Below are 55655 nucleotides of genomic sequence, written 5' to 3'. Positions count from 1 at the left end.
TTCAGCTTCCTTGCTACGGCCATGCACGATCAACACACAGCGCAGGTCATGCTCGCGCGCATCGCGTATGAACCGAAACAGCTCACGGCGACATACTTCAAGCGGCCTTTTTTGCAAGTGCAAATACGCTTCCGGGGCATAGCCGCCATGGCGCAAACGCTCGACAACGCCGAGTTGGATGCCATCGCGGCGATACTCGATGGGATCGGCCGGCCCTACCAGCTCGACGAACTCATCGGATAAGAAATTGCTCTCCGACTCATCGGCCTCGGCCTGAGCACGGCGAGCCAACTGAGCCTCAGAAGGAGCGGAGGGCGAATATTCGACGTCCGCCTTGTCGCGGCCTTTGGTCAAGGGCTGAACGTCTTCTCCCAACATCTGCCGAAATAGATCGTCCCGCATGTGCTGGCTCATTGGCTTGCTCTCCTATGGCCCACGATCTCGGGAAGCCTTGACGGTTCCCAAGCTAACGAGATAATGCCACACTCACCGCCCCTGGCGGCAAGCGCAAACATGGGCACCCTGCTTCACTCGTACACAGTCTTGCACTTTAAGAACTCGGGAGATGCCAATGCGCTGGGTCTATAGAATTGGGGGTGCCGCCGTACTCGTCATCGTTCTCGGGTTCGGCTACCTTTGGTACGCCTTCCAGAGCCCCTATGGCTATGCAGCACCCGCCAACCCGCCGATTATGGATCATCGCCTCGAACACCATACCGTGTTTGTCTATGGCACTCTGCGTTATGCCCCGATCCGCTGGCTAGTCATGCGACGTGCCGGTACCGCGACACCCGCCACGCTTCGTGGTTATACCCGTGATGAGTTGGATATTTCACCCGCGACGAATGCGCAGGTCGATGGCTATACTCTTTCAGTCACAAGCGATGAACTCAAACGTTTGGACCGATACGAGCATCTCGGCGAGCGTTATCGGCGTATAAACGTCAAACTCGCTAGTGGTCAAAGTGCTTGGGTTTATCAACGCTTATAGTCAGGTTCAATTTTGAGATGAAAGCGCAAGGTAGATAACGGTATAAAATATGAATATTTCAATCACCCTGCCGTCATTCACGAGACGAGTGCAATAGGCTTTCAATAGGCTTCGTCAATACCTGCTGGCGGTGATCTTCAGCCTCCTGAAGCGCAGCATGCACGAGCGCCATTTCGCTCAGCGGCGCATTGTCACCCAGCGGCACCGGCCATGGCATGGCACGCTGAAACTCCCAGAGCGTCAGCTCACCCAGATCACGTCCCAGCATCCAGCGATCATTGTCGAGCTGAGCGGCCACCCCGAGCTTTTCCAGAGGCGTCATCACTTCCGTGTACCGCAGCCCAAGGCACATCGCCAATTCTCGGTCGGCAAGCGATCGCCCATGCTGATGCGCTTCATGAAGACGCGATACGACACCCACGGCTTGCCAGAATGGTGGCCAGTAACGCCATTCGACACGTCGGCGCTCACTCAACCAGGCCGCGAGCTCAGCCCCCACCAACACGATCGACCAAGACAGAAACACCCATATCAAAAACAAGGGCACGGCGGCAAAAGTGCCATAGATCACTTGGTAGGAGGGGAAATAAGTGACATAAAGCGAAAAAGCGCCCTTGGCAAGCTCCAGCGCCAGTGCCGCCAACCCTGCCCCGGCCACGGCATGCCGAAAGCGCACGCGGCAATTAGGCACCGCCATGTAGATGAAGACGAATGCCGTGAAGCTCAGCGTCAGCGGCAACAGACGCAGGAAGGTCGCCGGCCCGCCCAGCACCTCGGCGGCACCGCGCACCAACGTCAACGACGCCAGGTAGGAAGATAGCAAGAACCCGGAACCTAGCAGCAAAGGGCCGAGCGTCAGCACCGCCCAATACAACAAAAAGCTGGACACTCCCCGTCGACTCCGCGACACATGCCAGATCGTGTTGAACGCTTTTTCGACGGTGACCATCATCATCACGGCTGTCACCAGCAGAAAGATCAGACCGATCAACGTCAGGCTGCGGGCCTGGCGAGAAAAATCACGCAAGTGCTCGACCAACGACGACCCCGTGGCAGGCACGAATTGGCTGAAAATCAGGCCTTGAAGTTCTTCGCTGATCCCTTGAAAGCTGGGGATGGCCGACAGCATTGCATAGACGACGGTCATGAACGGGACCACGGCGAACAAGGTCGTATAGGTCAACGCCGAAGCAGTCTTGAGCCCGTCATGAGAATCGAAACGCTGTATCAGTTCACGCAGGCTACGCAGGATGATGGCGGGCCAGCGGCGGTCGAGGAGTTGTGGGCGTCGCATGTGGCACTCTACAATGCTTGGCTAATTAGTTGATTCGTCGACCCCAGCTGCCGGAGTTAAGGCATGACGACTTTTACACTTTACCACAACCCGCGCTGTTCTAAGTCGCGAGAGGCTTTGGCCCTGCTTGAGACCCGCCGTGTCGACGTCAACGTGCATCGCTATCTCGATGCTCCACTCGACATCCCCCATCTTCGTACGCTCGCGCAGCGTCTTGAGGGCGGCGTACCCGCCTTGGTGCGCACCAATGAAGCCCAGTGGAAAGCCTTGGCGCTCGAGGATCCCAGCGACGAGGAGCGCTTGCAGGCCATTGCCGACTATCCTCGGCTCATGCAACGTCCGATACTCGACGACGGCACGCGTGCCCGCATCGGTCGTCCCCCGGAAGTTCTTCTCGACTTGATTGAATGATCGATGTCCCCCGACACGAGGCCTCCCATGACTCAACCCGCTGCTGAAACACCCTATGTACTCGTACTATTCTATTCACGGAACGGCGCCACACGCGAAATGGCGGAGCAGCTCGCCGCCGGCGTGGAAAGCATCTCCGGCATCGCGGCACGGTTACGTACCGTCCCCCCCGTTTCCACGACCTGTGAAGCAGTCGATCCGGAAATCCCTGCCGAGGGCGCTGTCTACGCGAGCCTGGACGATCTCCGCCACTGTCATGGCTTGGCGCTGGGCAGCCCCACGCGATTCGGCAATATGGCATCGCCTCTCAAATACTTCCTGGATACCACTAGCGAGCTGTGGATGAACGGTGCGCTGGCCGACAAGCCTGCCACGGCGTTCACCTCCACGGCCAGCCTGCACGGGGGACAGGAAGCCACCCTGCTGACGATGCTGATTCCCTTGCTGCATCACGGCATGGTCTATGCCGGCGTGCCCTACCGTGAGACGCGCCTGCTGACGACGCAATCCGGTGGTACGCCTTATGGTACGAGCCATCTTGCCGGCGCACAGGCGGACCGTCCTGTAGATGACGACGAAACGACGCTGGCACGCGCGCAGGGCGAGCGACTGGGGCGTCTCGCCCTGGCCATGCGCTCGCTGCATGAGGCGACATAATGCGCCAACAGCTCGACCAACTGGCGACACGCTACGGGTTAGCATATGTTGCGATACAGGCACGTCGAGGCGTTTGGGGCGGCTTGGCGGCACTGGCCATCTTGCAACTGATCGGCGGTTGGCAACTACATGCCAGCGGTCAGATTGGCCTGATGCCCATCGCCGTTCGCCTCCTGCCTCTAGTGCTCTTCCTGCCCCCTATTATCACCAGACGCCCGCGTGGGCATGTCATGCTCGCATTTGTCAGCCTGCTGTATATCTTGCAGGGACTGATGATCGCTCAGCTCCCGGGACGGCTGGTATGGGGGACGTTGGAAACACTTGCCGCCCTCATCTTGTTCGTCAGCGCTGCCGCCTATGCACGCTGGCGTCGACAACAATTGAAAGACTAAGAACGATCTCGACCGCCTGGAGCGCTATCCTGATGGGTATGACCGCATTCACCGGAAAAATCCGCCGAAGGCCGCCACCCAATGAAGATGGATACACACTTAGGAGAGGAAGACCATGAACTACGATATCGCTGACCTTCGACGCGATTATGCTGGCGAGACACTCTCCGACGCGCACACGCCGGCATCGCCCATCGATTTGTTTCAGGCCTGGTTCTCGGCTGCCCGTGAGCATGAACCTCAAGATCCCAACGCCATGACATTGGCCACCGTCGATAGCCAAGGACTCCCGCATGCCCGCGTGGTATTGCTCAAGCATTTCGACGCGCAAGGGTTCGTGTTCTTCACCAATTACCAAAGCCACAAAGGCAGTGAGTTGGCCAATGTCCCGCATGCTGCTCTGGTGTTCTGGTGGCCCACCCTTCACCGGCAGGTACGTATCGAAGGACGCGTGGAAAAAGCCGAGACCAGCATTTCGGATGAGTATTTCGCCAGCCGCCCTCGGGACAGCCAGCTAGGGGCGTGGATTTCCCAGCAAAGCGTAGAAATCCCCGACCGCGAATGGCTTGAGGAGCGCAAGCAACGCTTCGAACAGGTCTATTCCGATCAGAGCGTCGAGCGTCCACCTCACTGGGGTGGCTATCGTGTTCGCCCGCTTATTCTGGAGTTCTGGCAAGGCCAGTCCAACCGTCTCCACGACCGCATTCGCTACCGCCACCACGAGCAGGACGCAGCCTGGAGCAAAACGCGTCTGGCGCCTTAATCTTACGGCTTGGCTCATTCAGCGCGTTGGCCAGCCCACCATGCAAAACGCCCGATCCACGTAGGATCGGGCGTCTGGTTCAACGCTCTTCGACAAATACTATCGAAAGTAGCGCTTATCAGCTGTCGCCGTTTACCCACTCATCGACGACATCGGGGTTCTCATCGACCCACTTCTTGGCGTTTTCGTACGGATCGGAATCTTCTTCCTGGTTCATGAGCATCACTTCGCCCATCTGCTCCGGCGTCCACTCGAAGTTATCGAGAATCGCGTAGGCTTCCGGCATATCGTCCTTCAGCCCTTGGCGCACGACGGTATTGATGTGCTCGGCACCACCGTAGACGTTCTTGGGATCGTCCAGGTACTTGAGATCCCAGCGTGCGAACATCCAGTGTGGTGTCCAACCAGCGACCACGATATCTTCATCGTTCTTGATGGCACTATCCAGCGCAGCGGTCATGGTGGCGCCGCTACCTGATTGCAGGTTGATAGCATCATCAAGATCGTATTCATCGATGACATTTTCGGTCAGGTTCATGAGACCGGCACCGGGATCGATCCCCACGATCTCGTCATTGACCATATCGGCCTTGTCATCAAGTTCGTCGATAGACGAGATATCGGTATAAGAGGGAACGACAAGCCCCAGCTTGGTACCCTGCAGGTTCGGCCCCAGGTTCTCGACCTTGTCGCCCACCTCGTCGAGGTACTGTTCATGCGTGGAAGGCAACCATGCTGCCACCATGCCATCGGCATCACCATACGCCACAGCTTGCCACATCGCAGCGGCAGACAATGAGGACATCTCCACATTGTAACCTTGCTCTTCGAGCACCGCTCGAACCACGTTGGTGGAGGCTACTTCGGAAGACCACTCGACATAGGCGAGCGTGATATCACCCTTGCTGTCCTGCGCTTGCGCGATGCCCGCATTGAGCCCTGCACCGGCGGCCATCATGATGGCGCCATAGCGAACGGCTTTCTTCAATGGAGTGCGTGTCATCGTTATTCCCCTTCTCTTATTGATGGGAGATCTTACCGGAACGGCCAGCGACCGTTCCTTTTCGAGCGCATGCTCGATACATGGCGTTTTGTAACGCCTTGCTTTTAGCTAGTCTTCTTGCTCGGCTTGCGAATTGCCTGCGTGATGCGGTCCAACAACATGGCGAGGATCACTACGGCAATACCTGCTTCGAAACCATCGCCAGGACGCAGACGCTGGATGGCGCGCCACACTTCGCTACCCAGGCCATCGGCCCCGATCATCGCCGCGATCACGACCATCGACAATGCCAGCATGATCGTCTGATTGATGCCGGCCATGATCGTCGGCAGGGACAGCGGAAACTGTATCTTGATCAGCTTCTGACTACGTGTGGCACCGAACGCGTCCGCCGCCTCGATCAAGTCTTTGGGAACTTGTCGAATACCCAACGTCGTGAAGCGTATCGCCGGCGGCATCGAAAAGATTACCGTGGCAAAAATAGCCGACACCGACCCAATACCGAAAAACGGAATGGCCGGAATAAGGTAAACAAAGGCCGGCATGGTCTGCATGAAATCCAGAACCGGCATGATGACACTATAGAAGCGATCCGAAATGGCCGCGAGAACCCCGAGAGGCATGGCAATAATTACCGCGACAACTGTAGCGATCACTACCAGCGTCAAGGTCTCGATCATGGGGTCCCAAAGGCCAAGGTTCCAGATCAAGGCCAGACCCAATACTGCTCCAACCCCCAGGCGCCAGCTAGCGACCCGCCAGCATATCAGCGCAATGATCGCCATCAGCGCCCATTCAGGCAGCCACATCAGTCCATCGTTGAGCACCGTGATCCCGCTCTGCGTGACACGTGAAATACCTCGCGTCACCACGGAATAATGCGATGTCAGAAAATCGAGACCACCCTCGATACCGTCGCCGAGGGGAATGCGTGGAATATCAATCGCCATCAGTGCTCTCCCGCTTCAGCCAGTTTTTCAAGTACCGCGCCCTTCACGACCACACCCAATAAGCGCTGGTTGTCGTCGACGATGGCAATCGGATAGCTTTTATCATTAAACATGGCAAAGAGATTGTTCATCGGTTCATCCGGACCGGCCTTCGGGAAGTCGTTCTGGATCAACTCGTTGATCGTGTCCTTGCCAGCCCTGGCAGCCGCATCGACATCGTCGACACTCACGATGCCCAACAAGGTACGGTCACGACCGATGACGTAGATGGAGTCGAGTCCGTTGTCGCTCATCTTGCGCAACACGGTACGCGGGCCGTCGCTCTCACGCGCCGTGGCACGCACAGGGCGCAAGGCACTATTGGCCGTAAAGATGCGCGACATGTCCACGCCCTCGACGAAGCGCGCCACGTAATCGTCAGCGGGCCGCGTCAGGATCTCTTCGGGCGTGCCCATCTGCACGACTTCGCCATCCTTGAGCAGGATGATGCGATCGCCGATGCTGATCGCTTCATCAAGATCGTGGGTGATGAAGATGGTGGTCTTCTTCATGCGATGCTGCAGCTCGATCAATTCTTGCTGCATCTCCTTGCGGATCAGCGGATCGAGTGCCGAAAACGCCTCATCCATCAGCATCACGGTAGAGTCGTTAGCCAATGCACGGGCAAGGCCGACACGCTGCTGCATGCCCCCGGAAAGCTGGCTCGGGTAGGCATCTTCCCAGCCATCCAGGCCTACCTGCTTGAGGGAGTTGCGTGCGCTTTCTACGCGAGATTTTTTTTCGATGCCGCGCACTTCGAGACCGTATTCGGCGTTTTCCTGCACGGTTTTATGCGGAAATAACGCGAAATTCTGGAAGACCATCGAAAAGTGGCGACGCCGACATTCCAGCAACTCTTTCTCGCTGAGCGAAGGAATGTTCTGGCCATCGATCACGATATCGCCCTCGGTGGGCTCGATGAGGCGGTTGAGACAGCGAATCAGCGTCGACTTCCCGGAACCCGACAGCCCCATGATGACGAGGAGCTCGCCTTCATGTACGTCGAAGTCGATATTGGAAAGCCCCAGAGTCTGGCCAGTTTGCTCGAAAATCTCGGGGCGCTTTTTCCCCTGGTTACGCATCTCGAGTGCTTTCTTAGGCTGGGAGCCAAACACCTTGCTCAGGCCGCGCACCTGAATCTTGATATTGGTTTCGTCCGTTTCAGTCATAGGCTTGCCTGCTTTGGTCAAGTCGTCGCCATGCCCTTGCGAAGCAAGAGCGCTCAACAATGTCACGTTGTCACGTTGCGAGTATCTGGCGGGTCAGTCTCCTGGCTCTTGTTATGATCATGGAGATGATGAGAGATGAACATGAAGATAAAATTTCGTTATGTTTCGTGTCGAATCATACCTGCTTATTGATATCGCTTCAAATAAAAACAGCTGATGATTGATCCATGGTTCAATAACCCGACACGCCTCGCCAGGCGTCTCGATCATATTCTATTGCAGGGTTTCGCAAGCGACGCCGCCGACCTTGAACGGCCTCGCCGCGACACCGAAAGACACGCAAGGGGCATCAGTCCGTCGGGCTCTCCAGCCGGTGGCGTTGCCAATCGTTGCTCGGCTCGTTGAGCCTCAAGGAGGCCTCGACCACCTGCTCTTCCATGTTATAGCGGAAACTAAACCCTAGGTGCTTCAGCAATGCTCGCATAGGCTGATTGTCGATCATCACCGTGCCTACCATCTCGAGGATGCCAACCCCCTTGCAGTAGCGGATCATTTTTTCCATCAGCAGGCTACCGAGGCCATGCCCGTGGAGATCATCACGGATGATCACGGAGAATTCGGTGCGAATGTTGTCCGGATCGTTCCAGACACGCACCACGCCCAGCATTTCCTTGCTGCCATCGGACCGCGCATGCTCGGCGATGAACGCCATCTGGCGGTCGTAATTGATCTGCGCCAGCACAGCCAGATCGCGCTGCGTCAGGTCCGCCTTGTGGTGGAAATAACGAAAGCGAATGCTTTCCTCGGAAAGCCGCTCGTGAAATAGCGTGATCAGCGGCGCGTCCTCTCCACGGATCGGACGCACTTCGACATCCATGCCATTGCCCAATGCCCGCCATTCACGCAATTCCTCGGGGTACGGCATGATTGCATGGCGCGCGGGCTGTCCCAGGTCCATAGCGAAATCTACCGCCACGACGCCATCGCGGTTGAGCAACAGCGGGTTGAGCTCCAGCCCCTGTAATTCGGGCAAATCCGAGGCCATCTGCGAGAGCTTGACCAGCAACTCGCAGAGGCGCTCGACGTCCTGTTCGGGATCGGAGGCGTGTTCACGAATCAGGCGATACGCATGGGTACGCGATACCAGCTCATTGGCCAGGGTCATGTTCAGGGGTGGCAAGGCAACCTGCCGATCCGCCAGCACATTGATCTTGTAACCGCCGATGCCAAAGACAATGACCGGCCCGAACACCGGATCACGCGTGATTCCCGCACAGAGCTGCATCGACCCCTTGCCGCGCTGCATGCGTTGCAGGCAGTAGCTGAAAATCGGGCTTTCGGGGAATTTTTCGCGGACCGTGTCGCCCAGACGCTGTACGCCATCGGCCACCTGCTCGGGCGTCTCGAGGTCTTGCAGCAAGCCCGCAGAGAGCTTATGCGGATGCTTGCGGTAGCGAAACGGCACGCAGTTATGCGCATGCACAATTTTCAGTGCCATGGGGCCCTCGATGTTCCGCGCCGCTTGCAGCGCTTCCTCGGGGCCGAAAACATACTGACTCGGTGCCGAGGGGATGCCATAGGCGGCCAGGACCTGAGCAGTTTCCTGATGCGTTAGCCGATCGCGCGCACGCTGCTTGGCCGAGGCGATCAAGCGATGGCAACGCTCGCGAATCTCGGGCTGCGTGGTGAACGGTAAGCTTGGCGGCGTTTCCTGCAAGAGCGTCTGCACACGCTGATAATTGACCATGTGCATGAAGGCCTTGACCGCTTTTTCTGGAGAGATATAGGTGGGGATACCCGCCAGATTGCACTCATGACGGGCCTTGAGCGCCTCCTCGAGTCCCATCCAGCTGGTCAGCAGGTTGCGCTTGAAGCGTTTGCGATTGGCGATCAACGCTTGGGCCGTGGCCTTGGAGGGCGCCATACGGGTCGGCGCATGTACCACCAGCACGGCATCCACGTTGGTATCGGCCGCCACGATTTCCAGCGCATCGACGAACCGCTCGGGCGAGGCGTTACCACCCAAGTCGACGGGATTGCGCCCTGGCAGGCTGACATCGAATTCCCCTTGCACCAGAGCATCACGAGTAACGTCGGTCAGTTCCGCCAGCTTGCCGCCAGCGATCACTAACTTGTCGATCGCCAACAGCGCCGGTCCCAGACCATTCGCCACGATCGCCAAACGATCACCGCGCAGCGGCCGCATCCGCGTCAGTGTCTCCAGTGCATCGAACAATTCATCGGAATCATCCACGCGCACGACCCCGGCGCGCGCCAGCGCCGCATCGAACACCACATCGTGATTATCGAGTCCCGGCGCCTGCGGTTCATGCGTCAGCATCGACTGCGCCGAGCGTCCACTCTTGATCGCCAGCACCAACCGGTGTCGCGAGGCATCACGCAACGCCGTCATGAAATGCTGGGCGTCGTGCACTCGCTCTAGATGCAGCAGCAAGGCGCGTGTCGGCGAGTACTGATTGATGTAATCCATGAGGTCGGACAGCATCACGTCAACACTGTCACCCAATGTCACCAGATGCGAAAAACCGATGTCGCGCCCCGCCGCCCAATCGATCATGGCGTTACCGAGCATTCCCGACTGCCCCAGGTAGGCGACGCGCCCTGCCTTGATCGGCTGGCTGGCATAAGTGGCGTTGAGCTTGCTGCCAGGCACTACGATACCCAGGCACTCCGGCCCCAACACCCGGATCCCCGAGCGCAGCGCCGACTTGAGCATACGCTCTCGCAACGAGCCACCATCCTGTGTGCGGTCGTCGAGATAGGAGCCCCCGGAAAGCACCAAGGCCGCACGTGCCCCGAGCTTGCCCAGCGCCTCGATACTCCGCGGCACGCCTTCCACCGGATTGCAGAGAATCGCCAGGTCCGGCACGGCGGGCAAATCCGCAATACGCTTCACGCAAGCCACGCCGTACACCGCGTCATAGCCGCGCGGGTTCACCGCCCACAACGTGCCGGCAAACCCCGCCTCGAGCAGATTGCCAAGCACCATGCCGCCCATCGAATGCGACTTTTCCGAAGCGCCGATCACTGCCACGCTATGTGGCTCGAAGAAGTGACGCAGAAAACGCGTTCCCACAGCAATCTCTCCCGCTTGATCAGACCTTGCCGCTCAGCATCGGACGCGGGCGGCCTAAACGTGAGTCTGCCTGAAGAGTCGGCGAGCGTGGACATTTTTCAGACAGAGCGTGATGCAGGCCTCTCGTCACGGCCGTGATGACATGGCATCGTTCGACCTATGGGCACTGTTTTTACATCCTATCAGGCCTTAAGGTTCCCGCAGACAGCATACCCCCATCGTCTCAGCCGATAGACATCCTCTGGATGGAGTTCCCATGATCACCGCGTATATTACTCACCCCGATTGCATGCGGCATTTCATGGGACCGAGCCATCCCGAGAGCCCCAAGCGCCTGGAAGCCATACGCGCACGACTAGCGTTGAGCGGTGTGTTGACGCATACCATGCAATCCGAGGCACGGCCGGTAAACGCGCAGACGCTCGCGCTTGCCCACTGTCCGCAGTATCTGGAGATGCTCACGGCTCACGCCCCACGGGAAGGCTTGAGCGAACTCGACGGCGAGACCCACATGAACCCGGACACGCTAGCCGCTGCAGGCGTCGCCGCCGGCGCGGTCGTACGTGGCGTCGACCAAGTCTTTCGCCATCAGGCAGACAATGTCTTCTGCGCGGTGCGTCCGCCCGGGCACCATGCCGAACGCTGCTCGGCAATGGGTTTTTGCTTTTATAACAACGTCGCCATCGGGGTGGCTCACGCCCGCCAGCGTTATGGCGTCGAACGCATCGCCGTGCTGGATTTCGACGTCCACCAGGGCAACGGCACGATCAATATCTTCAAGGACGACCCCGGCGTGCTGGTCTGCTCGAGTTTCCAATCGCCTTTCTACCCTTGGCGCTATCAGGACGGCACATGGGCCAACATCGTCAACACGCCCTTGGCGGCTGGCAACGATGGCACCGCATTCCGACGCGAGGTAGAAGCACAGTGGCTCCCCGCGCTACAAGCCTTCAAACCGCAGTTGATCGTGCTCTCGGCGGGGTTCGATGCTCATCGCGACGACCCCATGGCGGAGCTTAACCTCCTTGAGCCCGACTATTTCTGGGTGACGCAACTCGCCCTGGATATCGCGCGCATATACGCCGAAGGACGTCTGGTTTCGGTACTCGAGGGGGGTTACCACCTGGACGCACTGGGCACCAGTGTCGAGGCACATCTCAAGGCGCTGCTGGGTTTTCCTCTCGGCGACCCGTGAGCGCCCCTTAACGACGCCCGGCTAGCCCCGTGCCCAGCGGGCTGTGGTATCCTAACGGAAACTTTATTTCCTATCGTGGACTCCATGGCTACCCAAACCGATAGCGACGCCGCCCTGCGCATCGCCTCCGGACGCAAAGCGTTCGTCGAGCCGCTACGTCTGGGTGATCGCCTCAAGGAAATTCGCCTGTCCAACCACTGGACCCTGGAAGATGTCAGCCAACGGACCGGCTTGGCGCGTTCGACGCTGTCCAAGATAGAGAACGATCAGATCTCGCCCACCTTCAGCGCCGTGCAGAAACTCATCGGCGGCCTTGGGATCGACCTGCCGCAACTGCTGACGCCGCCCAAACCGCAATCGCACACACTCGGTCGCCGCGATCTGACGCGCGTCGGCGAAGGCAAGCAACACCCCACGCCGACTTATGAGCACGAACTCCTCTCATGGCAGCTGGCACAGAAGCGGATGATTCCCTTCAAGACCATCGTCCGTGCCCGCAGCTTCGATGAATTCCAGGAGTGGGTGCGTCATGACGGTGAAGAATTCCTGATGGTGCTCGACGGCGACATCCTGCTGTATACCGAGTTCTACGAGCCGCTACGCCTGACCCACGGCGACAGCATCTACTTCGATAGCGACATGGGCCACGCCCTGGTGTCCGTCAGCGAATCGGACGCCGTGGTGCTCTCCGTATGCACGCGCGGCGAGAACGCGTGATACCTCATGAATGAAAGTGCCCGGCTCGAGGCCGGGCACTTCTGCTACTTCCTTCACGCGGGGCATATCGAGAGTCCCCTACCGACACCTTCAGTCGATATCCTTGACGGCACTGTCGCCGGAAAGCTCACGGGCCATCATGCGGTCACTGTACGCCACGCCATAGCGCTTGCGCGTCCACAAGTACATCACCAATCCGAGCAACATCCAGGCTCCGAAGACGAGCCACTCGATCGGCAACAGTGCGGACGGACTACCTGGCAGGTAGAGACTCACCATCCCCAGCGACAACGCCACTGCCACGATGCCGACTAATTTGCCATAAGGCACCTTGAAGGGACGCGGCATATCGGCGTTCTTGTAACGCATCACCACAAACGACAGCGCCACAAACAAATACGCAATGACGATGCCCAACCCACCGGCGTCGACCAACCAGACCAGCATCGGACGCCCGAAGAATGGCGCCAGGCAGGATACCGCGCCGATCATGATGATCGCGTTGCTGGGGGTCTTGTAACGTGGGTGAAGCTTGCCCAGAAACGCCGGCAGCATGCCCGCATGGGCCAGCGCATAGATGGCACGCGAACCACCGATGTAGAAGGCGTTCCAGCTAGTGATGATGCCCGCTATGCCCGCCAGCACCATTAGCTTGCCGGCCCAGGGAGCCGCGAATACGGCCTGCATGGCATCCGGCACCGCCAGATGAGAAGCACTCAAGGCTTGGGGGTCGAGCATCAGCGACGTACCCAGAATGATCAGCGCATACCAGAACACCGCCAGGATGACCGAGATCATCAGGACCTTGCCGATATCACGAAATGGCAGATTGATTTCCTCGGCCGCCTGCGGGATGACATCGAAGCCAACGAACATGAAAGGCACCATGATCATGACCGTCATGATGCCGCCCACTAGCCCGTTCTCGACGTTGAACAGCGGTTCCATGTGGGCGGTCTCACCAGTAAAGAGTGCCCCCGTGATGAACATCACGCCCACCACCAGAATCAGTACGGTGACCAGCTTCTGCACCAAGGCCGCCGTGCGAATACCGATGTAGTTGATCCCCATCATGACCAGCGAGCCGACGACGCCGACTGCCACCCAGGTAGCCTTGACGTCCCAACCGGCTATCGTCCAAAGGTCACCGACGGCATAACCGGGGAACAAATTCTCGAATACCGTCGGCAATGCCACGGCCTCGAAGGACACCACACTCATGTAGCCCAGCACGATGGTCCAGGTACAGATAAATGACGCGAAATGTCCCAAGGCATGATAGCTGTACACGTGCTCGCCACCGACCTGTGGCATCGCCGAAGCCAGCTCGGCATACGTCAGTCCCACCAATACGATAGCAACCCCGCCGATGACAAAGGCCAGAACGGCCCCCAAACTCCCTGCTGACTGGATCCAGTTGCCGGTCATGACGATCCAGCCCCATCCAACCATGGCGCCGAATGCCAACGCGAGTATATCCTTACGCGCCAGGACCCGCGTCAGCTCACTTGCTCCTTTGGAAGACGTTGTTTGATTCATCGCGATACTCGTTTATGAAAAGCGGTATTGTTGAGAGTGCTTATATCGTGCATCTATAAGGCGGCATTTGTTTCATATAATGCACGCCAAAGGAAAGATAATGGACCACGGGGAACGAGACAACCCAGCGATCAAAGCAGTATCCGCTTTTCCACTCACTGACGATAAGTAGTGCTGACCAGTAGGCTAGGTATGCTGAACCTCGTCGCCCCGCCACAACAACTTGCCGCATTCATCGAGCGTGTAGCCGCCCAGAGACTGGGCCAGGGTCAAGCCGGCGGCACTGTGTAAATAATCGAACATCTGCTGCAACAGCGACCGAAAATACACGTTGCGCGGCGTCACCAGGTCAAACGCTTCCTCGGTGATGGGAATGAAGCCCAGGCCGAATTCATTGGCCGCCGACAGCGTTCCCGGGCCGATGTCGGCCTCATGACGGGCGATGAGCGAGGCGACCTCACGCTCGCTATACGCGACGACCTGGGTATTGAGCTGTTCGAGTCGCAACTGGTGGCCCGCCAGCCATTCTTTCAGGAAACGCTGCGACCCCGCTCCTTCCTGGCGGATCGCCCAACGCCGATTGGCGCCGAAAAGCCCCGACGGGTCGTGGGGCTGGTGGCGGTCTTCCGCGCGAATGATCAACCCCTGACTGCGACGGAACAGACGCACCAACACCCAATGGCGATAGCCGCTATGACTTCTCACCAGGGCGGGATGGCGCAACTCGCTTTCTTCGGCGCGCCCCCAGTGAATGGCACACACATCGGCGCGTCCTTGCGAGAGCAGCGACAAGCCCAGTTGCGTCCCGGTGACGCTATAGCCATAGAAGGCATGCCCCTGCTGCTGCTGATTGAGTCGCATGATCAGCGCCGAGAGCAGCGGGTCGTCACTGCCGGTCACCATCAAACGATCAGCGAGCACGCCATGGTGGCAGGACTCCAGAATCCACTGCTCGACCAAGCGTCTAGGGAAGAGCCATTTGCCGGTCACCTTGGTGGAGGGGATGGCACCATCGCTGGCCAGCTGGTAAATCTTCTTTTCGTTGAGATGCAGCAGCTCGGCGACCTGATGCACGTTGAGAAACGGCGACGTGGAGGATGAATCGCTGGAGGATGAATCGCTCATGAGGTGCCCTTATGTCGAGACGCCTTTTTGTCCCCCGGGCGGGGCGCCGGCATGGCATCCAGTACCAGGCGTGCCTGTTCGTCGACGACCTGGAAATGACGTCCCTTGGCACGCGCTACCAGCAACACACCGAAACGCTGCGCCAGTTCCACGCCCTTCTGTGTCATGCCCGAGCGCGAGACCAGCACGCTGATTCCCATCTGCGCGACCTTGAGCACCATTTCCGACGTCAGCCGTCCCGTGGTGTAGAAAATATCCGCCGTGGCCAGCTCGGCGTCTTCCGGCGTGCCTTCGTCCAGTGCCGCCAGCCATTGGCGACCGGCCAGCGTATCCACCGCATTATGACGTCCCACGTCTTCCACGAACCCCAGCACGCGATCCTGACGACATAGCGCGCAGCCATGCACGGCCCCGGCATTGCGATAGGTCTCGTTGAACTGCCCCAGATTGTCGAGCATGCGATACAGCACCGCCTGAGATAACGGCTCACAGGGCAAGGGGCGCAGATCGGTAGCATCGAGCAAGCGCCCGAAGACCGTCCCCTGTCCGCAGCCAGTCGTCACGGTTCGCTGGGCCAGGCGCGCGTCAAGATCTTCGGGCAAGGCACGCGTCACGACGGCGGCGGCCTCCACGTCCCAGTCGACCTGCAGCGCCTCGACGTCCTCGGCGCGCACCAGGAGCCCCTGGTTGCGCAGGTAACCCAGCACCAGCGCTTCCGGCTCGGACCCCAGCGTCATCAAGGTGACGATCTCCTGACGATTCAAGTACACCGTCAAGGCACGCTCGGCGGCGATCGCCTGTTGTCGGCGTTGGCCATATTCATCGGTCACTGCAATCTCGAGTGTTGTCGGCATCCGCGCCCGACTCAGCACTACATTGGACATGCTCACCTCCCTTATTGTGGCGACAGGATACCCAAAGCGCGACACGCATGCCCAAGGGAAATATGCAGCAATGTCCCATTTTCCGGACTATCAGGCACGCGGCTTGCTATATGATGGAGACACAACGTGCCATGTTTCATCTCATAGGGAGGCAACCGCGATGGCAGCCGATGACAACCTGAGACATTTAAGCTTCGAGCTGGCGTTCCAGCGCCAGGTGGTCAAGGGCTTCACGTCCCTAGCCTGGTACATTGCCGACATGGGGTGCCATGATCACGGCCCTCACGTCCTGCCGCTGACGCTCTTTCTCACCGAGCGTACGGCCTATCGTTTCAACTTAAACTCCCAGCACCCTTGCCTGTTCGTGCGCTGCGAGTCGACCGACGACGGCCCCGCGCCGCGCGAACTGACCGCCAGCCAAGAGGTCGCGGCGAACTGGATGGATGGTGACACCCAGGTCCTCGACACCCCCATGCCCTTGGCGATCCAGGCTTGGATCGAGGCCTATCTGGCGCGCCATGGTGAACGTGTCGAAGCTGGGCGAAAGAAGAAACGTGCCGGCGCCGGACGCGCCAGTCAGGAGTGATGTCATGAGCTTCATGCAACGCTGGTCACAGCGCAAACGCGAACATGGCAATGAGCCGTCGCTCGAGACGCCGAGTGAAGAAACACCGGCGTCCCTACCCGAGAAAACACAAGCGACGGCCCCGAGCGAAGCGAACGAAACATCATCACGCGCCGCAGCCTTGATTCCCGGTTACGACCCGCAGCGCCCACTCGATGAGCAACTCCCCGAGCCGGAACGACTCGGTGCCGGTGACGACTTCCGAGCTTTCATGCTGCCCGAGGTCAGCGAACTCCTCAAACGCCGCGCCCTACGCCGCATGTTCAAGGTCGGCAACTACAATGTGCGCGACGGTCTCGACGATTACGACGAGGATTATTCGCAATTGAGACGCATGATGCCCGAGGTCAGTGCACGGATGCGCCAATGGCTGCGCCAGGCACAAGAGCCGGAGTCCCAAGACTCGGAACAGCATGACGACGCGAAGACGCTACAATCCGACACGTCCCCCGACGAGGATACGGACGACACATCTGAAGCGGTGCAGACAGACCAGCCGAACGAGACAGGCCTGTCCGAAGAAGAGGCGCCAAATGACCCACACGACCGCTCGGGTGCGTCAAGTTGACCCACCGAGGTTATCAATACCGCCCAAACGCTCCCGTATCTTGCCCGGCAAATCCTTCGTTTGCGACAAGAACGGGTACCTAACCTGCAGTCATAACACTATATAAAGCTCGGCAAAGACCGAGACGAGATGCCACACGATTGGCACGACAAGATTCAAAGCCCCGTGGCAAGACCGACAAGTTGATGAGGTGACATGCCCCAGTTCATCGATACGCGCGCGCTAAATGGCGACGCTCGTAATGTAGCCGCCCGTGAGGCTGCCCTGCAGCAGGTTTCATGGCCGCAGAACCTTGCGCCCCCCACCGTGAGCTACGTAAGCCACGGCCATGTCGCCATCGTAGGGCCGGCAGAGGCCTTGCAACGTGCTGCCAAGGCACTCACGGACAGCGAACTCGCCAGTATTACACTGGTCACGACGCAATCCGCATTACCACATGATCATGACGCTGCACCGGATAGCGCCGACGTGCGCTATATCGCCTGCGCCCACCCCCACCTGGAAGGTTATCTGGGCGCATTCCATCTGACCTCCCGTGATGGCGGCGAGTCCCTTTCACAGGCCAGCCTCGGGCGTGATCATTTCGATGCCATTCTCGATCTCGGCACACCGGCGCTGTTGCAGTACGAATTGCCGCCGCCGGGGTATCACCGCGTCACACAAGCGACGCCCCTCGAGCAGGCCGTGGAGGATCTTCAAGCGTGCATCGGGGAGTTTGAAAAGCCGCGTTATTTTCAGATCGAAAGCGATTTGTGCGCCCATGCCGGGCGTGGCCAAAGCGGCTGCACCCGCTGCCTCGATGTCTGCCCCGCCGACGCCATCTCGAGTGTCAAGCAGGAAATCGTCATCGATCCGTTTCGTTGTCACGGCGCGGGCAGTTGCACCAGCGCCTGCCCCACCGGCGCCATTCGCTACGCCTTGCCCACGCCGGAACGCCTCGACGATTACATCGCGCGCCTGCTGGCTACCTACCATGGCGAAGGCGGCGATACCGCCGTGGTGCGTTTTCTCGATCAAGAGACGCAAACCAGCGAAACCACCGAGGCAACGGGACATGTCCTCGACGTGCCGCTGGAGGAACTCGGCGCGGCAGGGCTCGACCATTGGCTCGGCGCCATTGCACGCGGCGCTGCCGAAGTCCGCATCGTCATGCATGACGCCCTGCCGCCCTCTTTGGCGCACCTGGTACACGACCAGCATGCACAGGCCATTACCCTGCTCGAATCATTGGGACACGATCCCCGACGCCTTAGCCTGATCGATGCAGGCAATACCGCCATACGCGATGCACTGCCGATCGTGCCGCCCCTCGGCGAACGCCTGGAAGCGCCGCGCCCGCACGGCAAGCGTGAAGCTCTCAACGACATCCTCGACTTTCTCGCGGCACGGGGCACGCCCAGTGAAGAGCGCGTAGCCATGCCTGAAGGTGCTCCCTTCGGCACGCTGAATATCGACACCGACCACTGCACGCTGTGCATGGCCTGCGTTGCGGTCTGCCCCACGCAGGCGCTGAGCAGTCCCGGTCAATCACCAGCGCTGCAGTTTCAGGAAAGTGCCTGTGTGCAGTGCGGGCTGTGCGAAACCGCGTGCCCCGAACAGGTTATTGCCCTGCATCCCGGATTCATGGCCGCTCCCGAGACCCGCAACCACGTTGCGACGGTCAAGGAAGAAGCGCCGTTCGAATGCATCAGCTGCGGCAAGCCGTTCGCGACCGCCAGCACCATCGCCTCGATCAAGCAGAAACTCGCCGATCACCCGTATTTTGCCGGCGACGCCATCAAGCGCCTGGAAATGTGCGAAGACTGCCGCGTCAAGGATATCTGGCACGACATGGCGCGTGACCCCAACGCTCAGCTCAAGGTATGACCATGACGACACCCGAGCATAGCGATACCCATCACTCCCCAGCGTCGCTGACCGCGGCGCTCGAGGAGCGTAACGCCTTGCGCGCCGATGTCTATTTATTGCTGGCGCGCCTGGTCCGCGAGGCGCCCAACGCCGAGCTGCTCGACTTTCTCGCCGCGCTCGAACCCGATGATGAGAACTCGGCACTCAAGCGCCACTGGGCCTCGTTGTCACTGGCCGCCCACCACGCGCATCCCGAAACGCTGCACGACGTGCATTTCGGCTTGCTGGTCGGGGTAATCCAGGGCCAGCTCGTGCCGTATGCTTCCTGGTATCTGACCGGCTCGCTGATGGAAATGCCGTTGGTGGCGCTACGCCATGACCTCAAGCATCTGGGGTTCGAGCGCGCCGCGCACGTCAAGGAACCCGAAGATCATTTCTCGGCAATGTGCGAAGTCATGGCCATGCTCATCGAGTCTCAGGCCGAGACACAGGCGGTCTTCTTCAAACGCCATCTGAGTCCTTGGGCGCTACGTTTGATGCGTGACCTGGCCCAGGTCGAAGACCCGTTCTATGCCAGCGTCGGGGCACTAGGAGAGGCCTTCCTCTCCCGGGAAGATAACCAGTTGCAAAGTGATCCCGACGCGCAAGTCGTCACCTTTTCGCCAACCCCCTCAACACTCAGCAGGACGCAACTGAGTGAAGGGGACACCCACTCATGACCAGCACCGATGACGCATACCGCTGCCTGACGGCGATATCACGGTGCGCAGTGACCACAGGAGTCGCCCCATGAAAGAGTCGAACAATAAAACGTCGAACAACCCCGCGCGGCGTCACTTCTTGCGCAACATCGGGCTGGGCACGGTCGCCGCAGGTGCGGCCATGGCCGTCGGCCACGTCACCCTGGCGCAGGCGCAGTCGGATGAAGGAAAAGACGCCGCCGATGCCGACGAAACGACGTATCGCGAAACCGATCACGTCAAGGCGTTCTACGCCACCTTGCGCGACTAACTAAACGGTCGAGAGAACCGGAACTGAGGACATAACCATGCGATTGACTCGAAAATCCTCCCAACCCACCAGCCAGGGTGGGCTGGGCATCAACCGCCGACAATTCCTGCAGCGCAGTGGTGTAGCGACGGGTGGCCTCGCCGCCGCCGGTTTCATGGGCCATGGCATGATGCAGGCCGCCAACGCCAAGGAAAAAACGGCGTATTCCGATGCTCCCGTCGAAACCAAACGCACCATCTGTTCCCACTGCTCGGTGGGGTGCGGCGTCTACGCCGAGGTGCAAGAGGGGGTCTGGACCAAGCAGGAGCCCGCGTTCGACCACCCGATCAATCGGGGCGCGCATTGCGCCAAGGGCGCTTCGCTACGTGAACACGGCCATTCCACGCGGCGCCTGAAATACCCGATGAAGCTGGTCGACGGCAAATGGCAGCGCCTCGAATGGGATCAGGCCATCGAGGAGATCGGTGACAAGGTGCTGGAGCTGAACGAACAGCACGGCCCGGACAGCGTCTACTGGCTGGGATCGGCCAAGTTCAGCAACGAACAAGCCTACCTGATGCGCAAGCTGGCAGCCTTGTGGGGTACCAACAATACCGATCACCAGGCACGCATCTGCCACTCCACCACCGTCGCCGGCGTGGCCAATACCTGGGGCTACGGGGCGATGACCAATTCGCTCAACGACATGCACTTCAGCAAGTCGATTCTGTTCATCGGCTCCAACCCCAGCGAAGCACACCCGGTGGCCATGCAGCACATCCTGCGTGCCAAGGAGCGTAGCCACGCGCAGGTCATCGTCGTCGACCCGCGCTTCACGCGCACCGCCGCCAAGGCCAACAAGTACGTCCGCCTACGGCCGGGGTCCGATGTGGCCTATATCTGGGGCCTGCTCTGGCATATCTTCGACAATGGCTGGGAAGATCAGGAGTACATCAATCAGCGCGTCTTCGGCATGGAAGAAGTGCGCCGCGAAGTCGCTGAGTTCCCTCCGGACGTCGTTGAGCGCATCACCGGCGTCAGCGAGGCCGACATGTACGACGTCGCCAAGCGCATCAGCGATAATCGCCCCGGCTGCGTGGTGTGGTGCATGGGCGGTACCCAGCACACCACCGGCAACAACAACACCCGCGCGTACTGCATTCTCGAGCTGGCACTGGGTAATATCGGTGTTTCCGGTGGCGGGGCCAACATCTTCCGTGGCCACGACAACGTGCAGGGCGCTACCGACCTGGGATTGATGTCGCATTCACTCCCTGGGTATTACGGTCTTACCGAAGGCGCATGGAAGCACTGGGCGAAGATATGGGATGTCGATTACGAGTGGATCAAGAACCGTTTCGATCAAAGCGAATATAACGGTAGCTTGCCCATGAACTCCAATGGCATCACCGTCTCGCGTTGGGTCGATGGGGTTCTGGAAAACGACGAGGATATCGCCCAGCGCACTAACCTCAAGGCGATGTTCTACTGGGGACATGCGGTCAACTCGCAGACCCGTGGTCCGGAAATGAAAAAGGCCATGAGTCAGCTCGAATTGATGGTCGTGGTCGATCCCTATCCCACCGTCGCCGCCGTGATGAACGACCGCACGGACGGCGTGTATCTGCTGCCCGCTGCGACCCAGTTCGAAACAACCGGCAGCGTGACCTCTACCAACCGCTCCCTGCAATGGCGCGACCAGGTCGTCGAACCGATGTTCGACTCCAAGCCCGATCACGAGATCATGTATCTCATGGCGAAGAAACTCGGCTTCGGCGATGAATTCACGCGCAACTACGCCATCGAAGACGGCCGTCCGGTGATCGAGGATGTGCTACGCGAGATCAACGCGGGCATGTGGACCGTGGGCTATACCGGGCAAAGTCCCGAACGCCTCAAGGAGCACCAGCAGAATTGGCACACCTTCAATTTCGATACGCTGAAAGCGGAAGGCGGCCCCGCCAATGGTGACTTCTATGGCTTGCCTTGGCCTTGCTGGGGGACGCCCGAATTCAACCATCCCGGCACGCCTCTGCTCTACGATATGAGCAAGTCCGTTAAAGAAGGGGGGCTCACGTTCCGGGCCCGCTTCGGCGTCGAACACGACGGCGAAGATCTGCTTGCCGACGGGGTTGCGAGCGAGGGGTCCGAGCTCAACGACGGCTATCCCGAGTTCACCGCCGACATGCTTAAGGACCTGGGCTGGTGGGACGATCTTACCGCCGAAGAAAAGACCGCTGCGGAAGGCAAGAATTGGAAAACCGATCTGTCCGGCGGTATTCAACGCGTGGCGATCGAGCATGGCTGCGCGCCCTTCGGCAACGCCAAGGCACGCTGCCGGGTATGGACCTTCCCCGACGAGGTGCCCAAGCATCGCGAGCCGCTTTATACCAGCCGGCGCGACCTGGTGGAGGAATATCCAACCTGGGACGACGTGGCGTCATTCTATCGTCTGCCGACGCTCTATCGCTCGATTCAGGAACAGGACTTCAGCCAGAATTTCCCGATCATCCTGACCTCGGGACGCCTGGTCGAGTACGAAGGCGGTGGCGAAGAAACTCGCTCCATGTCATGGCTCGCCGAACTACAGCAGGAGATGTTCGTCGAGATCAATCCGGCACAGGCCAACGACCTGGGCATCAAGAACGATGACATGGTCTGGGTTCACGGCCCCGAGGGCGGCAAGGTCAAGGTCAAAGCCATGGTGACGCCGCGCGTGGCCCGTGACGTGGCGTTCATGCCCTTCCATTTCGGTGGTATCTACCAAGGTGAAAGCCTGGCGGACAAGTACCCCGAAGGCGCACAGCCCTATGTACTCGGCGAGGCCGCCAATACCGCGACCACTTATGGCTACGACATAGTGACACAGATGCAGGAAACCAAATGCACGCTATGTCGGATCGAGAAAGCCTCCGCCTGATCGACGATGCTTGAAACGCCGGTGAGGGCGCGTACCTCGCCGGCCAGAGGAGAACACCATGGCTCAAATGAAATTTTTATGCGACGCCGAACGCTGCATCGAATGCAACGGCTGCGTCACGGCCTGCAAGAACGCCAACGAAACCGACTGGGGCATCCAGCGTCGCCGCGTGGTGACTCTGGACGACGGCAAGCCCTCCGAGGTCTCGATCTCGGTGGCCTGCATGCACTGCGACGACGCGCCGTGCATGGCGGTCTGCCCCACCGACTGCTTCTACAAGACCGATGACGGCATCGTTCTGCACGACAAGGACATCTGCATCGGTTGCGGTTACTGCCTCTACGCCTGCCCTTTCGGCGCACCGCAGTTTCCCAAGGAAGAAGCCTTCGGCGAACGTGGCAAGATGGACAAGTGCACCTTCTGTGCCGGCGGCCCCGCCGAGACCAAGGAAGAAGAATACGAGAAGTACGGCGCCAACCGTATCGCCGAGGGCAAGCTACCGCTGTGCGCCGAGATGTGTTCCACCAAGGCACTGCTGGCCGGTGATGCCCAGACCATTTCCGATATCTTTCGTGAGCGAGTGGTCTATCGCGGTCATAAAGACGGCGGCTGGTCATCAGTGGAAAAAGCACAGATGTCGGGTCCGGATGTCTCGGGCAATCTCGACGAGATGGCCTACGACGCCACCCGTGCCACACGTGAAGGGTGAGGAGAACGCTCATGCACACACTCATGCAATGCCTGTGGCGGCTGCGTATGATCGGTGCGGTGCTATTGCTGGCGGTGTTGGCCGCCAGCCTGGCTCCACCCTCATCGGCGGCTGAACCCGACGAAGAAATAGGACAGGCAGTCGGCACCGTGGACGCCGACACCTGGCGGCAGGTCAAAAGCGGCGAGAACTTCATTGACTCGCGCTATGACTCGACCTACAACCTCATCAACCCCAGCGGCGAGACCTGGCGTCAGATCCGCAACGAGTGGATTTCGCCCGCCGGCCTGATCGCCATCGGCGGCATGCTGGCGATCCTGATCATCTTCTATCTGATCGTCGGGCGCAACGACCTCGGCCACGAGCGCACGGGACGCAAGATCCTGCGCTGGACGGTTTTCGAGCGCTCATTGCACTGGACCGTGGCAACGTTGTTCATCGCCCTATCGCTGACCGGGCTGAACCTGCTGTATGGCAAGTTCGTCTTCCGGCACATCTTCGGCGATGTTTTCTGGGCCAACATGATCATGGGCTCCAAGCTGATCCACAACTACGCGGGCCCTGTCTTCGGCATTCTGCTGATCGTCATCCTCGCCAAGTGGCTCAAGGTCAACCTGCCCAAGAAGCATGACTGGGAGTGGTTCAAGCAAGGTGGTGGCATGGTGGGCGACAAACACCCCGATGCCGGTTTCGCCAATGCGGGCGAAAAAGCCTGGTTCTGGATACTCGCCAGTGTCGGCCTGCTGGTCGTGATCAGTGGCCTGGTGCTCGATTTTCCGATCTTCGGGCAGACCCGCGACAACATGCAGTGGGCCAACATGTTCCACGGTGTGACATCGTTGATCCTGATGACCGTGGCGCTCGGGCACATCTATATCGGCACCCTGGGCACCGAAGGCGCGCTGGAAGGCATGGCGACCGGCTATGTCGACGAAACCTGGGCCAAGCAGCACCACAACCTGTGGTACGAAGAGGTCAAGGACAACGCCGGGCAGCCCCAGCAAAGTGACCCGCCCGTCGGCGATGACACAGCGACGGCACACCGACCCAACTAGCACTCGCGTTCGAGACGACACCGCCCCCGGGCGGTGTCGCTCTTTGTTATGCTAGAAACATTCCATGATGACATCCCCAGCGAGGAGGCCCTCCCATGCAACATATCGACGTTGACACGCGTACTGAGATCGAGGCAGCCGCTTTCCGCCAACTGCTCGACCATCTGGACGCCAACAAGGACGTGCAGAACATCGACCTGATGATCCTGGCCGACTTCTGCCGTAACTGCCTCTCCAAATGGTTGGTGGCCGCCGCCAGCGAGCGGGGTATCGAGCTCGACTACGAGACCGCCCGAGAATACGTCTACGGCATGCCCTACAGCGAATGGAAAAAGCTCTATCAGGCGCCTGCTACCCCTGAACAGCTCGAAGCGTTGGATGCCCGTCAGCAGCGCAAGAAGGATACACACGCATGAGCGAGGCCGCGTTCGTTCCCCTCAAGATCGCCGTGCTGACCGTCTCCGATACCCGCACGGAGGAAACCGACCGTTCGGGCAACGCGCTGGTGGAACGCCTGGAACGCGATGGACATGAACTCGCCGACAAGCGCATCGTCGTCGATGACGTCTATCGTATCCGCGCGCTCGTCGCTCAGTGGATCGCCGACGACGGCGTGCAAGTCATCGTCACCACCGGCGGCACCGGCTTCACCGGGCGTGACTCCACTCCCGAGGCGGTCGAAGTGCTGCTCGACAAGCACATCGAAGGTTTCGGCGAGTTGTTTCGTCATCTGTCGTGGCAAGAAATCGGCAGCTCCACCGTGCAGAGCCGCTGCCTCGGCGGCCTGGCCAACGCGACCGTTGTGTTCTGCTTGCCAGGTTCCACCGGCGCCTGCCGCACCGCCTGGGACGGCATCCTTCATGAACAGCTCGACAGCCGCCATCAGCCGTGCAACTTCGCCAACCTCGTGATTCCCGGGAGAGGCCAGCATGGCTGAGCTGCAAAGCGTCGAGCGCGCGCTGGAGGCGTTGTTAAAAGACGTGAAGGCGGGAGATGTCGAACGCATCGATTGCGAGGCGGCGGCGGGCCGCGTGCTGGCCGAGTCGGTCACCGCTCGCCTCGACGTGCCGCCCGCCGATAACAGCGCCATGGATGGCTATGCACTACGCCATGCCGATGCCGGTCAGTGGCTGCCCGTCAGCCAGCGCATCGCCGCCGGCCACGCGCCCGAACCGCTGGCACCGGGCACCTGTGTACGCATCTTCACCGGCGGTGAGATGCCTCCAGGCGCCGACACGGTCGTGATGCAGGAACGCGTGGAGGCGCAAAACGCCCAGGCGCATATTCCCAGCGACATCACGCTGGGCGATAACGTGCGTCGCCGTGGGCGCGACGTGGGGGCCGGCACTCCGCTTCTGGAAGCAGGCACCCGGCTCGAGGCGGCCGCTTTGGGGCACCTGGCCGGCCAGGGCATCACGCGAGTCGACGTGTACCGTCGTCCGCGCGTGGCGCTGCTCTCCACCGGTGATGAAATCATCGAGCCCGGCCAATCGCTCGCGCCGGGGCAAATCCATAATTCCAATCGGCCCATGCTCTCGCGTCTGCTCGAGCGCTTCGGCGCCGAGTTGGTCATGCGCGAACACGTGCCCGATGACTTCGCGACCACCCAGCGCCTCCTGCGCGAGGCCGCCGAGCGCGCCGATGTCATCGTCACCACCGGCGGCGTTAGCGTCGGCGAAGAAGACCACGTCAAGCACGCGCTGGAATCACTGGGTCAGCTAGATCTGTGGCAGTTGGCCATGCGCCCCGGCAAACCCCTGGCACTGGGACGCATCGGCCAGGCGCGACTGGTGGGCCTGCCCGGCAATCCCGTATCCTGCTTCGTGGGCGCCTGGGTGTACCTCCGCCCTCTCATGGGCGCCCTGTTGGGTTGTCCGCACATGGCCGCGCTGCCCCGCCTGTGGGCACGCGCGGACTTCACCACGCACACGCAAGCGCGTCGCCACTACATGCGCGTGGGGCTCGAGTTTACCGCCGAGGGCATCGTCGCCCACGCCTTCGCCGATCAGAACTCGGCGGTGCTGTCCTCGTGCCTCGAGGCCGATGCCCTCGCGGTGGTACCCGAGCACACCACTCTCCACGAAGGCGAGCGCGTAGAGTGCCTGTGGCTGACGGACTAATACCACTGAAGACAAGGCCTAGTCAGCGCTCAACGTCTTATTGAGTGCCGGCCAGAGTCGCTGAAAATCATGCTCTAGTGCGGAGTAGTCGGCGCGCAACCAGGGCACCAGTTCCGCCAGGCGATTGGGGCCACTTAGACGGCGCCCCAGGCCCGCGATCGCCTGACAGGTGAAGTCGAAATCGGCGTAACGATTCAGCCAGTCGTCTTCGATAAGGGCGGGAATCATGGGTGCTAAGCGATTAGGGGCTCGCCCCTGGGCCTGGAGCACCCGGTAACAACGCGCAATCAAGGCGACATCGGCATGATCGCGCGCCACGAAATGATCCCACACCAGATCCAGGGCAATACCCACCACGCGCCGCTGTGGGCGTGGCGCGCGTTCTCGCACGCCACGGATCACAGCATGGTCATCGACCCAGGCATCCACACGACGATGATGGCGAATACCGCGCGCAATATCTGCCGCCCAATAGCCATCGGGATCGCCCTTGACGCCATCGGCAATCAAGTTGCCGTACAAGAAGGCGTCGTTGCCACCACGTGCCAGCCAGCCATGCGCAAGAAAATTCATCGAAGACCTAGAAAGAGTGCTTGAAGACGGTTCGTAGAGACCGTTCTTAAAGATAGTTCTTAAAAACAGTTCTTAAAGACAGTTGGTCGGCTTGGGCAATCCCGCCAGGCGCGCGCCCACCTTGGCAGGACTCTCGGGAAACAGCCGCATCAAGTGCAGGGAGCGGCCTTTATCGGGCCCCAGCGCCTGGCCGACGGCCTTGACCAAGGGCCGCATCGCTGGGGCATTCTCATAGCGTGCGTAGAAGGCCCGCAATACCTCGAGAACCTCCCAGTGCTCGAGCGTCAGTTCCCTGCCTTCTTCGGCGGCCAGCGCCTCGGCTACCGCCGGCGTCCAGGCCGCCAGATCGACCACGAACCCTTCGGGGTCGAGCCCGATGTCGCGGCCTTCCACCGTGATATAGCGTGTCGCTTGCGTGGTCGCCATCAGAACCAGCTCACCGTGCGTTGCACTTCCTCGGTCAGTGCCACGAAACCATCCATGTCGACGATGATCACGCGGGAATCGCAGCGCCCTGCCAGGCCACGCGACTCCAGATCCTCGCGCAGGGCGAACAGGCGCCCTTCCAGGCCGGGAAAATGTTGTACCTGTGCACTCACCGCGCCAAACACGCCATCTTCGATCAGCATCAACCCATCTTCCTCCCCCATCGTGCGCAGTACGTCCTGATGAACGGAGCTCGAACTCGGGGCACGATTGAGCAAGTGCAACAACATTCGCAGGTGTCTCCTAACAGCGCTACCCAGCTAGCATTCGGTACGGGCAACGTTCAGAAATTGAAGATTTGACGGTGACCGGCAAGTACCGTCGACAGTTCCGGCGTCGACACTTCAATCACCGGCAAGAGCAAATCGTCGCGAGTCAGCCCACGCGCCGCGAGCGAGTCGACATCGACATATAAACGCTCGATATCATACATCTCCAGCATCTCGAAGGTGCTTTGGGAGCCCTTCTGCCCCAGCGGCCCCGAGCCTTGGCCCTGGAGCAATGCCCAGACGCCATCCCCCATCAGCAACAACGAGACAGACTGACCGAAAGCCGCGCCCACCAATGCTAGATCGAGGGCCTCGCGTAGCCATAAACCGCCGTGCGGCGCATGACGTAGCATCACCAGAAGATCGCCGTGCGATGCCTCGGTTATCTCGGACATGACAATTCCCCGTGACATGAATGAGCGACGCCTTATTCAGGGCGCGAAGGTGATCAGCCGTTCGTGCGTCTGGCCGATATCGAGCAACTGACCCAGCCCCGTCAACTCGAAGGGAGGTTCGAGACTTGCCCCTCTCTTGCCGTGACGCTCGGCTTCGCGGGCATCGAGCAACCCACGACGCAGTGCCGCCGCCACGCAGACCTGCAAGACGGTTCCCTGCGTGCGCTGTAACTCACGCCAGGCATCGACGAGATGCGGCTCGTCCTGCGGCGGCGCCGCGAAGTGCGCAGCGTTATAGACCCCATCGTGATAGAAGAACACCGTACCGACACGATGTCCCCGTGCGATGGCGGCATGCGCGAAACGCAATGCAGAGTGCGCGGCCTGATGGCTATACGGACCTCCTAGCACGAGTAAGGCGTAACGCATCGAGAGTCTCCCATCACGGACATAGTGAATAGCACTATTGTCCTCGACGTAACGAGGTCAGGCAAATCATTGGAAGCACCACGCGCCATCGAGTCAGACAATCATTGACGCCAACCATGTTAGCGAGTATATTTTTAACAAGCTAACGTATAGCACATCTTTAGCTAGCGATACTGATCTGTTGATATCCCCAAACTTTGGCCGCCTTTCTAGGCGGCTTTTTTTTATGCCGCACCGCAACAGACGCGACTAATATGAGCGCCGTCAGGGTTTGTGCGAATCCTCTTTAGCCGTTACGAAATCCAGCTAAATTGAAAGTGTCTGTGTCGTAATGTACCGGCACACCTGCTGATTCGTGGAGGTTACGATCATGAGCGTTGCCCTGCTTTCCCCGACTAAACGTCCGCCAGCGTCGCTGGCACGGACCGAAACGGCCTGCTCATCCACGCTGTCGATCACCCATGGCGATAGAGTGGCCTTCTCGTGCTCAACGCCCAAGTGCGAGATAGGCTGCCTGGCGCGCCTTCGGCATGACCCGCATCTTCGGCATGACATTTTCGACACCGAAGATATCGCCAACACCCGACGCCGCGCGATTTTCTACACCCGCTGGCATGGGTTCGCCGAGCCTCTGCTGCAACTCTGGCGAGGATGAAAATGCCCTACGTAAAAGGCCCGCACCTTTCGAGGTGCGGGCCTTTGCCAAACAGGCGCGCAGTCGCGCCACGTGCCGAATCAGTCGTTAGACATGAACCCAAGAAGGGACAACAGGCTAATGAACAGGTTGTAGATCGACACGAACAGGGTAATGGTCGCCAAGATGTAGTTGGTTTCCCCTGCGCGATGGATGATCTCACTGGTCTGATACAGAATCGCCGCCGAAGAGAACAGCACGAAGCCTGCTGAGACGGCCAGTGCCAAGGCGGTGATATTGAAGATCATCGCCGCCACCATTGCCAGTACCAACACGATCGCCCCGGCGATCATGAAGTTACCCAAAAAGCTGAAATCCTTGCGGGTAATCAAGGCCACGGCCGATAGCCCGATGAACGTCGCGCCCGTCATCCCCAGCGCCGTCATCACCAGTTGCGCGCCATTGGGCATTGACAGGTAGAGGCTCAACATCGGCCCCAACGTGAAGCCCATGAAGCCCGTGAAAGCGAAGATCGACAAAATGCCCGCCGCCGAATTCGCGGTCTTATGAACCAGGAACATCAAGCCGTAGGCACCAATCATGAAGATGAAGATATTCATCTGCCCGATGCCCATGGCCATCGCGGTTCCCGCCATCACAGCGGAGAACAACAGCGTCATGGCCAAGAGCATATAGGTGTTGCGCAACACCTTGTTGGTACTGATTTCCGACCGCGTCGTCTGCTGGTCAGCAATCTGAGAAGTACGATATGCCATGGGATTTCTCTCCTCGGTGGCGCTGAAAACATAAGGTAAGACCTAGGATGCCCCGCTTGAGTTCCCACTGCAAGATGGATATTCAACGCCCCAACGTTGTTTTAACTCATTGAAAGCACAAAAAGTCTTGACGACTCAGCAAATGCTGGTAGTATACACCGCCGTAAGCCGGAGGGATGGCAGAGCGGTTGAATGCACCGGTCTTGAAAACCGGCGAAGGTTTGTAGCCTTCCCAGGGTTCGAATCCCTGTCCCTCCGCCATTACATTTAAACGCCCTGAGATTTCAGTAACTTACTGGTCTCGGGGCGTTTTCGTTTGGGATGTTACATCGAACCGTTACAGCGGCAACGGTTCGCTACCGCTCATTAGTGTGCCGGCTTCGATGAGCGTTAGCCTTCCCGTCGTAAAGGCGCCGGTATCGATGTAGTAGACGTTCCCTAGCCATGTGGGACGCTCCACGATGGTATGCCCCACCACCACGGCATCGATACCCCTGACCGGCGTCTCGTCGCCACGCCGGATGCGCGTTCTTCCCCAGAGCAGTTCCTGCGAAGGCGTTACGACGTCCCGCCAGTCCGCGGGTGGTTCGGCGTGAACGATACCGAGACGCTTACCGGCGACTGATATTTCGCGCGCATAGGGCATGCATGGCAAGGCTTGCTGGAGCAGCGTCTGCACTTCGGCCAATCCCGCCTCTAGCGCCCAAGTGCCACCGTTGATCATCCAGGCATCACGCGTTTTCAAGCTGCCCCTTTCCTCGCCCAGCAACGCGTCATACGCCAGCATTTCGTGATTGCCACGCACGGCGTAGAACCAAGGCTCGAGGGCGAGAGACAAACACTCGAGGCTATCGGCACCACGATCGATCAGATCCCCAACGCTGAACAGTCTATCGCGTTGACGGTCGAAACCGACCGCACTCAACGTCTCATGCAGCAACGCCAGTTGGCCGTGTATATCACCGACGATGAAATCGCGGCCGCGCTCATTGGGACCATGCCGTTGAAACACGCAAGCGGCTCCTTATCAACTAACAAAAACATCACAAGGATCGACTAAGTATCGCGAAACACCAGCTCTTCAACGTGCCTAAGATCATCACGCGAGTCGCTGCCTTCGCGCTCCAGTGCCTTCGCTAGCAGCTCATCGACGCTGGCACGCGGATGTGCCCCGGCCATCTCGACGCTTTCGAAATCACTCGCTTGGCATTCCGGACACCTTGCTTCCAGCGGCCGTCGCGTTGCCTTAATGAACACTTCAACCTGACAAGCACGACAACGATAGAGGCGCCGGTGGGGCATGGACATGAAAAACTCCGCAGGACAAAATAATTACTCAGCGTAGAACAAGATAATGTGCTGCGCGCTATTAAATTCACGTTCACTGACTCAGTGATAAAGCCTCAAACCGACCTTTGTTACCCGATTGCCTTCCACCGAACTGACGACCCAGTGGAAGCCATGCCAATCGACATCGTCCCCCACCACGGGATGGCCGCCGACGCGCAGCGAGACGAATTCACCCAGGGTCATGTTCTGCTCACCCGCGCTCAAGGTCAGCCCATAGGCATCCGCCACATCGCCCATGACGGCTTCCCCATCCAATGTAAAAGTACCGAAGAAGGCGCGCTCACGCTTAAGCGTAGCGTCTCCGTTGAACAATCGATTGAGCGCCGGCAGATCCTCGCTGCGCCCGATGACGCAAATGACATCGCCAAGTTTCAGCCGCGTACTGCCTTTGGCATGCAGCATGGTATGTTTACGAAACAGACCGGAGATCAGCGCACCCGACGGGAAACGCAGCAAGCGAATAGACACGTTCTCGAGCGCTTCGTTCTCGACCTTATAGACGAACATTTCATAATCGTTTTCCGGCAGCACGCCCAACGCACCGCGGCGATTGGGCGTTGTGCCGGCCGGCACTTCGACACGCATCCAACGCGCCACCCGCGCCAGGGAAGCCCCCTGCATCAATAGCGACATCAGCACCACGAAGAAAGCGACGTTGAAATACAGCGTCGCATTCTCGACCCCCGCGATCACCGGAAAGATGGCCAGCACGATGGGCACTGCCCCACGTAACCCCACCCAGGAAATGAAGCCGAGCTCCCGCCAGCGAAAACTGAAGAACGGCTTGAGCGAGACCAGCACAGCCAACGGGCGCGCCACGAAGATCAAGCCTAATGCCAAGACGGCGCCCGGCACGGCATAATCGATCATTTCACTGGGTGTCACCAACAACCCCAGCACCAGGAAAAGCCCTATCTGGCTCAACCACGCCAAGCCATCGTGAACCGGCAGAATATGCGTGAGATGCCGCCCCGGCTGGTTACCGATCATCAAGCCCGCCAGATAAATCGCCAGGAAACCACTGCCACCAGTCGCGCTGGTCAAGCCGAAGATGAAAAAGCCCGACGCCAGCGCCAGTAGCGAATAAAGTCCTGACGCTAGATCGAGCCAGCGCAGCAGCTTGGCCGCTAGCCAGCCACCGCCGACCCCGAACAGCAAGCCCAGCCCGAACTGCGAGACGAACGTTATTAGCGTGTGCCCGACACCGCTGGCACCGTTTACCAACACCTCCGCCAGGGTGATCGTCAGGAAAATCGCCATCGGGTCGTTGGTACCCGACTCGATCTCCAGCGTTGCACCCACCCGCTCGTTGAGCGTCACCCCCTGACCGCTGAGCATCGAAAAGACCGCGGCAGCATCCGTGGAGCCCACAATCGCGCCGACCAATAAACCTTCCACTAGGGAAAGATTGAATATCCAAGTCGCCAGCAGACCGACGAGCCCGCTGGTCACGAAGACCCCCAATGTCGCCAAGGAAAGCGCCGGCTTGAGCCCCACGCGGAACGTCTTGAGCCGCGTGCGCAAGCCGCCATCGAGGAGGATCATCGCCAGTGCCAGGTGCCCGATCAGGTAGGCAAGCGAATAATCGTCGAACTCGATGCCCAGCACGCCTTCCTCGCCGGCCATCATGCCCAACCCCAGGAACAACACCAGCAGTGGCACCCCGATGCGCGACGAGACGCGGCTCGCGACGATGCTCAGCGCGATGAGGAACCCCGAAAATAAAAAAAGGCTGTTGATGGTATCCACGACTAACGACTATCTCCCTAAATTCAAGGGCCTAGTATGCCATGTCCCGACGAGCCATGCTGTCACCTACATCAACCATGCAGGCTGCGATTTCAAGATATGCCAGTCGATATCACCCTGTAACCGCATGGCCCAGATCAGGGCGCGCATTCCCTGACGGTATTCGCCAAGCGCGACATCCGGCGACTGGCGTCGATAAGCGATAACAAAAGCATCTCGCTCAGCGGACCCCGTAATGAGCAATTCAGCCACACATAGATCGAACTCGAGCGGCGCCCACACCAGCGCCTCCCAGTCACTCCATAGCCAACCGGTGGCGCCGCACAGGAATTGATCGGCACGTAAATCGGGCAGGCACCACACCGCGCGTGACGGCACGGGAAAATCGGGGAGCGCCTCCCAATCGGCGCAGCGTGGGTGTCGCCTCAAAAAATCGTGCGCCCGTCGTGGCCACTGCGATAGCGGCCAGACCGTCTCCAGAGGATGCCCCCAGCCCGATACCGTTTCGCGATGCAAGTGCCCTAACTGGCTGCCCAAAAGTGCAGCGAACGCATTCCCCATCCGTGCCGGCGTACCATCGCTCCAGGGCAGGCTCCAGAGCGGCGTCTGGTGCAGCGCGCCCAGATACGTCAAAGGCAACGGCGGGAGCGGTAAATGTGTCGGCAAGGCACCGGCAAGACGCGTCAGCGCCTCGGGACAGCGCCAACGATCGAAGCCAAAAAGCCGCTCAATACCTTGCCAGAAAGGGTCCTGGGCAGGATGCGTGCGTGCCAACTTGAGCAACTGCGGCGCTTCATTGCACGTACGCCACAGCCAATTGGCGCTATCATCCCAAGCCAGTGGCAGTGCAGCGAGCGCATGACCGGTGAAGACCTCGATACGATGCGTCAGTGCGGGATCGGGATACATGCATACTCCTGACAGCCCAAGCGATAGCGAGATGGCGCCCCCCTGCACGACTGGGCAGTCGCCACCGTATCAGGATACAATAATCATCTCTGGATAGGGGTGCCCATCACGCAATGGGCTGAGAGCGCCATGCGCAACCCTGGAACCTGATCCGGTTAACACCGGCGGAGGAAATACCAGAGCGTGCCGTCGGCACGTCCTTCGCCCCATTCATGGAGCTTTGATGACGTCCCTCGGTTTTTCGCTTTCCCGGGCACGGCTCGCCTTCTCGGGACAATGGCTATTCGATGGCCTTTCGGCCGACTTCGCGCCCGGCAGTTGGACGGGGCTGCTCGGCCGCAGTGGCAGTGGCAAAAGCTCCTTGCTACGCATGATCGCCGACCTGCCCATTCCCGATACCCATGATTTGGCCCTCTCCACCGGGGATCAGCGCCCGTTGGCCGGCCGCTTGGCGTGGATGGCCCAGCAGGATCAGTTGCTTCCCTGGCGCAAGGTCATCGACAACGTACTGCTCGGTCCTGCGCTGCGCGGGCGCCCCACCGCGGCGCAACGTCAACGCGCCATGGCCCTGCTCGACGACGTCGGCCTCAGCGACAAGGCCGAACAATGGCCCAAGACGCTCTCCGGCGGGCAACGACAGCGAGTGGCGCTGGCACGCACGCTCTTCGAGGATGCGCCGGTGGTGTTGATGGACGAGCCCTTTTCCGCTGTCGACGCCATTACGCGCCTGGAACTGCATGAGCTCGCCGCGCGCCTGCTGGCCGGGCGCACCGTATTATTAGTCACGCACGATCCGCTCGAAGCCCTGCGCCTGAGCGATCGCATCCTGATACTCGGCGGTCAGCCGGCATCGTTGCGCGACTTCGAGGTTCCCGGCGGGCAACGTCCACGTGCTCTCGACGCCCCCGACGTGCAGCGCATGCAATCGCAATTGGTGGCACGCCTTCACGCGCCCCATGGCGATCCCGAGGGGAGCGTCTCATGAGCATACTCAAGCGTTTCTGGCCCGCTTTTTTAGGGATTCTCTCCCTACTCGGGCTTTGGCAAGCACTCGTCGTCATCACCGGTGTTCCCGGCTATGTACTGCCCTCACCGCTGGCCGTCATGCAAGCGTTCGCGGCGCACCAGCAACTGTTGTGGCATCATGCCGGTATCACGGTGATCGAGATCGTCGCGGGGCTGCTCATCGGGTGCATCAGCGGGCTGGGCACCGCGCTGGCCCTGGCGCGCTTTCATGGCTTACGGCGTACCCTGTTGCCGATACTGCTGATCAGCCAAGCCGTGCCCTTATTCGCCCTCGCGCCGATTCTCATGCTATGGCTAGGTTATGGGATGACCGCGAAAATCGTCATGGCCACGTTGATCATTTATTTCCCGGTCGCCTCGACATGCTACGACGGCCTGCGCCAGACGCCTCAAGGATGGCTGGACCTAGCCCAGACACTAGGGGCCGATCGTCGACATCGGCTGTTGCGCATTCAACTGCCCGCTGCTTTACCAGCGCTGGCATCGGGTATGCGCATGGCCGCCAGCGCCGCCCCCATCGGTGCGGTGATCGGCGAATGGGTCGGTTCGAGCCAAGGTCTTGGCTACTTGATGCTCAATGCCAACGCGCGCATGCAGGTCGACCTGATGTTTGCCGCTCTGCTGATTCTCGTCACCTTCGGGGTGGCGCTCTACTTCACCACCGATGCCGTGATGCGACGTCTCATGCCCTGGCACGAGGACCGCACCGGCGCTACTAGCTGACAACCACCCAGGGGCAGCGCACGCCATCGCATGGCAATGTCCCATACGCCGCCTTTCACGGCGATAACGATAATGCCCGCCACGTTTCAATGGGCGGGGATCCGCAGGAGAACATCACATGCTACGTTTGACTCGACGCCTCATGGGAGCTTGCCTTGCGCTGGTATTGATCGCTCCCGGCCCGACATGGGCCGCAGATGATGACACTTCGGGGACGACCTCCCTGAAGGTCATGCTCGACTGGTACACCAACCCATCGCACGCCCCTCTGGTCATCGCCCAGCAACGCGGCATCTTCGAACGCCACGGGCTCGATGTGGAACTAATCTCGCCCGCCGACCCCAGTGTTCCGCCCAAGCTGGTCGCCGCCGGCAAGATCGATATGGCCATCAGTTATCAGCCTCAGTTGCACCTACAAGTCGATCAGGGCTTGCCGTTGGTACGCGTGGGCACGCTGATCGCAACGCCGCTCAACATCACGCTGGTGCGCGCCGACAGCGATATCGAAAGCATGAAAGACTTGGCCGGCAAAAGTATCGGCTATTCGGTAGGCGGCGTCGAGGAAGTGCTGCTCAATGCCATGCTCGAGCACAATGGCGTGGCGCCGGATGACGTCGAGATGGTCAACGTCAATTTCGCGCTGACACCGGCGCTGATCGGCGAAAAAGTCGATGCCGTCACCGGTGCATTTCGCAACTTCGAACTGGCTCAAATGGCGCAGGAAGGCGTCAAGGGCCGCGCCTTCTATATCGAGGAAGAAGGCGTTCCCACCTACGATGAACTGATTTTTATCGCCAATCGCGACACCCTGGATGCACATCGCGATGCCTATACACGCTTCATGGCCGCCATCGAAGAAGCCACGGCGTGGATTATCAATCACCCTGATGAGGGCTGGGAAGCTTTCAAAGCCTCCGATCCGGCGCTCGACACCCCGGTTAACGAGAAGGCCTGGTACAACACCATTCCACGCTTCGCCTTGCGGCCTGCCGCCCTCGACGGCCAGCGTTACGAGGCCTTCGAGTCGTTTCTGCTCGAGCGCGGCCAGATCAAGGCCAAGAGTCCGCTGTCGCGTCTCGCTGTCGATCTCAGCCAACCGTAATTCTCAGCCACCGGGCACCTGAGGGAACGTTTCTCTCAGGTGGCCGGCGCGCCATTTCATGACGCTAGAAAGCGTGCCAAGGCCTTCTGGAACGCCTCGGGCTGCTCGGCATGCAGCCAATGCCCGGCATCGGGAATGGTCTCGATACGCGCTTCGGGCAACACCGATTCGACCGCTGGCAAGGCGTCGTCGTCAACGTAGTCGGAGCGCTCGCCACGCAGGACCAGCGTCGGCCCCGTATAGGTGCCTTCACCCTCCGGCACCGCGACGATATGGGCGTAGTCTTCTTCAATCTCGTCGAGTCCCACGCGCCACACCAGCGTGGCATCCTTGCCACGAACCAGATTGGTCGCCAGGAACTGCCGCGTCGCCGGGGTCTCGACGAATTCCGCCATGATCCGATCGGCTTCCTTGCGGTCCGAAGGCGGCTGCCGCTCGACCGCACGCATAGCCTTGAAGATCGCTTCGTGTCCGTGCTCGTAAGCAATTGGTGCGATGTCGGCGACGATCAAGCGCGCTACACGTTCAGGCGCTTGACGCGCCAACGTGATAGCGACCTTGCCGCCCATCGAGTGCCCTAGCAGATCGCAGCTCCCGACCTCCAGACGCTCCAGCAGGGCCTCGACGTCCGCCGCCTGGGCAGCATAGCCCATGCCGGCTTCATGGGGAGATTTTCCATGGTTGCGTAGATCAACGGCGATCACGCGACGGCTGTCCTGCCAACGCTTGATATGCGAGCGCCAGTTATCGGCGCTTCCGAACAAGCCGTGCAACACCACCAGTGGGCGCCCGGCACCACCGGTATCGACATGATGTAATTCCATAATTTGCCTCGTCAGCCACTCAAGTCATGCCGGCATGATACCAGAGGCGTTTCAGGCATTGCGTCCTGATACCGGTTCGGAGGCATCGGCGACATGTGCCAGGCGACGCGTCACCGCTCCCAGCAGCACGCCATACAACGGCAGGAAGAAGGCCAGGCTGATACTCAGCTTGATGGCATAATCCACCCAGGCGATTTCGACCCAGTGCGCGCTCATGAACGCATTGGGCCCATTCCAAAAGGCGATGGCAAAAAACGCGAAGGTATCGGCCAGGTTGCCCAATAGCGTCGAAAACGCCGGTGCCACCCACCAGGCGCGCAGCCGCCGCATCCGATCGAAGACGTGAATGTCCAGCAACTGCCCAAGCACATAGGCCATGAAACTCGCCAGGGCGATACGCCCCACGAACAGGTTCCAATCACCCAGCGCCGAGGCTCCCTGGAAGGCACCGTCCTGAAACAGTACCGAGACCACGTAGGAAATCAGTAAGGCAGGCAACATGACGCGCGCGATGGTCGTGCGCGCCCGGCGTTTCCCGAACAACCGCACGGTCAAGTCCGTGGCGAGAAAGATGAACGGAAAGCTGAACGCTCCCCAGGTGGTGTGCACACCAAACATCGAAAACGGCAATTGCACCAAGTAATTGCTGGCCGCGATGACGATGATGTGGAAACTCACGAGCCACCCCATCAAGCGGCGCGCCTGGCGAGAGTCGAGGGCAAACATGTAACACCTTTTTAGTTGCCGAAAGAGGCCGAGGGGTAAGGGAACCCTCAAGGCAGGACGGCGCGAGAGACGCCGAGCAAAAGCGGCAAAATTGTAAAGGGTTTCACCGACACCGACCAGTACTTACACCACTAGTTAGACGCCAACAGATCACTCGTCGACGGCCGTAACATCAAGTGACCAGGGAACTAACTGCGTAACTTCAATGCCTTATGAATAGACAAAGATTACAGCAGGCTACCACACCATAGTGGGCCGACGATCCCCCGACCCCAAACGATGAAATACCGTTGAAGACTATCTTGGACAGGGCTGGCTAAGTTATTGAAGATTCGCTAAATCAAGAATGAGTAACAGGGAATGACCGCTTGTCCAATGGGTGAAAGGATACACCTGACATGGACGGTCATTCGACACCGAGCATCCCATTGCTGCGGGGCGCTTCATCCCTCGCCCTTCGGCACATCGCCAATCCCAATGTAGGAGAGACAATATGCGCCAGCTCCAGCCTGCCTCCGCCCTGATCGACGCCGGTTACAGCGCTATCGACAAGGGCACGACGCTACTCAAAGCCATGGCCAACGAAAACCGCCTGCGCATCCTGTGCCTGCTCGACGACGCGGAGCTTTCGGTCACCGAGCTGAACCGCAAGCTCAACCTCAGCCAGTCGGCGCTCTCGCAGCACCTGGCCATCCTGCGCCGCGAGAATCTGGTGGTCACACGCCGTGCCTCGCAGACCATCTACTATTCACTGGCCGGCGATGAGGCCCGAACGGTGGTCGATTCACTCATCGCGCTCTACGGTAAATCCCGCTAAAAACCCCGGCAGCGGCTCAGCGCCGCTGCCAACCGCTAGCTTCCAGGCGTTCCATGACGCGATCCCCGAGACGCTCGACGCCCATCGAAGCTCCCACGCCGACACGCTGCAACAGCGAATGGCGCGGTTCTAGCGTCACATGCAGGACCCGCGCCTCCATCATGCGCGTCGCAAGATAGCCATCACTGGTGGCAATCTCATCGATCAAGCCATCCTCAAGGGCCTGGCGGCCATACCAGATTTCGCCAGTCGCCACCTTGTCGATATCCAGCGCCGGACGCCGCTCACCGACGTAACGCTTGAAGAGATCATGGGTTTCCTGCAAATCGTCGAGAAACTTGGCGCGGCCTTCGTCGGTATTTTCCCCGAGCACGGTCAAGGTCCGCTTGTAACGCCCCGCCGTGAGCAGCTCCACATCGATATCGTGCTTCTTGAGCAGGCGATGCACATTGGGCACCTGCGCGACCACGCCGATCGATCCGATAACGGCGAACGGCGCCGCGATCAAGCGATGCGCGCAGCAGGCCATCATGTAGCCCCCGCTGGCGGCGACCTTATCCACGCACACGGTAAGATGCGCCCCCGCATCACGCAGCCGGTCGAGCTGGGCCGCGGCGAGTCCATAGGAATGCACCAGACCGCCGCCTGAGGTGAGACGCACGACCACTTCATCTTCGGCCTGCAATTCACCCAGCAACAGCGAGACCTGCTCTGCAAGCTGTGGGGTGCGTGACGCCTTGAGATCGCCATCGAAATCGAGCACCCATACACGCGATGCCACCTCGTCAGGGGTGTCATTCTTTCCTTTGCGACGTGCTTTTTCCTGCTTGCGTAACATCTTTTGTGCGCGCCGCCGCTGTGCTGGTGCCATGGCAGCCAAGCGCAACGATTCACGCCGCCGCCGCTGGCGCTCATTCAACGCCACCACGCGCAGACGGGCATCCTCGCCTTGTCCGCTGGCGCGCTGCTTGAGGGAGACCACCAGCACAACCAGAACGCCCAGGGCGATGACCAGTGTCGCCAACTTGGCGGCGAACAAGGCGTATTCCGCTATCCATTCAATCACGTCGCTTCCTCATGCTTGGATGACAATCGATGCAGCTCTTGTATGAAACATTTGTTTGAAATAGGCTGGGAGCTTCCATCAACACCACAGAGTGACCGATCATGGCCGACGCCAGTACCGTCATCGAAAAACTTCAGTCGCGCTTCGATCCTGCCGCCGCACGGGGCATGAATGATATTTTCCAGTTCCACATCAGCGACGCCGAAGACTATTACCTGCATGTTCAGGACGGCACCCTGGACGTCCAACAAGGCGAGCACGACGACCCTTCCGTCAGCCTGACCACCGACACCGAAACGTTGAAAGGCGTAATGAACGGCGAGATCAACGGTATGCAAGCCTTCATGAGCGGCAAGCTAAAGGCCGCCGGCAATGTCATGCTGGCCACCAAGCTCACCAGCCTGTTCCCCAGCGGCTAATTCTTCCCTCTCCGCATTTCCACGCCATGACATCTCTCAGCGCATCGCCACTGCGCTGAGGTGCGTCTCGATCAACTGACGCGAGATCGAATGGCTGGGGGGCAGCTCCGGCAAATGACGCGGCGTGAACCAAGCGGCATCGGCGATTTCTACGCCATCGATGCGGATGCGCCGACTGGCCGCTTCGGCGAAGAACCCCAGCATCAGTGAATGCGGAAACGGCCATGACTGGCTGCGAAAGAAACGGACCCGACCGATCTCGACCCCGACTTCCTCGTGAACTTCACGGCGCACGGCGTCCTCAGCAGTTTCCCCCGGCTCGATGAACCCCGCCAGGGTGGAGTAACGCCGCGCAGGAAAACGCGCGTTGCGCGCCAGCAACAGGTCCCGTCCATGGGTAACCAAGGTAATAATGCACGGCGAGATACGCGGATAGCTGCGATGACCACACGCTTTGCACTGCATGGCAAACTCGTGCGATAGACGCTGCATCGGTGTTCCGCAGCGCCCACAAAAACGATGATCGCGCGCCCAGGCCGACACCTGCAGCGCCGTGGCCAATAGATCGCCCTGCGCAGCAGGCAAGCGCGCTAGCCAATCACGCGCTGCAGGCCAGCTCGCCTCGCCACTCTCGTGCGCCATCGCAACCGGCAAGCCTTGCCACATTCCCAGCGGCATAGCCTGCTCCGGCCAGGCACCGGGTGACTGAAGAATGCCCGCCTCTTCACCGGGGGCGATGCCCGTCTCGCCGAAACGAATCCAATAACCCCAACGCGGCGTTTCCGCGCCGGGCAACTCTCTCACGAATGCCGGTGTCGAAGTGGTCGTCATGACGGCCCCTGCGTCGCCTCGTCCAATGCATCCCAATGACACTCGCCCGCCGCCTGGCGAATGCTATCGAGCTTGGTTCGATGGGCATTCAATTCTGCTTCGCTGAGCCGCGTCACCGCCAGCGTCAGCCCCTCCCGCGCCACGCGCCGAATGCCGCTGACGCTATTCGCGTCATCCGCATCGCCGCCAGCGGCAGCTTCGACGCCGGCTAACGAAAGTGCCGTCTGCCCCCCGGTCATCGCCAGGTAGACATCGGACAGAATTTCCGCATCCAGCAACGCGCCGTGGAGAACCCGGCGACCGTTATCGATACCATACCGCTTGCACAGCGCATCCAGGCTATTGCGCTGCCCAGGGTGCAGCTTGCGCGCCATACCCAGCGTATCGAGCACACCGCAGTGCTCGGCGACCGGCCCCAACCGCGGCCCGCCACGTTTGTTCTGTAGCAAGCCGAATTCATGATCGATGAAGCCGACGTCGAACGCCGCGTTGTGAATCACCAGCTCGGCGCCGCGGATATACTCCCAGAAGGCATCGGCAACATCCGCGAACACCGGCTCGTCGGCGACGTGCTCATTGGTGATGCCGTGTATCTCCACGGCCTCGGGCTCGATATCGCGCTCGGGGTTGATGTATTGATGGAAGTTGTTGCCGGTCAGTCGGCGATTGACCACCTCCACCGCCCCGATCTCGATCAGACGATGACCTTCCTTGGGGTCGATGCCGGTCGTTTCAGTGTCCAGTACGATCTGACGCATTGCTTACTCTTCTCCTGCCATGGTCCGCCGCTGAGCCGCCTGGATATCGTCGGTGGCGGCGTTAGCGAGCGTATCGGCCAGTTCGTTACCTTCGTGGCCACTGTGTCCTTTGACCCAGTGCCATTCGATGCGATGGCGCTGAGTTTCCTCGAGTAGTTCACGCCACAGCTCGGCGTTTTTGACTGGCTGTTTGGCGGCGGTCTTCCAGCCACGCTTGATCCAGCCATGGACCCACTGGGTAATCCCCTTGCGCAGGTACTCGGAATCGGTCCATAGCGCCACTTCGCAGGAACGCGACAAGAGCCGCAGCGCCTGAATCGCGGCCGTCAGTTCCATGCGGTTGTTGGTGGTCTCGGCCTCGCCGCCGTTGAGAGTTTTCTCGTGCTGACCGTAACGCAGCACCGCCCCCCAGCCGCCGGGGCCAGGGTTACCGCGACAGGCGCCGTCGGTATAAATGGTCACGTGGGGCATGTCGCCCACGCTGGGAGTGTCAGTCAACCTCGGCCATCCTATCGTCGTGGGCGTGCGTGGCGTGGCGCGAACGCCCGCCGTGATCGCGATGAAGCGCGGCGGGGCCGAGCCAATTGCCCGCCATCGAATCGCGGCGCAGCGAGGTGCGCAGCGGCTGTACAGGGATCTTCTTACGCCGGGCCACGATCAGATAACACCCCCCAAAGGGCAGGTTATAGCGACGCCCCAGCGTTTCGAGCCCCAAGTTATGAATATGCCCGCCGGGCAGGCGAAAGCCGCAGTAGTCTACGCGGTCGATCTCGAAATCGACAAACGCCAGCCACTCCCGAAGCCGACCGCTGCGACGCCAGTGTCCCTTGCAGGGCCAACGACGCCGATTGGCAGGGGACAAATGCCCCAGGGCATCGGCACCGAAGGGGTTCCAGCCCATCATGACCAGCAAGCCATCATCGCGCGTGACCCGTGCGGCCTCGCGCACCAGATGGTGCGCGTCGGGCATCACCTCCAACAGATGATGCACCAGCACGAGATCGAGGCTTTCATCGGCAAGCGGCAAGGCGCTGGGATCGCACACCAAGGTAGCATCATCCTGAGCCAAGGCGCGCGTCGGCGCCCAACTCATCGCATGGCGAATGGGGCACATATCGGTCAACCGCGAGGCCATGCCGAGTTGCAGGCTGTGGGATCCGAAGCGCGACTCGCAGAGCGGGCCCAGACACGCACGCTGTGCCTGCCATAAGGCAACGCCGTCCTCGGAGCCCCAGAAGCGACGCCCCTCGCGGACGGCGTGCGCCAGCGTCATTGTCATGTGCGAATTTGACACGGTGGCCCATTCCCCCCAAGGTTGTCGCATTTTACGCTGCCGTCCGCCATCGCATATGCGTGTGCCGTGGTGACGATAGGCGTGTTTCCGACGTTTGCCGAGGTCTAGCGTATTATGTTGACCGTGATTCCAATTCCCGCGTTCCAAGACAACTATATCTGGCTGCTCCGTCAGGATGCCAGCGATAAGGTAGCGATCGTCGATCCCGGCGACGCGCAACCCGTCATCGAATACCTGGAGCATGAAAACCTGAATCTAGTGGCGATTCTGGTCACCCACCATCATCACGATCACACCGGCGGCATCGAAACGCTGGTCAAACGCTACGGGCCGCGCGTGATAGGCCCTGACAATTCGGCCATCCCCGCCGTTGAAGAAGCCGTTGGCGACGGCGACGACTTCCGCGTGCAGGGTCGGCGCTTCGAAGTCTTCGAAGTCCCTGGCCATACGCTCGACCATATCGCGTTCTATGCCCCCGGAACGCCGGGGCTGCTGTTCTGCGGCGACGTGATGTTCTCGGCCGGGTGCGGGCGCTTGTTCGAAGGTGAGCCAGCGCAAATGCAGCGCTCACTCGAACGCCTCGCGGCATTGCCCGACGACACCATGGTGTTCGCGGGCCACGAATATACGCTGGCCAACTTGCGTTTCTCCCAAGCCGCCGAGCCCGACAACCCCACGCGGGATGCCTATCTCGAAGAGTGCGAAAAAGCACGCCGGCTAGAACGCCCCACGCTGCCCACCAACATCGGCGTCGAGCGCCAGATCAATCCCTTCTTGCGCATCGACCAACCCGGCCTGCTCAGCGCAGTGGCCGAACAAGGTAACGCCGACGACGCCAGCAGTGCCTTCGCCACGTTGCGCGAATGGAAAAACCGTTTCTAGCAACGCCATCACCGGCTGCCGTCTAAGTCTTCGAGAGGTTTGCTTCCCATGCACGTTCGATCGACCCGCCGCCAAGTCCTTGGCTTGGCGGGAGGTCTTTTCCTGACCACCTTGCCCCTGCCCGCGCTAGCGGCCAGCGGCTCACCGACCGGCGACGACGCGGCTACATCGGCGAATCATGCGACCTTCTGGCAAGCGCTGGAGCTTCAAAGCGCCGTGCAGGCCGATACCTGGACGCGCCTTAAACGCGGCTTCGGACTGCCCCACGACATCGAAAATCCGCGCGTCAAGGAATGGCTCGACTATTTTGCCGCGCATCCTCAATACGTCTCGAGCATGGCCCAGAATGCGCGCCCCTGGCTACGCTGGGTCACCCGGCAGCTCGAAGCACGCGACATGCCCACCGAGCTGGCTCTACTGCCTTTCATCGAAAGCGCTTACGATCCCACCGCCGCCCATCCCGGTGGCGCCTCAGGTCTATGGCAGTTCATGCCAGGCACTGGTGAGGCCATGGGCCTGACCGATACATGGTGGTATGACGGGCGTCGCGATGTCGTAGCCTCTACAGGCGCCGCTCTGGACTATCTGCAGACACTCGCCACACAGTGGTATGACGGCGATCTCGAGCTTGCCCTGGCGGCTTACAATGCTGGCGCGGGCACAGTCAATCGCGCGCGTGAGCAGGCCGCCGCCCAAGGCAAGCCCATCGATTACTGGCACCTTTCGCTGCCCAATCAAACCATGGACTATGTGCCCAAGCTGCTGGCGTTGGCGGCGGTGGTGTCCGACCCACAGCGTTATGCGGTCACCCTGCCCGATATTCCCGATCGCCCTGCCATCGCCCAGGTAAAAGCCAAGGGCCAACTCGCGCTGACCGATGCCGCGCGACTCGCCGGGGTCAGCGAGTCACGCCTGCGCGAACTCAACCCGGCCTTTCGGCGCGAGGCGACACGCCCCGATCAGAACGCCAAGCTGGTGATTCCCGCCGACAGCCGCCAGCGCTTTCTCGCCAAGCTCGATACGCTGCCCGCCGAGAAGCGTCAGGCCAAGGCGCATTACGTGGTCAAACGCGGCGATACGCTCTCCGGCATCGCCGCACGTCATGACATTCCCGTCAGCGTATTACGTCAGCAGAACGCGCTCAGCGGCGATTCATTGCGCATCGGGCAGTCACTGGTGGTCCCAACCGCTGGTTCTTCTCCTAGCCTTGCCAGTCGCGATGCCACGCGCGAAGTCAGGGTCAAGCCGGGCGACAGCCTGTCGCGTATCGCGGCGCGCCACAACGTCAGCGTCGGCGACCTGGCACGCTGGAACCAACTCGATCGAAGCGCTTATCTGCAACCCGGGCAACGCCTGACATTGCGCCAGGCTTCGCGCTGAGCGCATTGAGCGATACCTCTACTCAGCGCGACACCGCTGGGGTAGGCTAGCGAGCGGGCCGGTGCTTCACCGGCCTCTGCGCATCTTGCTTCAAGGAATCGGTTGATGCCCTCGTTCGCTTTCAACTTGCTGTTGGGTTCTTGCCTATGGGCGATTAGTTTCGCGTCGCTGGCCGTGCCGGCCACCGACGTGCCAACCGTCGCGGGGATTTCGCTCTACGACGCGCCCGCACTGAGCGATGACTTCTCGCACCTGCCCTACACCAATCCGGATGCCCCCAAGGGCGGCGAAATGCGGCAAGCCGCACAGGGTAGCTTCGACTCGACCAACCCCTTCATCATCCAGGGCAATCCGGCCGACGGCCTGAATCACGTCTACGACACCTTGATGGAAGCCAGCGCCGATGAGCCCTTCACCATGTATGGGCTGCTCGCAGGCGGCATCCGCCTCGACCCCGATCGCCACTGGATGGAAATCGACCTGCGCCCGGAAGCGCGTTTCCACGACGGCCACCCCGTGACCGCAGAAGACGTGGTATTCAGCTTTCGCCTGCTGCGTGACGAAGGCCAGCCGTTCTATCGTGCCTACTACGCCGATGTCGACAAGATCGAAGCGCTGGATGACGACACCGTACGTTTCGAATTCAGCGACAACAATTCGCGCGAGTTACCCTTGATCCTCGGCCAACTCCCGGTGCTGCCCAAACACTATTGGGCCGCGCGCGACTTCGCCGCGCCGACGCTGGATAAGCCGCTGGGGTCCGGCCCCTACGCAGTCGAAAGCCTATCCCCAGGTCGGCGTATCGTCTATCGCCGCGTCGAGGACTACTGGGGACGCGACCTGCCCATCAACCGCGGCCGTCACAATATCGACCGTCTAGTCTACGACTACTACCGGGACCAGACCGTGGCGCTGGAGGCCTTCAAGGCCGGCAATCTCGACCTGCGACGCGAAAGCAGCGCCAAGAACTGGGCCACCGCCTACGATACCCCCGCTCGCGCGGAAGGCTTCATCAAGCGCATGGTCATCCTCGACGCTCAGCCTGCCGGGATGCAAGCCTTCGTCATGAACCTGCGGCGCGAGAAATTTCAAGATCGCCGCGTGCGCGAAGCATTGACCTTGGCCACTGACTTCGACTGGCTCAACACGCACCTTTTCTACGGCGCCTACGAGGAAACTGATAGCTACTTCGAAAGCTCCGAGATGGAGGCCAGCGGCCTGCCAAGCGACGCCGAACGCGCGCTACTCGCGCCCTACCGGGACCGCTTACCGCAGGACGTCTTCGACACCCCCTTGCCCGCGCCCCGACCCGAGGGGCTGCGACCGCGCCTGAAAAAGGCACTGGGGCTGCTGCGCGACGCCGGCTATGAAGTCCAAGACGGCACGCTGATCAACCGCGAGACCCAGCGACCGCTGCGCCTCGAATTTCTGCTCTACGACACCCAGTTCGAGCGCGTGACCCTGCCGCTGATCCAAAATCTCGAGCGCCTCGGTATTCAGGCCAACCTGCGCGTGGTCGACGTCAACCAATTCCTGACGCGCCAGCGCAACTTCGATTTCGACCTGATCCTCGGCAGTTTCCCGCAGTCCGCCAATCCGGGTAACGAACAGCGTGAATTCTGGACCAGCGACTACGCCGACGCGCCCCGCAGCCGCAACTTGATCGGGCTGCAGAACCCTGCCATCGACGGCCTCGTCGACAGCCTGATCCGCGCCGACAGCCGGCAGGCACTAGACGCTGCCGCACGCGCTCTCGACCGGGTGCTGCGCTGGGGTTTCTACGTCATTCCTCAATGGCACCTCGACGGCACCCGCGTGGCGCTGTGGGACAAGTTCGGCTATCCCCAGCCATTCCCCGAATATACCTTCGATCTATCGAGCTGGTGGGTCGATCCACAGCGTGCGTCGCGGATAGAACAACGCCAACGCGGCGAACGCTAAGGAAGGATATCGACCATGGCCAACTACGTCCTACGCCGCCTGCTACTGATGATCCCCACCCTGCTGGGCATCCTGCTGCTCAACTTCATTATCGTGCAGGTCGCGCCGGGCGGCCCCATCGACCAAATGCTGGCGCGTTTCGAGGGCATGGACAGCAACGCCAGCACGCGCCTGGAAGGCGGTGGCGAGACCTCCAGCGGCGACACTCGCAACGCGCGCGGCATCGACCCACGTCTCGAAGCCGCACTGGAGAAGCAATTCGGCTTCGACAAGCCCCCGGTGGAACGCTTCTTCGGCATGCTGGCCGATTACGCCACCTTCGATCTCGGCGATAGCTTCTTTCGCGGGCGGCCGGTGATCGACCTGATCGTCGAACGCCTGCCGGTGTCCATCTCGCTAGGACTCTGGACGACGCTGCTGGTGTATTCGATCTCGATACCGCTCGGCATACGCAAGGCCTTGCGTCACGGCTCGCGCTTCGATGTCTGGACCTCGGGGCTGATCATCGTGGGATACGCCGTGCCGGGGTTCTTGTTCGCTATCTTCCTGATCGTGGTGTTCGCCGGCGGCAGTTATCTGGACTGGTTTCCACTGCGAGGGCTGACCTCGCCGGACTTCGCCGATCTGTCGTGGTGGGGCAAGATCCAGGATTATTTCTGGCACATCGCGCTGCCCGTGCTGGCCTCGGCGATCGGCAGCTTCGCCACGCTCACCATGCTGACCAAGAACAGCTTCCTCGATGAAATCCATAAACAATACGTACTCACCGCACGCGCCAAAGGCGCCGGCGAAGGCCGCGTGCTCTACGGACACGTGTTCCGCAACGCCATGCTGATCATCATCGCGGGGCTTCCCTCGGCATTGGTGGGCATCTTCTTCACCGGATCGCTGCTGATCGAGGTCATCTTCTCGCTCGACGGCCTCGGACTGCTCGGCTTCGAGGCCGTCATGCAGCGCGATTACCCGGTCATTTTCGGCACCCTGTATCTTTACACCTTGATCGGGCTGGTGCTCAAGCTGATCTCGGATCTCACCTATGTGTGGGTCGACCCGCGCATCGACTTCGCGACGCGGGAGGCATGATGACACTTCGCATGCGCGCACGCCCGTCTCCCATCGCCCGCCGCCGCTGGCAAATCTTTCGCGGCAACCGGCGCGCCTGGTGGTCGCTCTGGGCCTTCGCCCTGCTGTTGATCGTCAGCCTGGGCGCCGAGTTGATCGCCAACGACAAACCCATCGTCATGCACTACCAGGGCCAGTGGTATGCCCCGGTGGTGTTCGATTATCCCGAGACCGAGTTCGGCGGCTTCCTCCCCACCACGGCCGACTATCGCGACCCCGCCGTGCGGGACAACATCGCCGCACAAGGCTGGATGCTATGGCCGGCCGTGCCCTTCTCCTACGACACGCTGGATCGCGAGCTAACGGGGCCCGCACCCTCGCCGCCCTCGTCACGCCACTGGTTGGGAACCGACGACCATGGCCGCGACGTCTTCGCCCGCGTGATCTACGGCTTTCGTCTGTCGGTGGTCTTCGCCGTGGTCCTGACGCTGGGCTCCATGGCGCTGGGTGTGTTGTTCGGCGGTGTACAGGGCTATTTCGGCGGCAAGGTCGACTTGATCGGCCAGCGCATCATCGAGATCTGGTCGGGTATGCCGGTGTTGTTCCTGCTGATCATCCTCGCCAGCCTGGTGCAGCCCAACCTGTGGTGGCTGCTGGGCATCATGCTGCTGTTTTCCTGGCTGGGGCTCGTCGACATCGTGCGCGCCGAATTCCTGCGCGCACGCAACCTCGAGTACGTGCGTGCGGCGCGCGCCATGGGACTGCCATCGCGCCTGATCATGTGGCGCCACGTACTACCCAACGCCATGGTCGCCACCCTGACCTTCATTCCGTTTCTGTTCACCGGGGCGATCACCACCCTCACCGCGCTGGATTTCCTGGGCTTCGGCCTGCCGCCAGGCTCGCCCTCGCTGGGTGAACTCGTCGCCCAAGGCAAGAACAATCTGCAGGCGCCCTGGCTTGGTATCACGGCCTTCCTGAGCCTCGGAATCATGCTTTCGCTGCTGGTCTTCATCGGCGAAGGATTGCGTGACGCCTTCGATCCACGCCACGTGCCCAGCAGCACCCCGTCGACCTCCGCCGATAGCGACGATCTACCCGGGAGAACCGCGCATGGCCAATGACGACGTCGTATTCGAACTCGATGCGCTGAGCATCGCCTTCGGCGACATGCGCGTCGTTGAGGACCTGTCGCTCACCATACGGCGTGGCGAAACCGCGGCGCTGGTCGGCGAATCGGGCTCAGGCAAGTCGGTCTCCGCCTTGGGCGCCCTCGATCTGCTGCCGCCTGGCGCGCGCGTCGAGGGCGGACGCCGGCTCTGCGGACAATCCCTCGAGGGGCTATCGCCGCGACGCTGGAACGCGTTACGCGGCGGTCAAGTCGGCTTCGTCTTCCAGGAACCCACGACCTCGCTCAACCCCTTGCACACGGTCGGCAAGCAGCTCAGTGAAACCCTGCGTCTTCATCAAGGCTTGCGCGGCCGTACCGCCCGCCAGCGCGCTCGGGAGCTGCTGGTGGAGGTACAGCTGCCGCGCCCCGACGAACTCCTCGAGGCACATCCCCATCAGCTCTCGGGTGGGCAACGCCAGCGCGTGGTGATCGCCATGGCCATCGCCAACAAGCCGCGACTGCTCATTGCCGACGAGCCGACCACGGCGCTCGATGTCACTGTTCAACAGGAAATCCTGGCCTTGCTCGCACGGCTACGCGACGCCAATGGCATGGCCATGCTGTTCATCACCCACGATCTCAATCTGGTGCGCCAGCATGCCGACAGCGTGCATGTCATGCAGCACGGCCGGCTGGTCGAAAGCGGTAGCGTCACACGCGTCTTCGATACCCCCCGCGCGGCCTATACCCAACACCTGCTCGCCGCCAATCCCGATGGCCATGCCGCGCCATTGCCGGAGGCTCGTACGACGCTGCTCGAGGCACACCACCTCGGCGTCTCCTTTGCACGGAGCAAGTCCTGGTTCGGGCGCCGCCCGCCCCCTTTCGTGGCCGTCCATCCGTTGGATATCACCCTGGCGCGCGGCGAAACCCTGGGCCTGGTCGGGGAATCCGGCTCCGGCAAGACCACCCTGGCATTGGCGCTTCTACGCCTGACCGCCGCCGACGGCGCGATCCTCTTCGATGGCGAACGCCTGGATACCTTACGCGGCAATGCGTTACGCCGACGTCGGCGGCGCTTTCAAGTCGTCTTCCAGGATCCTTACGGTTCGCTCTCGCCACGCATGCCGGTCATGGATATCGTCAGCGAAGGACTGCGTTTCCATCATCCCGAGCTTAGCGATGAGGAAGTCGAGCGCCGCGTTGCCACCACCCTCGAGGAAGTCGGCCTGCCATCGAATTGCGCGGCACGCTACCCACATGAATTCTCGGGAGGCCAGCGCCAGCGTATCGCCGTGGCACGCGCCATCATTCTCGAGCCTGATCTGCTCGTGCTCGACGAACCGACATCGGCACTCGACCGCAGCGTGCAGAAACAACTCATCGGTCTGCTGCGCAGCCTTCAAGAACGACGCGGGCTGAGTTATCTGTTCATCAGCCACGACCTCGCCGTGGTACGCGCCATGGCGCACCGCATCATGGTGCTCAAGGACGGTGAAATCGTCGAGCAAGGCGACTGCGAAACGCTACTCAGGCAACCTCGAGAACCTTATACAAGGCGCCTGCTCGAAGCCTCTGGATTGCATTTCGGTACCTGACGAGCCTCTTCCGGTGGCTGATGTCGGGCTCGTCAGGTTAAGACGCGATAAGCGAACAAATAGATAACGGTATAAACTAGATGGAAGCGATTTCCGCTTCGGTAAGCTCCCGCCACTCGCCCGCCGCTAGCGCTGAGTCGAGGACGATATCGCCGATCCGCTCACGGTGCAGTGCCACGACCTCGTTACCCAGCGCCGCGAACATACGCTTGATCTGATGGTAGCGGCCTTCCTGGATGATCAGACGCGCCTGAATCACCTCATCTTCATCCGACGACGGCAGACGTTCGAGGCGCGCGGGCAATGTCGGCTTGTCTTCCTTTTCCAGCATTAGCCCCGCTGCCAGGAGATCTTCCGCCCCTTCCATCAGTGGCTGGGCCAGCGTCACGAGATAGTGCTTGTCGCAGCGCCGCTTGGGGGATGTCAGTCGATGCGACCACTGGCCATCCTCGGTAATCAACACGAGTCCGGTGGTGTCCACATCCAGGCGCCCCGCGATGTGCAAGCGCTCGCGCTTGGTGACATCCAGCAGCTCGACCACTGAGGGATAGCGCCCCGGACGTGTCGTGCACTCGTAGCCCGTGGGCTTGTTGAGCATCAGATAGCGCACACCTACCAGGGCCAGAGGCGCGCCCATCCAACGCACGTCCTGTTTGTCACCGAGTTTGAAGGCAGAATTCTTGATCACTTCGCCATCCACCTCGACTTCGCCGCGGTGCAGGGCTCTCTTGGCCAGCGAGCGCGTCAGCTCGGTACTTTCACTTAAAAAACGGTCGAGACGCATGCAGTCAATTCACTCCTCGACCTGGAAGCGATCGGCGTCCATCCAGGCCGGAAATTTGTCACGGAACGCACTCAGCGCCTGGCGATCCAGGCGACCGGTACGCATGAAGGGCGCGTCGCGTGGCTCGTCGATCAAAGGCTCGCCCTTGAAGTCGACCAGCATCGAGTCGCCCGCGTACGCCAGCCCCTTGGCGTCTTCCCCAACGCGATTGACGCCGATCACATAGCAGAGGTTTTCGACGGCACGTGCCTGTAGCAGGGTCCGCCAAGGCTGACGACGGGGCGCGGGCCAGTTGGCGACGCACAGCAGCGCATCATACTCGAAATGCTCGCCCGGCGCGGGCTGCTGGCGCAGCCATACGGGAAATCGCAGGTCATAGCAGACACTCAACAGGATGCGAAAGCCATTGAGCTCGACAATGACGCGCTCACTGCCCATGCCATAGCGCTCATGCTCGCCGGCCATGCGGAACAGGTGGCGCTTATCGTAATGCGTGATATCGCCATCCGGGCGCGCCCAGATAAGACGATTGAAATACTCGCCGTCCTCGACTACAGCCACGCTGCCGGTCACTACGCAACCACGCTGGCGGGCTTGTTCGACCATCCAGCCGACGGTGGCACTTTGCGCCATGGGCTCGGCCATCTCGCGGGAATTCATGGTGAACCCCGTAGCGAACATTTCCGGCAGCACGATCAGGTCTGTATCGTCCGCCGAGAGCGTGCCAAGGCTCTCTTCGAGCAAACGGCAATTGGCTTGGGGATCTTCCCAGCGCAGGTCGGCCTGCACCAGAGTCGTACGTAATTCGCTCATCACACACCTCCCGGATTGATGATTCAGTCTGAAGGCCAGCTCAGGGCGGCGGCAAGTCCCTTTCGTCCATGTTAGATTAGCGCTCGCCTATTCGGTTCTGTCGCCCACGCTGAGGTTCCCATGGCTCGAGAGAGTGCCCCGCAAGACACTTCTACATCGACGACTGCCGCCGATAAGGACGCCGCCAAGGGCGTCATGTTCGGCGTGATCGCCTATACGCTATGGGGCTGCTTTCCGCTTTTTTTCGCGCTTTTCGAGGGCGTACCCGCCTGGGAAATTCTCACTCACCGCATCCTCTGGGCGTGTCTGTTCCTGACCTTGGTCGTCACCCTCATGGGGCGCTGGCAACCGGTCAGGGCCGCCTTGCGGGCGCCGCGCTTGCTGGGGCGCGTCCTCGGTTGCGCCCTGCTCATTGGCTTCAACTGGGGGCTTTACATCTACGCCGTGGAAACCCACCACGTCCTCCAGGCCAGCCTGGGGTATTTCATGACACCACTGGTCAATGTCGCCCTGGGCATGCTGGTGCTGCGCGAGCGCATGTCGCGACTGCAAGGCGCCGCCGTGGCCATTGCCATCATCGCCATCGGCGTTCAACTGGTGGGGCTCGGCGGCTTGCCGTGGATCAGCATCTGTCTTGCGCTAAGCTTCGGCACCTATGGCCTATTGCGCAAACAGATCAATCTCGATGGTTTGTCCGGGCTGTTCGTCGAGACGCTGATACTGCTGCCCCTTGGCTTGCTGGCCGTGGCCTGGTTCGAGATTGCCGGGGTGTCCCATTTTGGCGGCACCGCGCACAACACCACGCTACTGATCGCCAGCGGCGTTCTGACGGCTCTGCCATTGCTAGCCTTCGCCGGGGCCGCACGGCGACTGCGGCTGTCGACAGTGGGGTTCTTGATGTACATCAACCCCACCCTGCAATTCTTGATCGCACTGCTGATCTTTCGCGAGCCATTGGGCACCCTGCAACTCGTGACCTTCGTGCTCATCTGGCTCGGGCTGACGCTGTATTCGCTTTCCGCCTGGCAAAGCAGGCACGCCGGCGCCAAGTAAGTCATGCGTCACGGCGCTAACATCGTCTAGAGTGAAATACATGGTCGCCGCAACGTGTCTCGCGACAACCGCCTGGCCCGAGGAAACACGCCTTCATGACGACGCACCTGGTGCTGGTGGGTGCCGGTCACGCGCACCTCCACTTGCTGAAACACGCGACCGCGTTACATCGCGCCGGCTATCGCATCACGCTCGTAGCCCCCTCGCGTTTCTGGTATTCAGGTATGGCCGCACGACTGCTCGGCGGTGCACCACGCGATGCCTGCAGCCTCGACGTCGCTGCCCTCGCCGCACGTCATGGCATCGAGCATGTCACGGCGCCCTTCGTGGCACTCGACGTGCACGCCAAACATGTCTTTCTGGCCGACGGACATCACATCGCCTTCGACGTACTCTCACTCAATGTGGGCAGCGACGTCGTTCCGCCAACCCCGAGCGGCGCGACCGTGCCCAGCTGGGGAAACGCACGCTACTGGCACGTCAAGCCCATCGAGCGCCTCGACGCGCTGCACCAGCATGTGCTCGATGCCGCACGGCAACGCCAGGCTTTGCATATGGTCGTGGTCGGCGGCGGGCCTTCCGGCGTGGAAATGGCTGCCAATCTGGCAGGACTAAGTCAGCATTTCGGGGCAACCAACGAGATTCGGCTTGTCACGCGCCACGCACGCCTCTTGCCTGCCGCACCGGACGCCGCGTCCCGCTGGGCCAGCCGTCAACTCGCGCGCCTGGGCGTCGACTGGTACCCCAACGTCGCGCTAGACGGCGGCGCCGGGTGGCTCGATACCCTCGATGTCTCGCCCGATGACATCATCCT

General features: G+C 60.6%; 60 protein-coding genes, 1 tRNA gene and 1 riboswitch (2 of these 62 only partly in view). Of the genes, 33 read left to right on the top strand and 28 right to left on the bottom strand.

The window, feature by feature from the left end; genetic code table 11:
• A protein-coding gene (smrA, locus tag L1071_RS12390; RefSeq protein ID WP_246975306.1) for a DNA endonuclease SmrA crosses the window boundary here: on the bottom strand, nucleotides 1-414 show its 5' portion. It extends 180 nt beyond the left edge of the window; the window shows 414 of its 594 coding nt (coding positions 1-414); it begins with the start codon at nucleotides 412-414; its stop codon lies off the left edge, out of view.
• Nucleotides 415-571: 157 nt separating this feature from the next.
• Between smrA and L1071_RS12385 the strand changes: the two genes are divergently transcribed.
• Nucleotides 572-991, top strand: a complete 420-nt coding sequence (locus L1071_RS12385) for a gamma-glutamylcyclotransferase family protein (protein WP_246975304.1) — start codon at nucleotides 572-574, stop codon at nucleotides 989-991.
• A gap of 73 nt (nucleotides 992-1064) precedes the next feature.
• Here L1071_RS12385 and L1071_RS12380 read toward each other — a convergent pair whose 3' ends face one another.
• The gene (locus L1071_RS12380; RefSeq protein WP_246975302.1) at nucleotides 1065-2285 is read right to left on the bottom strand and encodes a YihY family inner membrane protein; all 1221 of its coding nucleotides are present in this window, start codon (nucleotides 2283-2285) and stop codon (nucleotides 1065-1067) included.
• Between the two features lie 63 nt (nucleotides 2286-2348).
• Here L1071_RS12380 and L1071_RS12375 point away from each other — a divergent pair, with 63 nt between their 5' ends.
• The 4 genes from L1071_RS12375 to pdxH all read left to right on the top strand — a co-directional run bounded on the left by L1071_RS12375 (nucleotide 2349) and on the right by pdxH (nucleotide 4508).
• The gene (locus tag L1071_RS12375) at nucleotides 2349-2696 is read left to right on the top strand and encodes an arsenate reductase family protein (RefSeq protein WP_246975301.1); all 348 of its coding nucleotides are present in this window, start codon (nucleotides 2349-2351) and stop codon (nucleotides 2694-2696) included.
• Between the two features lie 27 nt (nucleotides 2697-2723).
• Complete coding sequence (gene wrbA, locus L1071_RS12370) at nucleotides 2724-3353, top strand: NAD(P)H:quinone oxidoreductase (RefSeq protein ID WP_246975299.1); 630 nt, start codon at nucleotides 2724-2726, stop codon at nucleotides 3351-3353.
• Complete coding sequence (locus L1071_RS12365; protein WP_246975297.1) at nucleotides 3353-3745, top strand: DUF2069 domain-containing protein; 393 nt, start codon at nucleotides 3353-3355, stop codon at nucleotides 3743-3745. Before wrbA ends, L1071_RS12365 begins: the two co-directional genes overlap by 1 nt.
• A 115-nt stretch (nucleotides 3746-3860) precedes the next feature.
• Nucleotides 3861-4508 carry a pyridoxamine 5'-phosphate oxidase gene (gene pdxH, locus L1071_RS12360; protein WP_246975295.1) on the top strand — a complete coding sequence of 216 codons (648 nt, stop codon included), beginning with the start codon at nucleotides 3861-3863 and terminating at the stop codon, nucleotides 4506-4508.
• A 118-nt stretch (nucleotides 4509-4626) separates the two neighbouring features.
• Here the strand turns inward: pdxH and L1071_RS12355 are convergent, their stop codons facing one another.
• From L1071_RS12355 to L1071_RS12340, 4 genes are all read right to left on the bottom strand, one after another.
• Nucleotides 4627-5511: a glycine betaine ABC transporter substrate-binding protein gene (locus tag L1071_RS12355; RefSeq protein WP_246975293.1), complete on the bottom strand. Its 885-nt coding sequence runs from the start codon at nucleotides 5509-5511 to the stop codon at nucleotides 4627-4629.
• A gap of 104 nt (nucleotides 5512-5615) precedes the next feature.
• Nucleotides 5616-6461 carry an ABC transporter permease gene (locus L1071_RS12350; protein ID WP_246975291.1) on the bottom strand — a complete coding sequence of 282 codons (846 nt, stop codon included), beginning with the start codon at nucleotides 6459-6461 and terminating at the stop codon, nucleotides 5616-5618.
• Nucleotides 6461-7669 (bottom strand): quaternary amine ABC transporter ATP-binding protein, encoded by a 1209-nt coding sequence (locus tag L1071_RS12345; protein WP_246975289.1) that lies wholly within the window; start codon nucleotides 7667-7669, stop codon nucleotides 6461-6463. Before L1071_RS12345 ends, L1071_RS12350 begins: the two co-directional genes overlap by 1 nt.
• Nucleotides 7670-8018: 349 nt before the next feature.
• Nucleotides 8019-10766: a bifunctional acetate--CoA ligase family protein/GNAT family N-acetyltransferase gene (locus L1071_RS12340; protein WP_246975288.1), complete on the bottom strand. Its 2748-nt coding sequence runs from the start codon at nucleotides 10764-10766 to the stop codon at nucleotides 8019-8021.
• A 256-nt stretch (nucleotides 10767-11022) separates the two neighbouring features.
• On the opposite strand from L1071_RS12340, the gene L1071_RS12335 reads away from it, so the two are divergent.
• Both L1071_RS12335 and L1071_RS12330 read left to right on the top strand, forming a co-directional pair.
• Nucleotides 11023-11961 (top strand): histone deacetylase family protein, encoded by a 939-nt coding sequence (locus L1071_RS12335; protein ID WP_246975286.1) that lies wholly within the window; start codon nucleotides 11023-11025, stop codon nucleotides 11959-11961.
• A gap of 84 nt (nucleotides 11962-12045) precedes the next feature.
• Nucleotides 12046-12678, top strand: a complete 633-nt coding sequence (locus tag L1071_RS12330; RefSeq protein ID WP_246898120.1) for a helix-turn-helix domain-containing protein — start codon at nucleotides 12046-12048, stop codon at nucleotides 12676-12678.
• Nucleotides 12679-12768: 90 nt separating this feature from the next.
• On the opposite strand, the gene L1071_RS12325 is transcribed toward L1071_RS12330, so the two are convergent.
• The 3 genes from L1071_RS12325 to L1071_RS12315 form a co-directional block, all read right to left on the bottom strand.
• The gene (locus L1071_RS12325; RefSeq protein ID WP_246975285.1) at nucleotides 12769-14217 is read right to left on the bottom strand and encodes an APC family permease; all 1449 of its coding nucleotides are present in this window, start codon (nucleotides 14215-14217) and stop codon (nucleotides 12769-12771) included.
• A 186-nt stretch (nucleotides 14218-14403) separates the two neighbouring features.
• Nucleotides 14404-15342, bottom strand: a complete 939-nt coding sequence (locus L1071_RS12320; protein ID WP_246975283.1) for a helix-turn-helix transcriptional regulator — start codon at nucleotides 15340-15342, stop codon at nucleotides 14404-14406.
• The gene (locus L1071_RS12315; protein ID WP_246975281.1) at nucleotides 15339-16226 is read right to left on the bottom strand and encodes a formate dehydrogenase accessory sulfurtransferase FdhD; all 888 of its coding nucleotides are present in this window, start codon (nucleotides 16224-16226) and stop codon (nucleotides 15339-15341) included. Before L1071_RS12315 ends, L1071_RS12320 begins: the two co-directional genes overlap by 4 nt.
• A gap of 160 nt (nucleotides 16227-16386) precedes the next feature.
• Between L1071_RS12315 and L1071_RS12310 the strand changes: the two genes are divergently transcribed.
• The 11 genes from L1071_RS12310 to L1071_RS12260 all read left to right on the top strand — a co-directional run bounded on the left by L1071_RS12310 (nucleotide 16387) and on the right by L1071_RS12260 (nucleotide 27061).
• Nucleotides 16387-16812 (top strand): DUF3305 domain-containing protein, encoded by a 426-nt coding sequence (locus tag L1071_RS12310; protein WP_246975279.1) that lies wholly within the window; start codon nucleotides 16387-16389, stop codon nucleotides 16810-16812.
• A gap of 4 nt (nucleotides 16813-16816) precedes the next feature.
• Nucleotides 16817-17419 (top strand): DUF3306 domain-containing protein, encoded by a 603-nt coding sequence (locus L1071_RS12305; RefSeq protein ID WP_246975276.1) that lies wholly within the window; start codon nucleotides 16817-16819, stop codon nucleotides 17417-17419.
• Between the two features lie 195 nt (nucleotides 17420-17614).
• Nucleotides 17615-19285 (top strand): 4Fe-4S binding protein, encoded by a 1671-nt coding sequence (locus L1071_RS12300; RefSeq protein WP_246975274.1) that lies wholly within the window; start codon nucleotides 17615-17617, stop codon nucleotides 19283-19285.
• Between the two features lie 2 nt (nucleotides 19286-19287).
• Entirely contained in the window at nucleotides 19288-19986 is a 699-nt protein-coding gene (locus tag L1071_RS12295) for a TorD/DmsD family molecular chaperone (RefSeq protein WP_246975272.1), read from the top strand.
• 70 nt (nucleotides 19987-20056) lie between these two features.
• Nucleotides 20057-20278 carry a twin-arginine translocation pathway signal gene (locus L1071_RS12290; RefSeq protein ID WP_246975270.1) on the top strand — a complete coding sequence of 74 codons (222 nt, stop codon included), beginning with the start codon at nucleotides 20057-20059 and terminating at the stop codon, nucleotides 20276-20278.
• A 37-nt stretch (nucleotides 20279-20315) separates the two neighbouring features.
• A complete protein-coding gene (locus L1071_RS12285) occupies nucleotides 20316-23177 on the top strand; it encodes a formate dehydrogenase subunit alpha (RefSeq protein ID WP_246975268.1) in 2862 nt (953 codons plus the stop codon).
• Nucleotides 23178-23235: 58 nt separating this feature from the next.
• Entirely contained in the window at nucleotides 23236-23886 is a 651-nt protein-coding gene (gene fdh3B / locus L1071_RS12280) for a formate dehydrogenase FDH3 subunit beta (protein ID WP_246975267.1), read from the top strand.
• An 11-nt stretch (nucleotides 23887-23897) separates the two neighbouring features.
• Nucleotides 23898-24941 (top strand): formate dehydrogenase subunit gamma, encoded by a 1044-nt coding sequence (locus tag L1071_RS12275; protein ID WP_246975265.1) that lies wholly within the window; start codon nucleotides 23898-23900, stop codon nucleotides 24939-24941.
• Nucleotides 24942-25036: 95 nt separating this feature from the next.
• Nucleotides 25037-25357, top strand: a complete 321-nt coding sequence (locus L1071_RS12270) for a DUF1244 domain-containing protein (RefSeq protein WP_246975263.1) — start codon at nucleotides 25037-25039, stop codon at nucleotides 25355-25357.
• On the top strand, nucleotides 25354-25878 hold the full coding sequence (gene moaB / locus L1071_RS12265) for a molybdenum cofactor biosynthesis protein B (protein WP_246975261.1): 525 nt from the start codon (nucleotides 25354-25356) through the stop codon (nucleotides 25876-25878). Before L1071_RS12270 ends, moaB begins: the two co-directional genes overlap by 4 nt.
• On the top strand, nucleotides 25871-27061 hold the full coding sequence (locus tag L1071_RS12260; protein WP_246975259.1) for a molybdopterin molybdotransferase MoeA: 1191 nt from the start codon (nucleotides 25871-25873) through the stop codon (nucleotides 27059-27061). The genes moaB and L1071_RS12260 overlap by 8 nt, the downstream gene beginning before the upstream one ends.
• Nucleotides 27062-27079: 18 nt before the next feature.
• Here the strand turns inward: L1071_RS12260 and L1071_RS12255 are convergent, their stop codons facing one another.
• The 5 genes from L1071_RS12255 to tusD all read right to left on the bottom strand — a co-directional run bounded on the left by L1071_RS12255 (nucleotide 27080) and on the right by tusD (nucleotide 29213).
• Nucleotides 27080-27634: an acyl carrier protein phosphodiesterase gene (locus tag L1071_RS12255; protein WP_246975257.1), complete on the bottom strand. Its 555-nt coding sequence runs from the start codon at nucleotides 27632-27634 to the stop codon at nucleotides 27080-27082.
• Nucleotides 27635-27706: 72 nt separating this feature from the next.
• Nucleotides 27707-28060 (bottom strand): TusE/DsrC/DsvC family sulfur relay protein, encoded by a 354-nt coding sequence (locus L1071_RS12250; protein WP_246975255.1) that lies wholly within the window; start codon nucleotides 28058-28060, stop codon nucleotides 27707-27709.
• Entirely contained in the window at nucleotides 28060-28350 is a 291-nt protein-coding gene (gene tusB / locus L1071_RS12245) for a sulfurtransferase complex subunit TusB (RefSeq protein WP_246975253.1), read from the bottom strand. Before tusB ends, L1071_RS12250 begins: the two co-directional genes overlap by 1 nt.
• A 53-nt stretch (nucleotides 28351-28403) precedes the next feature.
• On the bottom strand, nucleotides 28404-28784 hold the full coding sequence (tusC, locus tag L1071_RS12240) for a sulfurtransferase complex subunit TusC (protein ID WP_246898090.1): 381 nt from the start codon (nucleotides 28782-28784) through the stop codon (nucleotides 28404-28406).
• Between the two features lie 36 nt (nucleotides 28785-28820).
• Complete coding sequence (gene tusD / locus L1071_RS12235) at nucleotides 28821-29213, bottom strand: sulfurtransferase complex subunit TusD (RefSeq protein WP_246975250.1); 393 nt, start codon at nucleotides 29211-29213, stop codon at nucleotides 28821-28823.
• A 370-nt stretch (nucleotides 29214-29583) separates the two neighbouring features.
• Between tusD and L1071_RS12230 the strand changes: the two genes are divergently transcribed.
• Nucleotides 29584-29868, top strand: coding sequence for a hypothetical protein (locus tag L1071_RS12230; protein WP_246975248.1), 285 nt, complete (start codon nucleotides 29584-29586; stop codon nucleotides 29866-29868).
• Nucleotides 29869-29948: 80 nt separating this feature from the next.
• Here the strand turns inward: L1071_RS12230 and L1071_RS12225 are convergent, their stop codons facing one another.
• Nucleotides 29949-30623, bottom strand: a complete 675-nt coding sequence (locus L1071_RS12225) for a Bax inhibitor-1/YccA family protein (protein ID WP_246898083.1) — start codon at nucleotides 30621-30623, stop codon at nucleotides 29949-29951.
• A 170-nt stretch (nucleotides 30624-30793) separates the two neighbouring features.
• Here L1071_RS12225 and L1071_RS12220 point away from each other — a divergent pair.
• Nucleotides 30794-30884: transfer RNA gene (locus L1071_RS12220), tRNA-Ser, on the top strand.
• Between the two features lie 76 nt (nucleotides 30885-30960).
• Here the strand turns inward: L1071_RS12220 and L1071_RS12215 are convergent.
• From L1071_RS12215 to L1071_RS12200, 4 genes are all read right to left on the bottom strand, one after another.
• Nucleotides 30961-31635 carry a metallophosphoesterase gene (locus L1071_RS12215; protein WP_246975246.1) on the bottom strand — a complete coding sequence of 225 codons (675 nt, stop codon included), beginning with the start codon at nucleotides 31633-31635 and terminating at the stop codon, nucleotides 30961-30963.
• A gap of 44 nt (nucleotides 31636-31679) precedes the next feature.
• The gene (locus L1071_RS12210) at nucleotides 31680-31931 is read right to left on the bottom strand and encodes a hypothetical protein (protein ID WP_246975244.1); all 252 of its coding nucleotides are present in this window, start codon (nucleotides 31929-31931) and stop codon (nucleotides 31680-31682) included.
• Between the two features lie 81 nt (nucleotides 31932-32012).
• A complete protein-coding gene (locus L1071_RS12205; RefSeq protein WP_246975242.1) occupies nucleotides 32013-33722 on the bottom strand; it encodes a potassium/proton antiporter in 1710 nt (569 codons plus the stop codon).
• Nucleotides 33723-33788: 66 nt separating this feature from the next.
• Nucleotides 33789-34631 (bottom strand): hypothetical protein, encoded by an 843-nt coding sequence (locus tag L1071_RS12200; protein ID WP_246975241.1) that lies wholly within the window; start codon nucleotides 34629-34631, stop codon nucleotides 33789-33791.
• 85 nt (nucleotides 34632-34716) lie between these two features.
• A riboswitch (TPP riboswitch) is annotated at nucleotides 34717-34821 on the top strand.
• Between the two features lie 33 nt (nucleotides 34822-34854).
• Here L1071_RS12200 and L1071_RS12195 point away from each other — a divergent pair.
• The 3 genes from L1071_RS12195 to L1071_RS12185 all read left to right on the top strand — a co-directional run bounded on the left by L1071_RS12195 (nucleotide 34855) and on the right by L1071_RS12185 (nucleotide 37482).
• Nucleotides 34855-35616: an ABC transporter ATP-binding protein gene (locus L1071_RS12195; protein WP_246975239.1), complete on the top strand. Its 762-nt coding sequence runs from the start codon at nucleotides 34855-34857 to the stop codon at nucleotides 35614-35616.
• Nucleotides 35613-36380 carry an ABC transporter permease gene (locus tag L1071_RS12190; protein ID WP_246975237.1) on the top strand — a complete coding sequence of 256 codons (768 nt, stop codon included), beginning with the start codon at nucleotides 35613-35615 and terminating at the stop codon, nucleotides 36378-36380. Before L1071_RS12195 ends, L1071_RS12190 begins: the two co-directional genes overlap by 4 nt.
• Nucleotides 36381-36498: 118 nt before the next feature.
• Nucleotides 36499-37482, top strand: a complete 984-nt coding sequence (locus tag L1071_RS12185) for an ABC transporter substrate-binding protein (RefSeq protein WP_246975235.1) — start codon at nucleotides 36499-36501, stop codon at nucleotides 37480-37482.
• Between the two features lie 56 nt (nucleotides 37483-37538).
• Here L1071_RS12185 and L1071_RS12180 read toward each other — a convergent pair whose 3' ends face one another.
• Both L1071_RS12180 and L1071_RS12175 read right to left on the bottom strand, forming a co-directional pair.
• A complete protein-coding gene (locus tag L1071_RS12180) occupies nucleotides 37539-38306 on the bottom strand; it encodes an alpha/beta fold hydrolase (RefSeq protein WP_246975233.1) in 768 nt (255 codons plus the stop codon).
• A gap of 51 nt (nucleotides 38307-38357) precedes the next feature.
• Nucleotides 38358-39032 (bottom strand): 7-cyano-7-deazaguanine/7-aminomethyl-7-deazaguanine transporter, encoded by a 675-nt coding sequence (locus L1071_RS12175; protein ID WP_246975231.1) that lies wholly within the window; start codon nucleotides 39030-39032, stop codon nucleotides 38358-38360.
• Nucleotides 39033-39525: 493 nt separating this feature from the next.
• On the opposite strand from L1071_RS12175, the gene L1071_RS12170 reads away from it, so the two are divergent.
• Complete coding sequence (locus L1071_RS12170) at nucleotides 39526-39849, top strand: ArsR/SmtB family transcription factor (protein ID WP_246975229.1); 324 nt, start codon at nucleotides 39526-39528, stop codon at nucleotides 39847-39849.
• A gap of 16 nt (nucleotides 39850-39865) precedes the next feature.
• Here L1071_RS12170 and sohB read toward each other — a convergent pair whose 3' ends face one another.
• Nucleotides 39866-40915, bottom strand: coding sequence for a protease SohB (gene sohB / locus L1071_RS12165; protein ID WP_246975227.1), 1050 nt, complete (start codon nucleotides 40913-40915; stop codon nucleotides 39866-39868).
• Nucleotides 40916-41016: 101 nt separating this feature from the next.
• Here sohB and L1071_RS12160 point away from each other — a divergent pair, with 101 nt between their 5' ends.
• On the top strand, nucleotides 41017-41334 hold the full coding sequence (locus L1071_RS12160; protein ID WP_246975225.1) for an SCP2 sterol-binding domain-containing protein: 318 nt from the start codon (nucleotides 41017-41019) through the stop codon (nucleotides 41332-41334).
• A 36-nt stretch (nucleotides 41335-41370) separates the two neighbouring features.
• Here L1071_RS12160 and nudC read toward each other — a convergent pair whose 3' ends face one another.
• From nudC to L1071_RS12140, 4 genes are read right to left on the bottom strand one after another with little or no spacing between them, the layout of a single operon-like run.
• Complete coding sequence (gene nudC, locus L1071_RS12155; RefSeq protein WP_246975223.1) at nucleotides 41371-42165, bottom strand: NAD(+) diphosphatase; 795 nt, start codon at nucleotides 42163-42165, stop codon at nucleotides 41371-41373.
• Nucleotides 42162-42923 (bottom strand): DNA polymerase III subunit epsilon, encoded by a 762-nt coding sequence (gene dnaQ / locus L1071_RS12150; protein ID WP_246975221.1) that lies wholly within the window; start codon nucleotides 42921-42923, stop codon nucleotides 42162-42164. Before dnaQ ends, nudC begins: the two co-directional genes overlap by 4 nt.
• Before the next feature lie 3 nt (nucleotides 42924-42926).
• Nucleotides 42927-43394 carry a ribonuclease HI gene (gene rnhA, locus L1071_RS12145; RefSeq protein ID WP_378109642.1) on the bottom strand — a complete coding sequence of 156 codons (468 nt, stop codon included), beginning with the start codon at nucleotides 43392-43394 and terminating at the stop codon, nucleotides 42927-42929.
• A gap of 19 nt (nucleotides 43395-43413) precedes the next feature.
• Complete coding sequence (locus L1071_RS12140) at nucleotides 43414-44217, bottom strand: methyltransferase domain-containing protein (protein WP_246975217.1); 804 nt, start codon at nucleotides 44215-44217, stop codon at nucleotides 43414-43416.
• A 114-nt stretch (nucleotides 44218-44331) separates the two neighbouring features.
• Here L1071_RS12140 and gloB point away from each other — a divergent pair, with 114 nt between their 5' ends.
• The 6 genes from gloB (at nucleotide 44332) to L1071_RS12110 (ending at nucleotide 52191) form a co-directional block, all read left to right on the top strand.
• Nucleotides 44332-45099, top strand: coding sequence for a hydroxyacylglutathione hydrolase (gene gloB / locus L1071_RS12135; RefSeq protein WP_246975215.1), 768 nt, complete (start codon nucleotides 44332-44334; stop codon nucleotides 45097-45099).
• 48 nt (nucleotides 45100-45147) lie between these two features.
• Entirely contained in the window at nucleotides 45148-46479 is a 1332-nt protein-coding gene (locus L1071_RS12130; RefSeq protein ID WP_246975213.1) for a LysM peptidoglycan-binding domain-containing protein, read from the top strand.
• 105 nt (nucleotides 46480-46584) lie between these two features.
• Nucleotides 46585-48420, top strand: coding sequence for an extracellular solute-binding protein (locus tag L1071_RS12125; protein WP_246975211.1), 1836 nt, complete (start codon nucleotides 46585-46587; stop codon nucleotides 48418-48420).
• Nucleotides 48421-48435: 15 nt separating this feature from the next.
• Nucleotides 48436-49503 carry a microcin C ABC transporter permease YejB gene (locus L1071_RS12120; protein ID WP_246975208.1) on the top strand — a complete coding sequence of 356 codons (1068 nt, stop codon included), beginning with the start codon at nucleotides 48436-48438 and terminating at the stop codon, nucleotides 49501-49503.
• Nucleotides 49503-50606: an ABC transporter permease gene (locus L1071_RS12115; RefSeq protein WP_246975206.1), complete on the top strand. Its 1104-nt coding sequence runs from the start codon at nucleotides 49503-49505 to the stop codon at nucleotides 50604-50606. The genes L1071_RS12120 and L1071_RS12115 overlap by 1 nt, the downstream gene beginning before the upstream one ends.
• Entirely contained in the window at nucleotides 50596-52191 is a 1596-nt protein-coding gene (locus L1071_RS12110) for an ABC transporter ATP-binding protein (protein WP_246975204.1), read from the top strand. The genes L1071_RS12115 and L1071_RS12110 overlap by 11 nt, the downstream gene beginning before the upstream one ends.
• 76 nt (nucleotides 52192-52267) lie before the next feature.
• Here the strand turns inward: L1071_RS12110 and rsuA are convergent, their stop codons facing one another.
• Together rsuA and L1071_RS12100 are read right to left on the bottom strand one after the other, a co-directional pair.
• The gene (gene rsuA / locus L1071_RS12105) at nucleotides 52268-52975 is read right to left on the bottom strand and encodes a 16S rRNA pseudouridine(516) synthase RsuA (protein ID WP_246975202.1); all 708 of its coding nucleotides are present in this window, start codon (nucleotides 52973-52975) and stop codon (nucleotides 52268-52270) included.
• A 9-nt stretch (nucleotides 52976-52984) separates the two neighbouring features.
• Nucleotides 52985-53788, bottom strand: a complete 804-nt coding sequence (locus L1071_RS12100; RefSeq protein ID WP_246975200.1) for an amidohydrolase — start codon at nucleotides 53786-53788, stop codon at nucleotides 52985-52987.
• A 120-nt stretch (nucleotides 53789-53908) separates the two neighbouring features.
• On the opposite strand from L1071_RS12100, the gene rarD reads away from it, so the two are divergent.
• Nucleotides 53909-54841 (top strand): EamA family transporter RarD, encoded by a 933-nt coding sequence (gene rarD / locus L1071_RS12095; RefSeq protein WP_246975198.1) that lies wholly within the window; start codon nucleotides 53909-53911, stop codon nucleotides 54839-54841.
• A gap of 95 nt (nucleotides 54842-54936) precedes the next feature.
• Nucleotides 54937-55655, top strand: partial view of an NAD(P)/FAD-dependent oxidoreductase gene (locus L1071_RS12090; protein WP_246975196.1) — the 5' portion only. 382 nt of this gene lie beyond the right edge of the window; only the first 719 of its 1101 coding nucleotides appear in the window; the start codon lies at nucleotides 54937-54939; its stop codon lies beyond the right edge, outside the window.

This window comes from Chromohalobacter sarecensis, assembly GCF_023061135.1.
GTDB classification, from domain to species: Bacteria; Pseudomonadota; Gammaproteobacteria; order Pseudomonadales; family Halomonadaceae; genus Chromohalobacter; species Chromohalobacter sarecensis.
Note: the sequence above shows the minus strand (reverse complement) of the source record. Positions and strands in the feature narration are given on the sequence as shown.

Coding starts and splice junctions, on each gene's coding strand:
- tusB (WP_246975253.1), bottom strand. CDS start 28,350: ATGTTGTTGCACTTGCTCAATCGTGCCCCGAGTTCGAGCTCCGTTCAT.
- L1071_RS12250 (WP_246975255.1), bottom strand. CDS start 28,060: ATGGCGACCACGCAAGCGACACGCTATATCACGGTGGAAGGCCGCGAC.
- tusD (WP_246975250.1), bottom strand. CDS start 29,213: ATGCGTTACGCCTTACTCGTGCTAGGAGGTCCGTATAGCCATCAGGCC.
- dnaQ (WP_246975221.1), bottom strand. CDS start 42,923: ATGCGTCAGATCGTACTGGACACTGAAACGACCGGCATCGACCCCAAG.
- L1071_RS12305 (WP_246975276.1), top strand. CDS start 16,817: ATGAGCTTCATGCAACGCTGGTCACAGCGCAAACGCGAACATGGCAAT.
- L1071_RS12275 (WP_246975265.1), top strand. CDS start 23,898: ATGCACACACTCATGCAATGCCTGTGGCGGCTGCGTATGATCGGTGCG.
- L1071_RS12295 (WP_246975272.1), top strand. CDS start 19,288: ATGACGACACCCGAGCATAGCGATACCCATCACTCCCCAGCGTCGCTG.
- moaB (WP_246975261.1), top strand. CDS start 25,354: ATGAGCGAGGCCGCGTTCGTTCCCCTCAAGATCGCCGTGCTGACCGTC.
- gloB (WP_246975215.1), top strand. CDS start 44,332: ATGTTGACCGTGATTCCAATTCCCGCGTTCCAAGACAACTATATCTGG.
- L1071_RS12375 (WP_246975301.1), top strand. CDS start 2,349: ATGACGACTTTTACACTTTACCACAACCCGCGCTGTTCTAAGTCGCGA.
- L1071_RS12270 (WP_246975263.1), top strand. CDS start 25,037: ATGCAACATATCGACGTTGACACGCGTACTGAGATCGAGGCAGCCGCT.
- L1071_RS12380 (WP_246975302.1), bottom strand. CDS start 2,285: ATGCGACGCCCACAACTCCTCGACCGCCGCTGGCCCGCCATCATCCTG.
- L1071_RS12210 (WP_246975244.1), bottom strand. CDS start 31,931: ATGTCCATGCCCCACCGGCGCCTCTATCGTTGTCGTGCTTGTCAGGTT.
- tusC (WP_246898090.1), bottom strand. CDS start 28,784: ATGTCCGAGATAACCGAGGCATCGCACGGCGATCTTCTGGTGATGCTA.
- L1071_RS12310 (WP_246975279.1), top strand. CDS start 16,387: ATGGCAGCCGATGACAACCTGAGACATTTAAGCTTCGAGCTGGCGTTC.
- fdh3B (WP_246975267.1), top strand. CDS start 23,236: ATGGCTCAAATGAAATTTTTATGCGACGCCGAACGCTGCATCGAATGC.
- rarD (WP_246975198.1), top strand. CDS start 53,909: ATGGCTCGAGAGAGTGCCCCGCAAGACACTTCTACATCGACGACTGCC.
- L1071_RS12110 (WP_246975204.1), top strand. CDS start 50,596: ATGGCCAATGACGACGTCGTATTCGAACTCGATGCGCTGAGCATCGCC.
- L1071_RS12385 (WP_246975304.1), top strand. CDS start 572: ATGCGCTGGGTCTATAGAATTGGGGGTGCCGCCGTACTCGTCATCGTT.
- L1071_RS12100 (WP_246975200.1), bottom strand. CDS start 53,788: ATGAGCGAATTACGTACGACTCTGGTGCAGGCCGACCTGCGCTGGGAA.
- L1071_RS12200 (WP_246975241.1), bottom strand. CDS start 34,631: ATGTATCCCGATCCCGCACTGACGCATCGTATCGAGGTCTTCACCGGT.
- L1071_RS12180 (WP_246975233.1), bottom strand. CDS start 38,306: ATGGAATTACATCATGTCGATACCGGTGGTGCCGGGCGCCCACTGGTG.
- rsuA (WP_246975202.1), bottom strand. CDS start 52,975: ATGCGTCTCGACCGTTTTTTAAGTGAAAGTACCGAGCTGACGCGCTCG.
- L1071_RS12120 (WP_246975208.1), top strand. CDS start 48,436: ATGGCCAACTACGTCCTACGCCGCCTGCTACTGATGATCCCCACCCTG.
- L1071_RS12335 (WP_246975286.1), top strand. CDS start 11,023: ATGATCACCGCGTATATTACTCACCCCGATTGCATGCGGCATTTCATG.
- pdxH (WP_246975295.1), top strand. CDS start 3,861: ATGAACTACGATATCGCTGACCTTCGACGCGATTATGCTGGCGAGACA.
- L1071_RS12290 (WP_246975270.1), top strand. CDS start 20,057: ATGAAAGAGTCGAACAATAAAACGTCGAACAACCCCGCGCGGCGTCAC.
- L1071_RS12130 (WP_246975213.1), top strand. CDS start 45,148: ATGCACGTTCGATCGACCCGCCGCCAAGTCCTTGGCTTGGCGGGAGGT.
- L1071_RS12115 (WP_246975206.1), top strand. CDS start 49,503: ATGACACTTCGCATGCGCGCACGCCCGTCTCCCATCGCCCGCCGCCGC.
- L1071_RS12190 (WP_246975237.1), top strand. CDS start 35,613: ATGAGCATACTCAAGCGTTTCTGGCCCGCTTTTTTAGGGATTCTCTCC.
- L1071_RS12315 (WP_246975281.1), bottom strand. CDS start 16,226: ATGTCCAATGTAGTGCTGAGTCGGGCGCGGATGCCGACAACACTCGAG.
- L1071_RS12230 (WP_246975248.1), top strand. CDS start 29,584: ATGAGCGTTGCCCTGCTTTCCCCGACTAAACGTCCGCCAGCGTCGCTG.
- L1071_RS12225 (WP_246898083.1), bottom strand. CDS start 30,623: ATGGCATATCGTACTTCTCAGATTGCTGACCAGCAGACGACGCGGTCG.
- L1071_RS12325 (WP_246975285.1), bottom strand. CDS start 14,217: ATGAATCAAACAACGTCTTCCAAAGGAGCAAGTGAGCTGACGCGGGTC.
- L1071_RS12285 (WP_246975268.1), top strand. CDS start 20,316: ATGCGATTGACTCGAAAATCCTCCCAACCCACCAGCCAGGGTGGGCTG.
- L1071_RS12320 (WP_246975283.1), bottom strand. CDS start 15,342: ATGAGCGATTCATCCTCCAGCGATTCATCCTCCACGTCGCCGTTTCTC.
- L1071_RS12160 (WP_246975225.1), top strand. CDS start 41,017: ATGGCCGACGCCAGTACCGTCATCGAAAAACTTCAGTCGCGCTTCGAT.
- L1071_RS12255 (WP_246975257.1), bottom strand. CDS start 27,634: ATGAATTTTCTTGCGCATGGCTGGCTGGCACGTGGTGGCAACGACGCC.
- L1071_RS12170 (WP_246975229.1), top strand. CDS start 39,526: ATGCGCCAGCTCCAGCCTGCCTCCGCCCTGATCGACGCCGGTTACAGC.
- L1071_RS12355 (WP_246975293.1), bottom strand. CDS start 5,511: ATGACACGCACTCCATTGAAGAAAGCCGTTCGCTATGGCGCCATCATG.
- rnhA (WP_378109642.1), bottom strand. CDS start 43,394: ATGCCCCACGTGACCATTTATACCGACGGCGCCTGTCGCGGTAACCCT.
- L1071_RS12260 (WP_246975259.1), top strand. CDS start 25,871: ATGGCTGAGCTGCAAAGCGTCGAGCGCGCGCTGGAGGCGTTGTTAAAA.
- wrbA (WP_246975299.1), top strand. CDS start 2,724: ATGACTCAACCCGCTGCTGAAACACCCTATGTACTCGTACTATTCTAT.
- L1071_RS12330 (WP_246898120.1), top strand. CDS start 12,046: ATGGCTACCCAAACCGATAGCGACGCCGCCCTGCGCATCGCCTCCGGA.
- nudC (WP_246975223.1), bottom strand. CDS start 42,165: ATGACGACCACTTCGACACCGGCATTCGTGAGAGAGTTGCCCGGCGCG.
- L1071_RS12345 (WP_246975289.1), bottom strand. CDS start 7,669: ATGACTGAAACGGACGAAACCAATATCAAGATTCAGGTGCGCGGCCTG.
- L1071_RS12195 (WP_246975239.1), top strand. CDS start 34,855: ATGACGTCCCTCGGTTTTTCGCTTTCCCGGGCACGGCTCGCCTTCTCG.
- L1071_RS12175 (WP_246975231.1), bottom strand. CDS start 39,032: ATGTTTGCCCTCGACTCTCGCCAGGCGCGCCGCTTGATGGGGTGGCTC.
- L1071_RS12365 (WP_246975297.1), top strand. CDS start 3,353: ATGCGCCAACAGCTCGACCAACTGGCGACACGCTACGGGTTAGCATAT.
- L1071_RS12300 (WP_246975274.1), top strand. CDS start 17,615: ATGCCCCAGTTCATCGATACGCGCGCGCTAAATGGCGACGCTCGTAAT.
- L1071_RS12185 (WP_246975235.1), top strand. CDS start 36,499: ATGCTACGTTTGACTCGACGCCTCATGGGAGCTTGCCTTGCGCTGGTA.
- L1071_RS12350 (WP_246975291.1), bottom strand. CDS start 6,461: ATGGCGATTGATATTCCACGCATTCCCCTCGGCGACGGTATCGAGGGT.
- L1071_RS12125 (WP_246975211.1), top strand. CDS start 46,585: ATGCCCTCGTTCGCTTTCAACTTGCTGTTGGGTTCTTGCCTATGGGCG.